At 73.2% G+C, this 56,082-nt stretch carries 53 protein-coding genes, 1 tRNA gene and 1 riboswitch (2 of these 55 only partly in view); of the genes, 29 read left to right on the top strand and 25 right to left on the bottom strand.

Annotation, left to right across the window (positions count from 1 at the left end; translation table 11 throughout):
- Both H4O22_RS16600 and H4O22_RS16595 read right to left on the bottom strand, forming a co-directional pair.
- Window positions 1-551: the 5' portion of a hypothetical protein gene (locus H4O22_RS16600; protein ID WP_182524444.1), read on the bottom strand. It extends 154 nt beyond the left edge of the window; 551 of the gene's 705 nt are visible here — the first part of the coding sequence; its start codon is at window positions 549-551; its stop codon lies off the left edge, out of view.
- A 251-nt stretch (window positions 552-802) separates the two neighbouring features.
- The gene (locus H4O22_RS16595) at window positions 803-1,393 is read right to left on the bottom strand and encodes a TetR/AcrR family transcriptional regulator (RefSeq protein WP_182524443.1); all 591 of its coding nucleotides are present in this window, start codon (window positions 1,391-1,393) and stop codon (window positions 803-805) included.
- A 78-nt stretch (window positions 1,394-1,471) separates the two neighbouring features.
- Here H4O22_RS16595 and H4O22_RS16590 point away from each other — a divergent pair, with 78 nt between their 5' ends.
- Entirely contained in the window at window positions 1,472-2,251 is a 780-nt protein-coding gene (locus tag H4O22_RS16590; RefSeq protein ID WP_182527194.1) for an oxidoreductase, read from the top strand.
- Between the two features lie 75 nt (window positions 2,252-2,326).
- On the opposite strand, the gene H4O22_RS16585 is transcribed toward H4O22_RS16590, so the two are convergent.
- Window positions 2,327-3,097 carry a helix-turn-helix transcriptional regulator gene (locus H4O22_RS16585; RefSeq protein ID WP_182524442.1) on the bottom strand — a complete coding sequence of 257 codons (771 nt, stop codon included), beginning with the start codon at window positions 3,095-3,097 and terminating at the stop codon, window positions 2,327-2,329.
- A gap of 137 nt (window positions 3,098-3,234) precedes the next feature.
- On the opposite strand from H4O22_RS16585, the gene H4O22_RS16580 reads away from it, so the two are divergent.
- Window positions 3,235-3,492 (top strand): hypothetical protein, encoded by a 258-nt coding sequence (locus tag H4O22_RS16580; RefSeq protein ID WP_182524441.1) that lies wholly within the window; start codon window positions 3,235-3,237, stop codon window positions 3,490-3,492.
- An 82-nt stretch (window positions 3,493-3,574) separates the two neighbouring features.
- Window positions 3,575-3,648 (top strand) — tRNA-Gly (locus H4O22_RS16575).
- 21 nt (window positions 3,649-3,669) lie between these two features.
- On the opposite strand, the gene H4O22_RS16570 is transcribed toward H4O22_RS16575, so the two are convergent.
- Both H4O22_RS16570 and H4O22_RS16565 read right to left on the bottom strand, forming a co-directional pair.
- Entirely contained in the window at window positions 3,670-4,707 is a 1,038-nt protein-coding gene (locus H4O22_RS16570; RefSeq protein WP_182524440.1) for a zinc-dependent alcohol dehydrogenase family protein, read from the bottom strand.
- A 62-nt stretch (window positions 4,708-4,769) separates the two neighbouring features.
- A complete protein-coding gene (locus H4O22_RS16565; RefSeq protein ID WP_182524439.1) occupies window positions 4,770-5,282 on the bottom strand; it encodes a DUF4188 domain-containing protein in 513 nt (170 codons plus the stop codon).
- Between the two features lie 214 nt (window positions 5,283-5,496).
- On the opposite strand from H4O22_RS16565, the gene H4O22_RS16560 reads away from it, so the two are divergent.
- Window positions 5,497-6,078 (top strand): CGNR zinc finger domain-containing protein, encoded by a 582-nt coding sequence (locus tag H4O22_RS16560; RefSeq protein WP_182524438.1) that lies wholly within the window; start codon window positions 5,497-5,499, stop codon window positions 6,076-6,078.
- Between the two features lie 22 nt (window positions 6,079-6,100).
- On the opposite strand, the gene H4O22_RS16555 is transcribed toward H4O22_RS16560, so the two are convergent.
- From H4O22_RS16555 to H4O22_RS16540, 4 genes are read right to left on the bottom strand one after another with little or no spacing between them, the layout of a single operon-like run.
- A complete protein-coding gene (locus H4O22_RS16555; RefSeq protein ID WP_220451192.1) occupies window positions 6,101-6,814 on the bottom strand; it encodes a DUF72 domain-containing protein in 714 nt (237 codons plus the stop codon).
- Between the two features lie 52 nt (window positions 6,815-6,866).
- Window positions 6,867-7,067 carry a DUF4177 domain-containing protein gene (locus tag H4O22_RS16550; RefSeq protein WP_182524437.1) on the bottom strand — a complete coding sequence of 67 codons (201 nt, stop codon included), beginning with the start codon at window positions 7,065-7,067 and terminating at the stop codon, window positions 6,867-6,869.
- Window positions 7,068-7,096: 29 nt separating this feature from the next.
- Complete coding sequence (gene arr / locus H4O22_RS16545; RefSeq protein ID WP_182527192.1) at window positions 7,097-7,525, bottom strand: NAD(+)--rifampin ADP-ribosyltransferase; 429 nt, start codon at window positions 7,523-7,525, stop codon at window positions 7,097-7,099.
- The gene (locus H4O22_RS16540; protein ID WP_182524436.1) at window positions 7,522-8,559 is read right to left on the bottom strand and encodes an LLM class F420-dependent oxidoreductase; all 1,038 of its coding nucleotides are present in this window, start codon (window positions 8,557-8,559) and stop codon (window positions 7,522-7,524) included. Before H4O22_RS16540 ends, arr begins: the two co-directional genes overlap by 4 nt.
- A 114-nt stretch (window positions 8,560-8,673) precedes the next feature.
- On the opposite strand from H4O22_RS16540, the gene npdG reads away from it, so the two are divergent.
- Complete coding sequence (npdG, locus tag H4O22_RS16535) at window positions 8,674-9,357, top strand: NADPH-dependent F420 reductase (protein ID WP_182524435.1); 684 nt, start codon at window positions 8,674-8,676, stop codon at window positions 9,355-9,357.
- Window positions 9,358-9,385: 28 nt separating this feature from the next.
- Here the strand turns inward: npdG and H4O22_RS16530 are convergent, their stop codons facing one another.
- From H4O22_RS16530 to H4O22_RS16520, 3 genes are read right to left on the bottom strand one after another with little or no spacing between them, the layout of a single operon-like run.
- Window positions 9,386-11,128, bottom strand: coding sequence for an ABC transporter ATP-binding protein (locus H4O22_RS16530; RefSeq protein ID WP_182524434.1), 1,743 nt, complete (start codon window positions 11,126-11,128; stop codon window positions 9,386-9,388).
- Window positions 11,125-12,837: an ABC transporter transmembrane domain-containing protein gene (locus H4O22_RS16525; protein WP_182524433.1), complete on the bottom strand. Its 1,713-nt coding sequence runs from the start codon at window positions 12,835-12,837 to the stop codon at window positions 11,125-11,127. Before H4O22_RS16525 ends, H4O22_RS16530 begins: the two co-directional genes overlap by 4 nt.
- Window positions 12,838-12,880: 43 nt before the next feature.
- Window positions 12,881-13,432, bottom strand: coding sequence for a YbaK/EbsC family protein (locus H4O22_RS16520; RefSeq protein ID WP_182524432.1), 552 nt, complete (start codon window positions 13,430-13,432; stop codon window positions 12,881-12,883).
- Window positions 13,433-13,509: 77 nt separating this feature from the next.
- On the opposite strand from H4O22_RS16520, the gene H4O22_RS16515 reads away from it, so the two are divergent.
- Together H4O22_RS16515 and H4O22_RS16510 are read left to right on the top strand one after the other, a co-directional pair.
- On the top strand, window positions 13,510-14,514 hold the full coding sequence (locus H4O22_RS16515) for a glycerophosphodiester phosphodiesterase family protein (protein WP_182524431.1): 1,005 nt from the start codon (window positions 13,510-13,512) through the stop codon (window positions 14,512-14,514).
- A 69-nt stretch (window positions 14,515-14,583) separates the two neighbouring features.
- Entirely contained in the window at window positions 14,584-15,717 is a 1,134-nt protein-coding gene (locus H4O22_RS16510; RefSeq protein ID WP_182524430.1) for a glycerophosphodiester phosphodiesterase, read from the top strand.
- 12 nt (window positions 15,718-15,729) lie between these two features.
- On the opposite strand, the gene H4O22_RS16505 is transcribed toward H4O22_RS16510, so the two are convergent.
- Together H4O22_RS16505 and H4O22_RS16500 are read right to left on the bottom strand one after the other, a co-directional pair.
- A complete protein-coding gene (locus H4O22_RS16505; RefSeq protein WP_182524429.1) occupies window positions 15,730-15,999 on the bottom strand; it encodes a hypothetical protein in 270 nt (89 codons plus the stop codon).
- Window positions 15,996-17,192 carry a PspC domain-containing protein gene (locus H4O22_RS16500; protein ID WP_182524428.1) on the bottom strand — a complete coding sequence of 399 codons (1,197 nt, stop codon included), beginning with the start codon at window positions 17,190-17,192 and terminating at the stop codon, window positions 15,996-15,998. The genes H4O22_RS16505 and H4O22_RS16500 overlap by 4 nt, the downstream gene beginning before the upstream one ends.
- A gap of 166 nt (window positions 17,193-17,358) precedes the next feature.
- Here H4O22_RS16500 and H4O22_RS16495 point away from each other — a divergent pair, with 166 nt between their 5' ends.
- From H4O22_RS16495 to H4O22_RS16480, 4 genes are all read left to right on the top strand, one after another.
- On the top strand, window positions 17,359-18,642 hold the full coding sequence (locus tag H4O22_RS16495) for an ATP-binding protein (RefSeq protein WP_182524427.1): 1,284 nt from the start codon (window positions 17,359-17,361) through the stop codon (window positions 18,640-18,642).
- The gene (locus H4O22_RS16490; RefSeq protein ID WP_182524426.1) at window positions 18,639-19,307 is read left to right on the top strand and encodes a LuxR C-terminal-related transcriptional regulator; all 669 of its coding nucleotides are present in this window, start codon (window positions 18,639-18,641) and stop codon (window positions 19,305-19,307) included. The genes H4O22_RS16495 and H4O22_RS16490 overlap by 4 nt, the downstream gene beginning before the upstream one ends.
- Window positions 19,308-19,389: 82 nt before the next feature.
- Window positions 19,390-20,790, top strand: a complete 1,401-nt coding sequence (locus H4O22_RS16485; protein WP_182524425.1) for an APC family permease — start codon at window positions 19,390-19,392, stop codon at window positions 20,788-20,790.
- Between the two features lie 9 nt (window positions 20,791-20,799).
- Entirely contained in the window at window positions 20,800-21,156 is a 357-nt protein-coding gene (locus H4O22_RS16480) for a hypothetical protein (protein ID WP_182524424.1), read from the top strand.
- Here the strand turns inward: H4O22_RS16480 and H4O22_RS16475 are convergent.
- A complete protein-coding gene (locus H4O22_RS16475) occupies window positions 21,113-22,183 on the bottom strand; it encodes a type IV toxin-antitoxin system AbiEi family antitoxin domain-containing protein (protein WP_182524423.1) in 1,071 nt (356 codons plus the stop codon). The two genes, H4O22_RS16480 and H4O22_RS16475, sit on opposite strands and share 44 nt — an antisense overlap.
- A gap of 234 nt (window positions 22,184-22,417) precedes the next feature.
- On the opposite strand from H4O22_RS16475, the gene pcrA reads away from it, so the two are divergent.
- Window positions 22,418-24,850 carry a DNA helicase PcrA gene (gene pcrA, locus H4O22_RS16470; RefSeq protein WP_182524422.1) on the top strand — a complete coding sequence of 811 codons (2,433 nt, stop codon included), beginning with the start codon at window positions 22,418-22,420 and terminating at the stop codon, window positions 24,848-24,850.
- Window positions 24,851-24,875: 25 nt separating this feature from the next.
- Here pcrA and H4O22_RS16465 read toward each other — a convergent pair whose 3' ends face one another.
- Window positions 24,876-25,790 (bottom strand): M23 family metallopeptidase, encoded by a 915-nt coding sequence (locus H4O22_RS16465; RefSeq protein WP_220451191.1) that lies wholly within the window; start codon window positions 25,788-25,790, stop codon window positions 24,876-24,878.
- A gap of 440 nt (window positions 25,791-26,230) precedes the next feature.
- Here H4O22_RS16465 and sucC point away from each other — a divergent pair, with 440 nt between their 5' ends.
- The 3 genes from sucC to H4O22_RS16450 all read left to right on the top strand — a co-directional run bounded on the left by sucC (window position 26,231) and on the right by H4O22_RS16450 (window position 29,131).
- Entirely contained in the window at window positions 26,231-27,391 is a 1,161-nt protein-coding gene (gene sucC / locus H4O22_RS16460; protein ID WP_182524420.1) for an ADP-forming succinate--CoA ligase subunit beta, read from the top strand.
- 10 nt (window positions 27,392-27,401) lie between these two features.
- Entirely contained in the window at window positions 27,402-28,283 is an 882-nt protein-coding gene (sucD, locus tag H4O22_RS16455) for a succinate--CoA ligase subunit alpha (protein ID WP_182524419.1), read from the top strand.
- A 68-nt stretch (window positions 28,284-28,351) separates the two neighbouring features.
- Window positions 28,352-29,131, top strand: a complete 780-nt coding sequence (locus H4O22_RS16450; RefSeq protein ID WP_182524418.1) for an inositol monophosphatase family protein — start codon at window positions 28,352-28,354, stop codon at window positions 29,129-29,131.
- A 4-nt stretch (window positions 29,132-29,135) separates the two neighbouring features.
- On the opposite strand, the gene H4O22_RS16445 is transcribed toward H4O22_RS16450, so the two are convergent.
- Window positions 29,136-30,983: a SigE family RNA polymerase sigma factor gene (locus tag H4O22_RS16445; RefSeq protein ID WP_182524417.1), complete on the bottom strand. Its 1,848-nt coding sequence runs from the start codon at window positions 30,981-30,983 to the stop codon at window positions 29,136-29,138.
- Between the two features lie 70 nt (window positions 30,984-31,053).
- On the opposite strand from H4O22_RS16445, the gene H4O22_RS16440 reads away from it, so the two are divergent.
- The 6 genes from H4O22_RS16440 to H4O22_RS16415 all read left to right on the top strand — a co-directional run bounded on the left by H4O22_RS16440 (window position 31,054) and on the right by H4O22_RS16415 (window position 36,528).
- Entirely contained in the window at window positions 31,054-32,286 is a 1,233-nt protein-coding gene (locus tag H4O22_RS16440; RefSeq protein WP_182524416.1) for a cell division protein PerM, read from the top strand.
- A gap of 1 nt (window position 32,287) precedes the next feature.
- Window positions 32,288-32,914, top strand: a complete 627-nt coding sequence (gene purN, locus H4O22_RS16435; RefSeq protein WP_182527191.1) for a phosphoribosylglycinamide formyltransferase — start codon at window positions 32,288-32,290, stop codon at window positions 32,912-32,914.
- Window positions 32,915-32,926: 12 nt separating this feature from the next.
- Window positions 32,927-33,002: riboswitch (ZMP/ZTP riboswitch) on the top strand.
- Window positions 33,003-33,031: 29 nt separating this feature from the next.
- Window positions 33,032-34,606 (top strand): bifunctional phosphoribosylaminoimidazolecarboxamide formyltransferase/IMP cyclohydrolase, encoded by a 1,575-nt coding sequence (purH, locus tag H4O22_RS16430; RefSeq protein ID WP_182524415.1) that lies wholly within the window; start codon window positions 33,032-33,034, stop codon window positions 34,604-34,606.
- Window positions 34,607-34,671: 65 nt separating this feature from the next.
- A complete protein-coding gene (locus H4O22_RS16425; protein WP_182524414.1) occupies window positions 34,672-35,538 on the top strand; it encodes a bifunctional methylenetetrahydrofolate dehydrogenase/methenyltetrahydrofolate cyclohydrolase in 867 nt (288 codons plus the stop codon).
- Window positions 35,539-35,540: 2 nt separating this feature from the next.
- The gene (locus tag H4O22_RS20655; protein ID WP_244963001.1) at window positions 35,541-35,957 is read left to right on the top strand and encodes a DUF3017 domain-containing protein; all 417 of its coding nucleotides are present in this window, start codon (window positions 35,541-35,543) and stop codon (window positions 35,955-35,957) included.
- A 19-nt stretch (window positions 35,958-35,976) separates the two neighbouring features.
- Window positions 35,977-36,528 (top strand): AAA family ATPase, encoded by a 552-nt coding sequence (locus tag H4O22_RS16415; protein ID WP_182524413.1) that lies wholly within the window; start codon window positions 35,977-35,979, stop codon window positions 36,526-36,528.
- Window positions 36,529-36,554: 26 nt separating this feature from the next.
- Here the strand turns inward: H4O22_RS16415 and H4O22_RS16410 are convergent, their stop codons facing one another.
- Window positions 36,555-37,124, bottom strand: coding sequence for a hypothetical protein (locus H4O22_RS16410; RefSeq protein WP_182524412.1), 570 nt, complete (start codon window positions 37,122-37,124; stop codon window positions 36,555-36,557).
- A 129-nt stretch (window positions 37,125-37,253) separates the two neighbouring features.
- On the opposite strand from H4O22_RS16410, the gene H4O22_RS16405 reads away from it, so the two are divergent.
- From H4O22_RS16405 to H4O22_RS16395, 3 genes are read left to right on the top strand one after another with little or no spacing between them, the layout of a single operon-like run.
- Window positions 37,254-38,231, top strand: coding sequence for a homocysteine S-methyltransferase family protein (locus H4O22_RS16405; protein ID WP_182524411.1), 978 nt, complete (start codon window positions 37,254-37,256; stop codon window positions 38,229-38,231).
- Entirely contained in the window at window positions 38,228-38,884 is a 657-nt protein-coding gene (locus H4O22_RS16400; RefSeq protein WP_182524410.1) for a class I SAM-dependent methyltransferase, read from the top strand. Before H4O22_RS16405 ends, H4O22_RS16400 begins: the two co-directional genes overlap by 4 nt.
- Before the next feature lie 10 nt (window positions 38,885-38,894).
- Window positions 38,895-39,941, top strand: a complete 1,047-nt coding sequence (locus H4O22_RS16395) for an alpha/beta fold hydrolase (protein WP_182524409.1) — start codon at window positions 38,895-38,897, stop codon at window positions 39,939-39,941.
- 10 nt (window positions 39,942-39,951) lie between these two features.
- Here the strand turns inward: H4O22_RS16395 and H4O22_RS16390 are convergent, their stop codons facing one another.
- Complete coding sequence (locus H4O22_RS16390; RefSeq protein ID WP_182524408.1) at window positions 39,952-41,310, bottom strand: HNH endonuclease signature motif containing protein; 1,359 nt, start codon at window positions 41,308-41,310, stop codon at window positions 39,952-39,954.
- A gap of 182 nt (window positions 41,311-41,492) precedes the next feature.
- Complete coding sequence (locus H4O22_RS16385; protein WP_182524407.1) at window positions 41,493-42,479, bottom strand: malate dehydrogenase; 987 nt, start codon at window positions 42,477-42,479, stop codon at window positions 41,493-41,495.
- A gap of 110 nt (window positions 42,480-42,589) precedes the next feature.
- On the opposite strand from H4O22_RS16385, the gene H4O22_RS16380 reads away from it, so the two are divergent.
- Window positions 42,590-43,195, top strand: a complete 606-nt coding sequence (locus H4O22_RS16380) for a hypothetical protein (RefSeq protein ID WP_182524406.1) — start codon at window positions 42,590-42,592, stop codon at window positions 43,193-43,195.
- Here H4O22_RS16380 and H4O22_RS16375 read toward each other — a convergent pair.
- Window positions 43,183-44,184 (bottom strand): MIP family channel protein, encoded by a 1,002-nt coding sequence (locus tag H4O22_RS16375; RefSeq protein WP_182524405.1) that lies wholly within the window; start codon window positions 44,182-44,184, stop codon window positions 43,183-43,185. The two genes, H4O22_RS16380 and H4O22_RS16375, sit on opposite strands and share 13 nt — an antisense overlap.
- A 176-nt stretch (window positions 44,185-44,360) precedes the next feature.
- On the opposite strand from H4O22_RS16375, the gene H4O22_RS16370 reads away from it, so the two are divergent.
- The 3 genes from H4O22_RS16370 to H4O22_RS16360 all read left to right on the top strand — a co-directional run bounded on the left by H4O22_RS16370 (window position 44,361) and on the right by H4O22_RS16360 (window position 51,457).
- A complete protein-coding gene (locus tag H4O22_RS16370; RefSeq protein WP_182524404.1) occupies window positions 44,361-46,562 on the top strand; it encodes an NADP-dependent isocitrate dehydrogenase in 2,202 nt (733 codons plus the stop codon).
- Window positions 46,563-46,642: 80 nt separating this feature from the next.
- A complete protein-coding gene (locus H4O22_RS16365; protein ID WP_182524403.1) occupies window positions 46,643-50,146 on the top strand; it encodes an ATP-binding cassette domain-containing protein in 3,504 nt (1,167 codons plus the stop codon).
- A gap of 81 nt (window positions 50,147-50,227) precedes the next feature.
- Window positions 50,228-51,457, top strand: coding sequence for an MFS transporter (locus H4O22_RS16360; protein WP_182524402.1), 1,230 nt, complete (start codon window positions 50,228-50,230; stop codon window positions 51,455-51,457).
- Between the two features lie 7 nt (window positions 51,458-51,464).
- Here H4O22_RS16360 and H4O22_RS16355 read toward each other — a convergent pair whose 3' ends face one another.
- The 4 genes from H4O22_RS16355 to H4O22_RS16340 all read right to left on the bottom strand — a co-directional run bounded on the left by H4O22_RS16355 (window position 51,465) and on the right by H4O22_RS16340 (window position 55,147).
- On the bottom strand, window positions 51,465-53,282 hold the full coding sequence (locus H4O22_RS16355; RefSeq protein WP_182524401.1) for an FUSC family protein: 1,818 nt from the start codon (window positions 53,280-53,282) through the stop codon (window positions 51,465-51,467).
- A gap of 53 nt (window positions 53,283-53,335) precedes the next feature.
- Window positions 53,336-54,010, bottom strand: a complete 675-nt coding sequence (locus H4O22_RS16350) for a DUF4328 domain-containing protein (protein ID WP_182524400.1) — start codon at window positions 54,008-54,010, stop codon at window positions 53,336-53,338.
- Window positions 54,011-54,080: 70 nt separating this feature from the next.
- Window positions 54,081-54,785 carry a hypothetical protein gene (locus tag H4O22_RS16345; RefSeq protein WP_182524399.1) on the bottom strand — a complete coding sequence of 235 codons (705 nt, stop codon included), beginning with the start codon at window positions 54,783-54,785 and terminating at the stop codon, window positions 54,081-54,083.
- Window positions 54,785-55,147, bottom strand: a complete 363-nt coding sequence (locus H4O22_RS16340) for a hypothetical protein (protein WP_182524398.1) — start codon at window positions 55,145-55,147, stop codon at window positions 54,785-54,787. The genes H4O22_RS16345 and H4O22_RS16340 overlap by 1 nt, the downstream gene beginning before the upstream one ends.
- An 81-nt stretch (window positions 55,148-55,228) precedes the next feature.
- Between H4O22_RS16340 and trpS the strand changes: the two genes are divergently transcribed.
- Window positions 55,229-56,082 carry the 5' portion of a tryptophan--tRNA ligase gene (trpS, locus tag H4O22_RS16335; RefSeq protein WP_182524397.1) on the top strand. It continues 205 nt past the right edge of the window, so the window shows 854 of its 1,059 coding nt (coding positions 1-854); its start codon is at window positions 55,229-55,231; the stop codon falls past the right edge of the window.

Genomic DNA, 56,082 nt, shown 5'->3' with positions numbered 1-56,082 from the left:
CCGAGCGCGTCGATAGTCGGCTTCCATAGGTTCACCCACGTCCGCCGCGGCCCGAGGTCGTAGGCGACGATCAGGCGCACCGGTCCATGCCCTTCCGGGTCAAGACGATCGGCGGCGGCGCATGCGTCTTCGATTTGAAGAAGCCACGCTCGCTTCTCGTAGCTCCCGAGGGGTTCGACGAATAGATCGGGACCTCGCGGCGGCTCGGTCGGAGTAGTCGGCCCGACCGCGACGGTGGAGTGCTTTTCAGCGTGCTTTGTCCCGAACGCCGCCCAGAACCGGTTCGCGCCGAGGTTGCGCAGGACTGGTTCTAGGTAGTTGTCCAGATCACTCTCGTGCGCCAGCGGCCGCAGGCCCATACCGACCTGGAGCTCAAGTGCGAGGGGCGCGTCGGTAGTCATGTATCCGGCGGTCAGTTCGCGCACATGACTGAGGTAGACGTCTAACCGATCGCGTTCTGGGTCACCGACCTTGTTCCAGGATGCCAGCCGAGGGGGCATCTCGAGTTCGATCGGAGAGGACCCCTCGGGCCTCGTGCGCAGGGTGGCCATGTCCCAGTATCCGGCGAAACGCTGGATCTGCTCGGCGCAGGGAGGCCGTACGCGGCAGGCGGTTGGATGGTCGGGTCATCAGCTGCCTGACCGTCAAGCCCTGGTCGAGCGTCTGGAGTTCGACGCTGGTCCGAGTCATCCGGACCGTCCCTCGCCCCGACGGCAGGGACGCGTCCAGGTGAAGCGACCGACGACGAAGCTGGGGGCGCTTCTGGACACGTCACGCCGATCGAGATTGCTGTCCGTGGTGCCTACACGGGGGTCGGATCGAGGGCGATGTTGTCCACGGCGGCGGTAGCGATGCGGTTCAGGGTCGCCGCGTCGACTCCCGCCTTGGCGAGTGCCTCGAGCCCGCGATGCGTGGTGACGATCAGTCCGCCGAGTGCTGCGGCGTCGGCGTTCGGGTCGATGTGCCCGGCGGCCTGCGCCTGCTCGACCAGTTGCCGGCAGCTGTCGAACAGCGCCTCGAACGTGGCGAGCGAGCGTGCGGCGACGGCGTCGCTCTCCCACGCCAGCTCGGCGGTGCCCTTCGCCAGCAGGCACCCGCGCCGGTCGATGCCACCCTCCGGGAACGCGAGCCACGCGCGGATCCGATCGAGCGCCTCGTCTGCTGGGCCCTCGACCAGGGCTGCCACGCCCTCCTCGGCTGCGGTGCAGTACTCGTCGAAGACCCGCTGGAACAAGGCCTCCTTGTCGCCGAACGCGCCGTAGAGGCTGCCCTTGCTGAGCCCCGTCGCGCGGGAGAGGTCGTCGACGGACGTGCCGTGGTAGCCGGTCTCGTTGAACTGCCGGCGCGCGACCGCCATGACCGTCTGCTCGTCGAACTTCCTCGGTCGCGCCATGCCTCCATCCTAGCGAGTTCTGAACTTTTGGTCGAGAACTTCTGGACGAACGGTCCAGAACCTGTCATAGTGGACCGTATGTTCAGAACCCCTAGTCCAGCAGACCCCACCGAGCTCACCGGCAAGCGCGCCTTCGTCACAGGAGGCTCCCGAGGTATCGGGGCCGCCATCGTGCAGCGCCTGCTCGACGGCGGTGCCACCGTCGTCACCACGGCGCGGACCGCCACCGACGAGACGCCGAAGGCCGCCACCTTCATCCAGGGCGACATCAGCACGCTCGCCGGCGTCCTGGAGCTCACGGCCGCAGCACTCGACCAGCTCGGCGGTGTCGACATCGTCGTCAACAACGCGGGGGCCGCACGCACCCACCTCGGCGGCATCTCCTCCATCCCCGACGAGGAGTGGCTCGACGCCCTCGACCTCAACTATCTCTCCGCCATCCGGGTCACCAACGCGCTGTTGCCGGCCCTGCGCGAGGCCGGCGCGGGCGGGGCGATCATCAACATCTCCTCCGCCGCGGCGCTCATGCCGGTGCCGCCGCTGGCCCACTACGGCGCCGCCAAGGCTGCGCTCAACGCCTACGGCAAGGCGCTGGCCACCGAGCTCGCTCCCGCCGGGATCCGCGTCGCCACGCTCCTGCCGGGCCACGTGATCACCCCCGGCGCCGACGTAATCAACCAGACCTTCGCCGACGCGATGGACGTCTCCTTGGCCGACATCACGGCCGGCGTTCCCCTGGGTCGTCCCGGGGACCCGCGCGACATCGCCGAGGCCGTCGCCTACCTCGCCTCGGACCGCGCGCAGTGGGTGACCGGGGTGACCCTCACCATCGACGGCGGCCAGCTCCCCATCATCTAGATCCGAGTCAGACACCGGCGGCGCGAGGACTGTCTCGCGCCGCCGCGGTGTTCGACCGCAAGCTGGCATCCAGCCTCAGGACACGTCGAGGAACCCATGGACGCGAGCCAAGGCCTCGGTCCGACTCTGCACGCCCAGGCGGAGGAAGACGTTCTCGAGGTGCTTGCGCACCGTCGCCTCGGACAGCCCGAGGGTGGGGGCGATCTGCGTGTTGCTGGCTCCGGTGGCCACCTGGCGCAGCACCTCCCACTGACGTGCCGTCAGGTGAGGTTCGCCCCGAGACTCCCGGTCGCGCTGCGTGTGCAGCTCGGCCAGGTGCGGGCGAGCCAGCGCGAGCATCGCCTTCTCGCGGGGGGAGAAGTCGGGATAGTCCGTGGTGCGCCACAGCAGGAGGCGTCGGTCCGTGCCGCCGAGGGGCGTCATCGGCACGAGGACCTCGTCCTTGAGACCCAGCCCGTTGATCAGCGACCCGAACGGCGTGTTGTCGTGCGCCCGGCTGCGTGCTGTCTCCGCATGGTGGAGAACCGTCGTGTAGTCGCCGGTCTTCACCGGACCGGCGCAGCCGTGCTCTCCCCAGAACTGCTGCCAGAACAGCGTGTGCCACTCGTTGTCCATGCCGACGGACTCGGCGCGTTCCACTCCGGAGTCGGACGCGCACAGCACTCTGACTCGCTGTTCGGCCACATCCATGAGCTGGAAGGCGATCTCGTCGCACGGGATCAGCTCGCGCAGACCGGTGAGGACGTCGGCATAGAAGATGTCGTCCGAGGTAGCTGGCTGGTGTCGACCTAGTACGTCGAGCAAGGCGCCGACATCGGTGTCGGTGATGCTCCAGCGACCCGTCACGGCGCAACCTCCGCAGTCTGCGTTGCTCCAAACTACGACGACCGGGCCGGGTCGGACATACGCGTTCTGGCGTACGCGGATGTTCCACCGGCGAATGTCGCATTCCGCGCCAACGGCACCCGGCGGACCGTCGGGTCATGACCACATCGTCGATCAACCACCGTCCCGCCGCGGCACTCGTCGCCGCAGCTGCCACCTGCATCGGCGCGCTGCTGATCGTCACGGGGGACAGCGCGCAGGCCATCCCGGACCGCCGTGACCAGGCGCCCGCCGTTGACCGCACCACCGTCGCCGACATGCAGTACGTCGAGCACGCCTGCTTCATCAAGCCCTCCAACTGGGACGAGCGGACCGACGGCCCCCTACCCCGCTGCTACTCCCTGTTTCCCCGGTAGCTCGGAAGCCGTACCCGGGCGCCGGACAGCCCTGGCGCTGGTTCATACTGGGGACGCGTCAGGCTCGTCAGAGGCTGGCCACGCGGACGTGGTGTAGTTGCAGCGCGCTTCCCTTCCAGGGAAGAGGTCGAGGTTCAAATCCTCGCGTCCGCTCCAGATCCTCACGCACCGACCCGCTCAGCGGGTGGGGTCGATCATGGTCATCCCGGCCACCTTCGCCTGGTCGAATCCCGGCAGCAGGGACGCGGCATCGTCGAGTCCGATGGTGCGCTCGATGAGCCGGTCGGGTCGCAGCGATCCTGCCTCGATCAGCGCCAGCATCCCGGGATAGTCGGCCGCCGCCATCCCGTGGCTCCCCAGGACGTCGAGCTCCCACGCGATCACCCGGTCCATCGGCACCCGCGGGTGCCCGCCGATCGGCGGGAGCAGTCCGACCTGCACGAGGCGGCTCCGACGTCGCAGGCTGAGGATGGCGTCGGCGCAGGTCTGCTCGCTGCCGACGGCATCGACCGCGACGTCGGTGCCACCCGCGACGAGGTCGCCCACCGCCGCGGGGATGTCGGTCCCGTCGGCGAGGAGGGTGTGCTCGGCGCCGAGCTCGGTGGCCATGGCGAGCGCCTCCGGGTTGCGGTCGACCGCGACCACGCGGGCGCCGAGCGCGCTAGCGATCATCACCGTGCTGAGACCGACGCCGCCGGCGCCGATCACCGTGACCCACTCGCCCTCCGCGATCCGCGCGCGCCCGACGAGCGCCCGGTACGCCGTGGCGAACCGGCACCCGAGGCCGGCCGCGGTCGCGAAGCCGACCTGCTCGGGGATGGCGACCAGGTTGGTGTCCGCGGCGTGCAGCGCGACGTACTCAGCGAACGAACCCCAGTGGGTGAACCCCGGCTGCTGCTGGTCGGGACAGACCTGCGCGTTCCCGCCCAGGCACCAGGCGCAGCGGCCGCAGCCGCAGACGAACGGGACGGTGACCCGGTCTCCGACCGTCCACCGGGCCACGCCCGCGCCGACCTCCACGATCTCGCCGGCGAGCTCGTGGCCGGGTACGTGCGGGAACGCGACCTCGTCGTGTCCCGCCCAGGCGTGCCAGTCGCTGCGGCACATCCCCGTGGCGACCACACGCACGACCACGCCACCGGAGGGCGCCGAAGGCTCCGGCACATCTCGGACCTCGGGCCGCGACCGGGCGGCGTCCACCACCACTGCGCGCATCCGCACATCCTGGCAAAGTCCGCGGCGGTCCGGACGCGGGTCCGGCGGGCCGGTGCGTCTCGTCAGTACGGCGGGAGCGCGGGCTCGTCGGTGTCGGTGGCGCCGATCCGAGCAGCAGCCGATTCGCGTCCCCGGCCGACGGGGACCACGGCGCTGGCCGCGGCCAGCCCGTACGGCGGCATGTTGCCGTAGAGGGTCTCGATGTCCGCGGTCCGGACGCGGAAGGTCTCGTGCCAGACCCCGACGTCGCCGGAGTCCCCGACGCGCTTGTTGAACCGCCGCCAGGCCTCGAGGTGGGGGTCCTCGCGATCCCGCGCGAAGCGGGCCAGGTCGTCGAAGGAGCGCCAGTACTGGATGACGAGCGGCGACGGGAGGAGAGCCTGCTGGTAGCCGAGCAGGCCCTTGTCGGGGTGCTCGGCCAGGTAGCGGAGCATCTTCGGCATCGCGGTGAAGACCGGCCACCAGGCGCCGACCTTCCAGGGCTTGTTGATCCTCATCCCGATGAGGAAGACGACCACGTCGTCCCCGAGCGATCCGGCGTCCGCCGTGAAGCGGCCCTTCAGGATGTCTGTCATGACCGTGCGCGCCTCCTCGAGCGCTCACCGCGGCTGGCCGTGGACCGGGGGGCCGCCCTGCGCTGCTGGCGCCGCCGTGGGAGCAGCGGGCCGTCGATCAGCTTCTCGCTCACGTATCCGTAGTGGTGACCCATGGTCAACCTCCTCAACACCAGTCAACAAGCTACGCCGGTGTTCAGGTGGGTGCAACCACCAAATTGACTACACTGGTGTCGTGACGCGCGAGCGGGTGCCGGACGACGGTGCGCTGGAGGACCGGATCCCCCTGGCGGCCGCACTGCTGCGCGACTTCGTCAACACCCTCGACCGCGAGCTCGGGACCGACGAGCTGGACACCGCCGCGGGTTTGACGGGCTTCCTGGTCGGCCACGGGGTGCTCGACGAGGGCTCGGAGGCCGACGAGGCCGAGCGTCAGGCATCCGTGCGGCTGCGACAGGGCCTGCGCGACGCCCTCGAGCTCAACCACGCGGCCGAGCAGGCGCCGCTCCCCATGCTCGACGACGCGCTTGGCGCGCTCCCCATCCGCCTGCGGTGGGACGGTGGCGGCGTGGTCGCCGCTCCGACCGAGGACGGCGTCGCCGGCGCACTGGCCCGCATCGGGCTGGCCGCCCACGAGGCCCGCGCGGAGGGGTACTGGTGGCGGCTCAAGATCTGCGCCTTCGACGAGTGCGAGTGGGCGTACTACGACCAGTCGAAGAACCGCTCCCGTCACTACTGCGAGTACGGCTGCGGCAACAAGCTCAAGACGCGCGCCTACCGTGCGCGGCGTCGCGCCGACCGGAGCGCCGCTCGCTGAGGATCCGGTGCCGGCAGGCCGCTCAGCCGGCGAGCAGGGCGCGGAACCGGTCTGCGTCGCCGGTGCGCGGCAGGTTGTTGAACATGACGTACGGGGACGGGCGGCCGTCGACCAGGTCCCGAAGCCGGCGCAGCTCGTCATCGGTGTGGACGTGCCGCGAGCCCGTGGTGCCGTGCAGGCGGTAGTAGGTCTGCTCCGGCGTCACCGTCTCGGTCTGCATCGGGTCGACCACGTGGACGAGGTCCAGCTCGGCACAGAGCTCGGTGAGCAGCTGCGTGGGCCACTCCCCGCGGGGCTCCCACAGCAGCCGCCCGGTCGGCCGCTCCACCTGCGACAGGAAGGAGCGCAGCCGGGCGACGTTCTCGGTCGTCGGGCGAAAGCTCTTCGGGCACTGCAGCAGCACGGCGGTGGCCTGCAGGACGCGAGCGCACTCGAGGGTGCGCTGCCACCCGGCCAGGACGGGAGGCGTGGTGCGGAACGCCCCGACCTGTCCCTTGGCGCTCTCCGGGAGGGGCTGCTTGAGGCGCCGGTAGGTGGGGCTGTTGGACTCGTGGGTGACGACCTGCCACGCCTTGATCGTGAACTCGAAGTCGGAGGGCACCTGCGTCCGCCAGCGCGCCAGCAGGGCGTCCGCCGGTGGCTCATAGAACGTGTGCTGCACCTCGACGAGCGGGAAGCGACGCACGTACGACGCCTGCGAGATCGTCCACCCACACAGCCCTACGCGCACCGCCACGTACTCACCGTGCCAGGTGGGGCAAGCCGCGTCTCCGGGAGGGGGCCGGGCGCTACTTCTTCTCGCGCTCGAAGGTCAGGAGCAGGCCGTCGGTCCCGCCTGGTCCGATCCGCCCCTTGACGTCCACCGCGGACATCGTCTTGAACTGCCAACCCTGAGCCGCGTGCTCGTTGAGCACCTTCTCAAGCTTGTCGCCGGACAATGCGCCACCGAAGATCTTCGATCGCATCTCCACACACTTGTACTCGTACATGCTCGCGACGATAGCCCGGCCGACGGCGATCAGTCCTCGATGACGTCGAGCCCCTGCTCCCGCAGCCGCGCGAGGTTGTCGAGCATCGTCTGCAGCACCTCGGGGGAGTGGCCCTCCCAGTCCTCGACCTCGCCGACGACGCGCAGCGGGTCGCGGGTGCGGTAGGAGCGGGTGGGGTTGCCGGGGAACTTCTTGTCGGTGACGTTCGGGTCGTCCTCGAAGGGCCCCGTCGGCTCGACGACGTAGATGTGTCCCCGCCCCTCGATCCCGGCCAGCGCCGTCGCCAGCTCGGCGCCCCAGGCGGCGGTCTCCAGCAGGGAGGTGAAGTAGACGTGCCGCAGCACCCGGCCCTCCTGGAAGTTGGAGCCGTGCCCGGGCACCAGCTCGTCGCCGGGCGCGAGCACGGCCCTCGTCCCGTGGAAGAAGGGCCCCTCGGCGTTCTCGGGCTGCTGGCTCAGGACACCATCTCCTTGACCTGGGCGATGGTGGCCGCGGGGTCCTCGGAGGCGGGCACCAGCGAGAGGTTGGTGACGCCGGCCTCGCGGAACGCGGCGATCCGCTCCTCGACGTACGACTTGGGGCCGACGAGGTTGCCGGCCTCCAGCCACTCCATCGGCACCTTGGCCTCGGCGTCGCGCTTGTTGCCGCCGAGGTAGAGGTCCTGGATCTCCCGGGCCTCCTTCTCGTAGCCGTACTGGCAGGCGACGTCGAAGTAGAAGTTCTTGCCGCGCGCGCCCATGCCGCCGACGTAGAGCGCGTAGACCGGCCGCGCGAAGTCGAGCATCGCCTTGGTCTCGGCGCCCTCGCCGATCGCGACCATGCCGCCGGCGCTGATCTGCAGCGGGCCGAGGTCGGCCGAGCGCTTGGCGGCGCCGCGGGCGAGCGCGTCGCCCCAGACGTCGTTGGCCTTCTCCGGGTAGAACAGGTGCGGCAGCCAGCCGTCGGCGATCTCGGCGGTCATCTCGACGTTCTTGTCGCCGAGCGAGGCGATCCAGATCGGGACGTCCGCGCGCTCGGGCTTGGTGAGCAGCTTCAGCGGCTTGCCGAGGCCGAGGCCCTGGTCGGCCGGGAGCGGCAGGGTGAAGTTGCGGCCCTCGTGCACGAGGGTCTCGCGGCGCAGGCCCTGGCGGAGGATGTCGACGACCTCGCGGGTGCGGCCCAGCGGGCGCTCGTACGGCATGCCGTGGAAGCCCTCGATCACCTGCGGGCCGGAGGCGCCGAGGCCGATGACCGCGCGGCCGCCGGAGACGTTGTCGAGCCCGGCCGCGGTCTGCAGCAGCGCGCCCGGGGTGCGGGAGAAGACGTTGAGGATGCCGGCCGCGATCTCGACGGTCTCGGTCTTGGCGGCGAGGTAGCCCATCAGCGTGGGGGAGTCGAAGCCGTAGGCCTCGGCCACCCAGACGGTGTCCAGCCCGGCCTTCTCCAGCGCGGCGACCTGGTCGGCGGACTCGCGGGGGTTGCCGGCGTACATCAGGGGGGTCGAGAGCTTCATGGCGCGAGGTTACCAAGGGGTAATGACCGCCGTTCGGCCGTCGGCGCGGGCCGCGGGAGCGTGTGCCATCCTCGATCCGACCTCAGCAGCAGCACACATCGACAGGGAGCAACGTTGACGACCTACCGCATCGCCGTGATCGGCGGCACCGGGCCGCAGGGCAAGGGCCTGGGCTACCGCTTCGCCAAGCACGGCCACTCGGTGATCCTCGGCTCGCGTGCGGCGGAGAAGGCCCAGACGGTCGCCCAGGAGGTCGTCGAGCGGCTCGGCGGCGTCGAGGGCGCCGGCGAGGTCGCGGGCGCGGCCAACGAGGACGCCGTGCACGCCGCGGACGTCGTCGTCCTCGCCGTGCCGTACGACGGCCACGACGAGCTGGTCGCCTCGCTGCCGCTGGAGGACAAGATCGTCATCTCCTGCGTGAACCCGCTCGCCTTCGACAAGCGCGGCGCGCACGGCCGCGTCGTCGACGCCGGCGAGGGCTCCGCGGCCGAGTCCGCCCAGCGGCTGGCCCCCGGCGCGACCGTCGTCGGCGCCTTCCACAACGTCTCCGCGGTGCTGCTGTGGGGCGAGGACGACTACCTCGACGAGGACGTGCTCGTCGTCGGCGACGTGGTCGAGGCCAAGGAGGTGGCGATGGAGCTCGCGCAGGCCGTCACCAGCCGCCGCGGCATCGACGCCGGCAAGCTGCGGCTGGCCCGCCAGCTCGAGCCGTTCACCGCCGTGCTGATCTCGATCAACCGCAAGTACAAGGTGCACTCCGGCCTGCGCATCTCCGGCCTGGAGCACGCCGACGCCTGACGGGCACTGACCGCTGGAACGGCAAGCCTCAGTGCTTGCCGTTCCAGCTGTCCCAGAGGGCGGCGTACGACCCGCCGGCGGCGACCAGCTCGTCGTGCGAGCCGAGCTCGGAGATCCGGCCGTCCTCGACGACGGCGACCCGGTCGGCGTCGTGGGCGGAGAACAGCCGGTGCGCGATCGCGATCACCGTGCGTCCCTCGAGCACGGCGGCCAGCGACCGCTCGAGGTGGCGCGCGGCGCGCGGGTCGATCAGCGAGGTCGCCTCGTCGAGCACCAGCGTGTGCGGGTCGGCCAGCACCAGCCGGGCCAGCGCGACCTGCTGCGCCTGCGCGGCCGAGAGTGCACGACCGCCGGACCCGACCAGCTCGTCGAGCCCCTCGGGCAGCGCCTCGACCCACGCGAGCGCGTCGACCGCGTCCAGCGCCGCGCGTACGTCGTCGTCGGTGGCGCCGGGGCGCGCGAGCACGAGGTTCTCGCGGATCGTGCCCACGAAGACGTGGTGCTCCTGGGTCACCAGTGCGACGTGGCCGCGCAGCTCGTCGAGCGGCAGCTCGACCAGCCCGACCCCGCCGACGGTCACCGCGCCGGTCCGTGGCGGGTGGATGCCGGCGAGCAGCCGCCCGAGCGTGGACTTGCCGGCGCCGGACGGCCCGACCATCGCGATCCGCTCGCCCACGCCGACCTTCAGGTCGATGCCGTGCAGCACGTCGCGGCCCTCGACGTAGGAGAACCGCACGTCGCGCGCCTCGATCGCCTCGCCGTCCGGCCGGGCCCCGCTGACCTGGCGGTCGTCGGGCACCTCGGCGACGCCGAGCAGCCGGGCCAGCGACGCGGCGCCGAGCTGCAGCTCGTCGAGGATCGAGACGATCCGGTCGACCGGGTCGATGAGCATCTGGACGTAGAGCACCGCGGCGGTGACGTCGCCCAGCGAGACCCGCCCCTCGGCGTACAGATAGCCGCCGAGCAGCAGCGTCCCGACCGTCGGGATCAGGTAGGACAGCTCCATGCTCGGGAAGAACACGGTGCGCAACCGCAGCGTGTACTTCTCGGCGAGGAAGGACTCGTGGATGTCGTCGTCGATCGCGCGCACCCGCTCGTCCTCGAGCCCGAGGGCCTCGACGGTGCGGGCGCCCTCGACGGTCTCGGTGAGCGTCGCGTTGATCTGGGAGTACGACGCGCTCTCGCGCAGGTAGCCGTCCTTGGCGCGGGCGAGGTACCACCGCAGGCCGATGACCAGGGGCGGTACGCCGAGGAGGCACGGCAGCGCCACCCACCAGCCGACGCTGATCGCCGCGACGAACGTGATCACCGCCGTGACGACCGCGATCGTCCACTCCGGCAGCGCCCAGCGCACCGACCAGCCGAGCTGGTCGACGTCGCGCGAGGTGCGGGTGAGCAGGTCGCCGGAGCCGGCCGACTCCACGACCCCGACGGGCAGCGCGAGCGCGTTGCCGACGAAGTCCTCGCGCAGCTCGGCGAGCACCTCCTCGCCGAGGACCTGGCTGACGTAGCGGGCGTAGCGGGTGAGCACGGTCTGCAGCAGCACGAAGCCGGCGAGCAGCATCATCACCCGGTCGACGTGACCCAGGCTGGTGCCGGTCTCGACGGCCTCGACCAGCTCGCCGATCAGGCGGGGCGCGGCGAGCCCGGCGACGGCCGCGCTCACGTGCAGCGCGACCGCGCCGTACAGCATCCGGGGGTGGCGGCGGGCGAGCCGGCGGACGTACGCACGGAGCGACCGGGTGTCGGCGACCGGGAGGGCGGTGCTCACACCGGCACCTCCGTCTCGCGGGTGACCACGGCGCGGTAGTCGACGCAGCTCTCCAGCAGCTCGCCGTGGCTGCCGGTGGCCACCACGACGCCGTCACGCAGGAACGCGACCTCGTCGACCGCGTCGAGCACCAGCGGGCTGCTGGTGACCACGACCGTCGAGCGGCCGCCGCGCTGGGCGCGGAGCCGGGCGGCGATCCGCGCTTCTGTGTGGGCGTCGACGGCCGACGTCGGCTCGACCAGCACCAGCACCTCCGGGTCGGCGGTGAGCACGCGGGCCAGGACCAGCCGCTGCCGCTGCCCGCCGGAGAAGGTGCGGCCGCGCTCGGCGACCACGGTGTCCAGGCCGTCGGGCAGCGCCTCGAGGATGTCGTCGGCGGAGGCGGTGTCGAGCGCCGAGGTCACGTCGCCGGTGCCGGAGGCGTCCAGCCGATCGGCGAGCCGGCCGCTGAACAGCGTCGCGCCGGTGTCGGAGACGACGACCCGGCTGCGTACGTCGGAGCGCCGCATCGCCGAGAGGGGTACGCCGCCGAGCCGGACGTGGTCGTCGACCTCCGCGGCGCACATGCCGAGCCGGTCGGCCAGCGCCGCCGCCTCGTCGGGCCGCTCGCTGACGACGGCGACCAGCCCGCCGGGGCGCACCCGCAGGCCGGTGCGGGCGTCGTGCAGCTCGCCGCCGGGGGGCGGCGGCTCGACGGGCGTCGCCGGGTCGGTGTGGTCGGGGGTCAGCGCGAGCACGTGGCAGACCCGGCGCGCAGAGACGCGGGCGCGGACGAACTTGTTGGCGTACTCGGTCGCGGTGCGCAGCGGGATCATCAGGAACGCCGAGTAGCCGTAGAACGCGACCAGCTCGCCGGCCGAGATCCGGCCGTCGACGGCGTACCGGGCGCCGAGCCAGACGACGATCACCACGAAGACACCGGGCAGCAGCACCTGGAGGGCGTCGAGCAGCGACTGCACCTTGGCGACCCGGACGCCGGCGTGCCGGGTGGTCTGCGACTCGCGGACGTAGCGGTCGTGGAAGACCTGCTCGCCGCCGATCCCGCGCAGGACCCGGAGCCCGCCGACGATGTCGCTGGCGGTGTTGGACAGCGACCCCATCAGCTCGCGCTGGCGGGCGCTGCGGCGCTGGAGCGGGGCCAGCAGCGGGCCGACCAGCAGCATCAGCAGCGGGACGCCGAGCAGCACCACGAGGCCGAGCGTGGTCGAGGTCTGCAGCAGGATCACCGCGACGACGACGAAGGAGACGACCGCGCCGGCGAACCGCGCGGTCACGTCCATCACCTGGCCGAGGTGGGAGAGGTCGCTGGTGCCGATCGCGACCACCTCGCCGGTGGAGACCTTGCGGGGGAGGGTGCCGCCGAGGTGCACGGCGTGGCGGCCGACGAGCTGGACGGTGCGGTACGCCGCGGTCAGCCAGTTCGTCACGGCGTACCGGTGCCGCATGATGCCGGTGCCGGCCTGGACGAGGCCGAGCACGAGCATCACCGCGGCGTACTGCACCAGCGCGGTGCGGTCGCGGTCGGCGACCCCCTGGTCGATCGCGCGGCCGATCACGGCCGGCATCACCGCCTGGGTCGACATCCACACGACGCCGAAGAGCGCCCCGATCGTCAGGGTGTGCCACTGGCCCTTGGCCAGCCACCAGAGGAAGCGCCCCGGTGAGCGGTGGTCGGCGGTGCCGGGATGGTCGAGGGGGAAGGAGCGCACCGGCCTACGCTACGGACCGAGCGGTGACGTGATCCAGTTGATATCAGCCAACGGGAACTCCGAGGCCCGCCACGACCGTTCCCCCCGGCAGCTCCGCGAGCAGCCGGCCGGGCAGCAGCAGCTTGGAGCGGCGTACGCCGGAGCCGATCACCGCCACCGGGATCTCCAGCACCCGGGCGTCGACCAGCACCCGCCACGCGGCCGGCAGGCCGACCGGGGTGATGCCGCCGTGCTCCATCCCGGACTCCTCGACGGCGCGGTCCATCGGCAGGAACGACGCCTTCCGCACGTCGAGGGTGCGCTTGACGAGGGTGTTGACGTCGGCGCGGGTGTCGGCGCGCACCACGCAGGCCGCGACCCGCTCGGCGCCGTCCCGGCGGCCCGCGACGACGACGCAGTTCGCGCTCGCCTCGAGCGGGACGCCGTACGCCTCGCTCATCGCGGCGGTGTCCGCCAGCGCCGGGTCGATCTCGACGACCGCCACCTCGGCGGCGTACGACCAGGACGCCAGGGCGGCGGCCACGCTCGGGCCGAGGAGGTCGGGGCGGTCCAGGGCGGGCAGCGAGGTGAGGCCGCCCAGCGCGGGGAGGGTCATGGACCCATCATGTGGCATTCACCTGGCGGCCACCCTGGTGGCGCCGCCGCGCCGTCGCGGCGTGACAGAACCGGGTCGTGAGCGTCCTGACCGCCGGGCTCCCCACCCGGTCGATCCCCTCCCGTCTCGTCGTCACCCCCGCCGTGGTCGCGCACCGCGGCGCGAGCGGCTACCACCCCGAGCACACGCTCGGCGCCTACCGGGCGGCCGTCCGGATGGGCGCGGACGCCGTGGAGCTCGACGTGGTGCCCACCGCGGACGGCGTCCTGGTGGTCCGGCACGAGAGCGAGCTGTCCGCGACCACCGACGTCGCCGATCACCCCGGGCTCGCGGACCGCCGTACCACCCGGCGGGTGGGCGGTCGCCGCGTGACGGGGTGGTTCACCGACGACCTCACCCTCGCGGAGGTCAGGACGCTCCGCTGCCGCGAGCGGCACCCGGCGCTGCGGCCCGGCAACACCCTCCACGACGGCCGCGAGGGGGTGGCCACGCTGGGCGAGGTGCTGGCGGCGGTCGGGACCGAGTCGGTACGCCGCGAGCGGGCCGTCGGCGTGATGATCGAGCTGAAGTCGCCGGCCCGGTTCGCCGCGCGGGGGCTCCCGCTCGAGGAACCCCTGCTCGCCGAGCTGCGGTGCCGGGGCCTGGACCACGCGCGGTCCGGCGTGACGGTGATGTCCTTCGACCGCGGGATCCTGCGCCGGCTCGCCTCGCGCACCACGGTGCCGCTGGTGCAGCTGCTCGACGTGGGGGACCGGCTCGACGCGGTGGCCCTCGACGCGATCGAGCGGTACGCCGACGGGGTCGGCGTGCACCAGGCGCTGGTGCGGCCGCGCACCCCCGACGGGCGGCTCGACGCGCCCACCCGGCTGGTCCGCGAGGCGCACCGCCGCTGGCTCGACGTGCACGTGTGGACGCTGCGCGCGGAGAACCGGTACCTCCCCGTCGAGCACCGGCTCGGTGACGACCCCGCCGTCCTCGGCGACCTTCCCGGCCTCGCCGCGGACCTCCTCGACGCCGGCGTCGACGGTCTGATCACCGACCACCCCGACCTCGCCCTGCGCGCGGTCGCGGCAGCGGTCTGACCGCCACTGGTCACGCGGCGTTCACCCGGTGCATCCGAGGTCGCCACCCCGGTCCGATGGGGTCGGGACATGACCTCACGGAACCTCTCCCTCCGGCCCGTGCTCGCGGGTCTCGCCCTCTCCCTCACCGCCGGCCTCGTCGCCGCTCCGGCCGCCGCCGAGGCGCGCCCCGCCCCCGGCACGCACGCCGGCACGCGCACCGAGCCGATCGTCGTCGCCCACCGTGGCGCGTCCGGCTACCGCCCCGAGCACACGCTCGCGGCGTACCGCCTCGCCATCCGGATGGGCGCCGACTACGTCGAGCCCGACCTGGTCTCCACCCGGGACGGCGTCCTGGTCGCCCGGCACGAGAACGAGATCAGCGGCACCACCGACGTGGCGGCCCACCCGGAGTTCGCCGACCGGCGCACCACCAAGACCATCGACGGCCGTCCGGTGACCGGCTGGTTCACCGAGGACTTCACCCTCGCCGAGCTCAAGACGCTGCGGGCCGTGGAGCGGCTGCCGCAGGTGCGGCCCGACAACACCCGCTACGACGGCCGGTTCGAGGTCCCGACGCTGGTCGAGGTGCTGCAGATGGTCCGCGAGGAGTCGCGCGGGGCACGCCGCACGATCGGCGTCTACCCCGAGACCAAGCACCCGACGTACTTCGACTCGATCGGCCTGTCGCTGGAGGAGCCGCTGGTGCGCACGCTCGACCGGTTCGGCCTGGACCGGAAGCGGTCGAAGGTGATCGTCCAGTCCTTCGAGACCGCCAACCTGCGCGAGCTCGACCACCTGACCGACGTCCCCCTCGCGCAGCTCGTCGACGCCTCGGGCGCGCCGTACGACCTGGTCGCGGCCGGCGACGACCGGACGTACGACGACCTGCTCACCCGGGCGGGCCTGCGCCGGATCGCCCGGTACGCCGACGGGATCGGCGCGCACAAGAACCGGGTGCTCCCGCGGGACCCGGCCACCGGCGCCACCGGCCGGCCGAGCGACGTCGTCCGCGACGCGCACCGGGCCGGCCTGGTCGTGCACGTGTGGACGGTGCGCGACGAGAACCAGTTCATGGCGACGAACTTCCAGCGCGGCACCGACCCGAACGCGAAGGGCGACGTCCGGGCCGAGGTGGTCACGCTCCTGGACGCCGGGGTCGACGGCATCTTCGCCGACCACCCCGACTCCGCCGTCGACGCGCTGGAGGACTGGCTCGGCTGACCCGCCGACCCGTCACCTCTTCGGGGTCTCCTCCGGCGTGTCGACGAGGGACTGACGGCTCGACCGGCGGCTCGCCAGCGTGGTCGCGGCCAGCCCGGCGGCCCCGGCCAGCACCCACGGCACGGGGAGCAGCCAGCGGATGTCCTCGTCCTCGACGAGGTCGCCCTGGATGATCGCCCAGACCAGGACCAGGCCGAGGAAGGCCAGGCCCATCACGAGGTGGCCGACGTTGACGGGGTGCCGGCCGCTGTCGAGGCGGCGGGGGGTGGTGGTCGTGCTCATCGGGTCCTCACCTGGATCTCGCCGACGTTGACCTCGGCGTCGATGGTCAGCTCGGGCTGGTCGTCCAGCCCGTCGTTGCGGCGCTCGGTGGCGCTGGTGTCGACCCCCTCCCGCTTGTCGCCGAACAGGTCGATGCTGCCCGGACCGTGCGCGACCGCCCGCGCGTCGACGGCGAGCCCCTCGGGCACGATGACCTCGATCCGTCCGACGCTCACGTCGAGCTCGAGGACCCGGCCGTCGAGCGCCTCGAGGTCCTCGATGTCGGTGAGGTCGATGACCAGCTCGCCGGCGCCGAAGCGGTAGCTCGGGTCGAGGTCGGCGGCCAGCTCCGGCCGCGCGGTGATCGTCTCCTCGGTCCAGCGGTCGGCCGCGCTGGTCGCCGCGAGCACGACCGCGGCCACGGCACCGACCAGGATCAGCCCGCCGGCCCGGCCGTAGAACGCCCCGACGACCAGCATCGCGCCGGTGATCGCGAGCGCCAGGGCCGGGTACGCCGAGTCCGTGACCGGTGCGCCGGCCAGGTCGACGATCCCCAGCACGCCCTCGGCGAGCGCGATCAGCGCGAGGGTGAACCAGAACAGCAGCGGTCCGCGCCGGCGCGGGTTGCGCGGCACCGGCGGGACGTACGGCGCGGGCGGGACGTACGGCGGGTGGTGGGCCGTGACGGCGTACGGGTGGGTGGGCGGCACCGGAGTGGCGCCCTCCCGGGCGACGGTCGGGGTGACGGCGGGGGAGCCGGCCGGCTCCTGCCGGTTGCGGGAGATCAGGTAGACGACGATCGCGCCGATCACGACGACCGGCCACGGGAAGCCGATGAAGCCCCACGAGTCGCCCACGAGCGCGAGCGCCGCGAGGACGCCGACCACGATCAGCGCGACGCTGCGGGTGCGGTCGTCGAGCTGCACCGTCGCCTCGCTGCCGTCGTCCTCGGGGACCAGCAGCCAGCACGCGCCGTACAGCAGCACGCCGGCGCCGCCGAAGAACACCAGCACCACCAGCACGACCCGCAGCACGAGCGGGTCCACGTCGAGGTGCCGCGCGAGCCCGCCGGCGACGCCCGCGATCTTGCGGTCGGTGGTGGACCGGCGCAGCCGGCCCAGGTCGCGGACCTCGTCGCGGGTGGTGCGCGGGCCCTGGCCGGGGCCGTCCTGGGGTCCGGGTCCCGCGGGAGCGTCCGGTGGTGTCGTGGTCATGGCTCCACCCTCGCTTCCGCCGGCGTCCCGGACCATCGGGGACGCCCCTGATCCTGCCGTGGTCCACCCCTGAGGCGGGGGGCGCCGCACCGGGGTCGGTCCCGGGGTCGGACCGGGGTCGAACCTCATGGTCGGGGCCGGTGCGCTGTGTGACGATGGCAGGGAGATGAGCACCGCCACCACCCCCGCGCCGTACGAGCCCCGCCGCGCCTACCGCGACACCCAGGACGTCGTCCTCGGCGGCGTCGCGTCCGGCCTGGCGCGGCACCTGGCGGTGCCGGTGCTGTGGGTGCGGGCGGGGTTCCTGCTGGCGGCGCTGCTCGGCGGCTTCGGCGTGGTGCTGTACGCCGGCCTCTGGATGATGCTGCCGAGCGACTCCCGGTTCGAGGACACCGCGCCCGGGCTCGCCGGCGCCACCCGCGACGGCCGTCGTCCCGCCCGGCGGCGTCGGCTCAGCGACGTCGGCCCCGCGGTGGCCCTGGCGGCGCTCGGGCTCGGGGCGGTGCTGTCGCTGCAGGCGCTCTTCGGCGGCGGCGCGGTCTTCTGGCCGACGTTCCTCGGGCTGCTCGGACTCGCGCTTCTGTGGCGCCAGGCCGACGAGGCGCAGCGCGAGCGGTGGACCAACCAGACCGGCCGGATCGACCCCGTGCGGATCGTCTTCGGCAGCGGCGGCTGGGCGTCGTACGCGCGGGTGCTCGCCGGCGTCCTGCTGGTCGTGTCCGCGATCTTCGTCATCGGGTTCGAGGGCGCCAGCGCCGACGCCGCGCGCGCCGGGCTGCTGGCCGGCGGACTGCTGCTGGTCGGGCTGCTGATCGTCATCGGGCCGTGGGTCTTCGGCCTCGCCTCCGACCTCAGCGCCGAGCGCGAGGAGCGGGTGCGCTCCCAGGAGCGCGCCGACGTCGCCGCGCACCTGCACGACTCGGTCCTGCAGACCCTCGCCCTGATCCAGAACAACTCCACCGACGCCGTCACCGTCGCCCGGCTCGCCCGCGCCCAGGAGCGCGACCTCCGGGCCTGGCTGTACGCCGGGGAGGCCACCGACGAGAGCACCGTCGCCAGCGCCCTGCGTGGTGCGGCCGCCGAGGTCGAGGACGCCCACTGCGTCTCGGTCGACGTGGTCGCGGTCGGTGACTGCGACCTCACCGAGCAGGTCCGCCCCGTCGTGGCCGCGGCCCGCGAGGCGGTCACCAACGCGGCCAAGCACGCCGGCACCGGGCGCGTCGACGTGTACGCCGAAGTGACGCCCGCCGCCGTCGACGTCTTCGTCCGCGACCGCGGGGCGGGCTTCGACCCCGACGCCGTCCCGGCCGACCGGCACGGCGTCCGGCACAGCATCCTGGACCGGATGCAGCGCCACGGCGGCACCGCGGAGGTCCGCTCCGCGCCCGGCGGCGGCACCGAGGTGCGCCTGCACCTGCCCCGCACCCAGACCCAGGAGGACCCCACGTGAGCCAGCCCCCCGGACCGACCGCTCCCGTGCGCGTGGTCGTCGTCGACGACCACGCGATGTTCCGGCGCGGGGTGACCGCCGAGCTCGCGGCCGCCGGGCCCGGCGAGGTCGAGGTCGTCGCCGAGGCCGCCGACGTCGACGAGGCGGTCGCCGCGGTGGCCGCCCACCGGCCCGACGTGGTCCTGCTCGACGTGCACCTGCCCGGCGGGGGCGGGGTCGAGGTGATGCGCCGCGGCCAGGTGCCCGAGGCGCGCTACCTGGCGCTCAGCGTCTCCGACGCCGCCGAGGACGTCATCGGCACCATCCGCGCCGGCGCCCGCGGCTACGTCACCAAGACCATCACCGGCCCCGAGCTCGTCTCCGCGATCCGTCGGGTCGCCGACGGCGACGCGGTGTTCAGCCCCCGGCTGGCCGGGTTCGTGCTCGACGCGTTCGCCGGCTCGATCGAGGTCGCCGCCGTCGACGAGGACCTGGACCGGCTCACCGAGCGCGAGCGGGAGGTGATGCGGCTGATCGCCCGCGGCTACGCCTACAAGGAGGTCGCCAAGGAGCTGTTCATCTCCATCAAGACCGTCGAGACCCACATGTCGAGCGTGCTGCGCAAGCTGCAGCTCTCCTCGCGCCACGAGCTGAGCCGCTGGGCCTCGGACCGCCGCCTGCTCTGAGGCCGGTTTTCCGTCGGGTCCCGACGGGTACCAGCCGCGTTGCGCGTGACGACCGCTCCCGTGCCGAGGAGATGAGGACGACATGTCGGCGCCGGCACCGGAGCACGAGGACCTCGACACCGAGCTCAAGCGGGGCATCACCGGTCGACTCCTGTTCTTCTACGTGCTCGGCGACGTGCTCGGCTCCGGCGTCTACGTCCTCATCGGCGCGGTCGCGGCGGCCGTCGGCGGCGCCTTCTGGCTCGCCTTCCTGCTCGGCATCTGCGTCGCGACGCTGACCGGCCTGGCGTACGCCGAGCTGGTCACGAAGTACCCGCGCGCCGCGGGGGCCTCGCTCTACGTCAACCAGGCCTTCAAGTCCCCGACGCTGACCTTCTTCGTCACCGTCGCGATGCTCTCCGCCAGCTTCGCCGCAGCGGGCTCCCTCGCCGCCGGCTTCAGCGACTACTTCGCCGAGGTCTGGTCGGCCCCGCCCGCCCTGCTGGTGTCGCTCGCCTTCGTCGCCGTGCTCAGCATCGTGAACTTCATCGGCATCACCGAGTCCGTCGTCGCCAACCTGATGATGACGATCGTCGAGGTCGCCGGTCTCGCCATCGTGGTGCTGATCGGCGTCGTCCACGTCGCCCGGGGCGGGGTGGACTTCTCCGTGCTCACCGACTTCTCGCCGCCCGGGGACACCAGCCCGGTGCTCGCCGTGGTGGCGGGCGTCGCGCTCGGCTTCTTCGCGATGACCGGCTTCGAGAACGCCGCCAACGTGGCCGAGGAGTGCACCCACCCCCGCCGTACCTTCCCGAAGGCGCTGGTCGGCGGCATGATCGGCGCCGGCATCATCTACGTCGCGGTGGCGATCGCCGCGGCGCTGACCGTGCCCATCGACACGCTGGCGGAGTCCCCGGCCGCGCTGCTCGAGGTGGTCAAGGCCGACATCCTCCCGGTGCCGGTCGGCCCGATGACCACCCTCTTCGCGATCATCGCGATGATCGCGATCACCAACACCACGCTGGTCGCAGTCGTGACCCAGTCCCGGATCCTCTACGGCATGGCCAAGGAGGACGTCGTCCCGAGCGTCTTCGCCAAGCTGCACTCCACGCGCAAGAGCCCGTGGGTCGGGCTGATCTTCTCCGGGCTGGTCGTCTCCGGGCTGCTGGTGACCGGCACCGTCCTGGGGGAGCTCGGCGTCAAGACCGACCTGGTGACCCGGCTCGCCGCGGTGACGGTCGTGCTGCTGCTCTTCGTCTACGCGATGGTGATCGTCTGCGCCTTCAAGCTGCGCGGCCACGACGAGTCCGACGCGACGTACCGGGCCCCGACGTTCCTGCTCGTGCTCGGCATCGTCGGCAACGTCGCGCTGCTCTGGTACGTCATCGACGACGACCCGGCCTCGTTGATCTGGTGCGGGGCGCTGATCGCCCTCGGCGGGGTGCTGTTCGTCCTCGAGTATGCCTTCGGCTCCCGCAGGAAGGTCGCCGAGACCGCCCCTTAGGCTGAGCGCGTGGACACCCTGCGCCAGATCCTGCTGTTCGTGCACATCCTCGGCTTCGCCGCGCTCATCGGCGGCCTGCTGGCCCAGGCCAAGGACCCGTTCAAGCGCGTGAACGGCGCGATGCGCGACGGTGCCGGGACGGCGTTCCTCGCCGGGCTCGGCCTGGTCGGCGTCCTCGAGGCCGGCGACGGCGACGTCAACCACGTCAAGGTCGGCGTCAAGCTGCTCATCGGGCTGATCATCCTGATCCTGGTGATGGCCAACCTCCGCAAGGAGCGCATCCCGCAGGGGCTGTGGGTCGGGCTGCTCGCCCTCAGCGTCATCAACGTCGCCGTCGCGGTGTTCTGGTCGCCGGTGCACAGCTGAGCTGACAGCTCACGGGACGCGGCAGGCGGCGCACGACGTACGGCGCCAGGTCGCTGATGTCGGTGCCGAAGCGCGCCTCGGTGTCGGCGACCTCGCGCTCGAGCCGGGCGAGGGCGGCGGCCTGGCCCGGACCCCAGACGTCGTCGAACGTCAGTCGGCTCATCCCCAGCTTGAAGCCGCAGAGCCAGTCCTGGCGCCGCTTCTCCTCCCACAGCACCTGGTCCGGCGAGCGTGAGGCGACGCCGCCGCGGGACGGCGGCAGGTACGTGAGCCTGCCGTCGAGCTCGACGAGCTGGCGACCGATCCGCAGGTCCACGAACGCCGTGCGGCCGTCGCGCCGGAGGCCGAACTGGGTCTGCGGCCGGCCGCGTCCGAGCCTCTCGACGAGGATCCGGGCGAGGCTCTCGCCCACCGAGTCCGAGCCCGGGTCGCTGCGCTCGATCGCGGCCCGGACCGCCGTGCTGTGCGGCCAGCACCGCATGTCGGCGAACGCCGCCCACAGGCACTCCCTGCACACCCCCGCGCGGAGGGCGGAGTCGGCGGCCACGATCCCGCGGACGACACCGTGCTCGCGGGCGATGTCCAGGGCGGTGCGGGGGTGGTCGAGCACGCGCACGCCGTCCACGGTCAGCACCTGCTCCGGGCGGTACGGCGCGAGGTGGTGCTTGACCCCGTGCTCGTGCCGGGAACCGCGGACGTCCGGCCTGGTCACGTGGGTGAGGGGCGGGTCGGGGAGCAGCACCTGCATCCCCAGGACCACCGCAGCGCTCTCGTGGCTGCGCACGTGCGACCGGGCGATCCGCAGGCAGGCCGCGTCGTCGGCCAGTCGCTGGAGGTCGGTGCGGTGGGCGCACGACTCGACGTACGCCCGCTCGGCGTAGACGCCCCGGCGTACGGCGACCCACGCGCCGGTGCGCACCAGGCGGTCCACCGCCCGCGGGGCGAGGCCGAGGGCGCGCGCCTGCTCGCGCGTGACCAGGGGACCGGTCGTGGAGAAGACCTGGTGGCGCAGCTCGATGTCGTCCATCCCGGGAGGCTCGCTCCGCTCGGCCCCGCCCGCTGGCCCTCCCGGACCATATGGGGACGACGGCGTCCGGGACCGCCCCTGTGAGTGACTGGCGGCCTGGGCCCCCGGACCGGCTGTAACGCGGTGTCCGCAGCTGTTCTGCGGTGCTGCAGCACCGCGCCCCAGTGGTGGACACCGCGTTACAGCTGACGCGGCGCCGCTCCGTCGGCGGCCGCACGTAGGCTGGGCACCAGCATGAGCACCCCCTCCCTGCCCGGCTTCGAGCACCTCCTCGACGCGCCGCCGGCCGAGCCGCGCACCACCCGCACCGGACCGTCGCGCGACGAGCTGCTCGCCGGCCTCAACGAGCCCCAGCGCGCGGCCGTCGTGCACGAGGGCGCACCGCTGCTCGTCGTGGCCGGCGCCGGCTCGGGCAAGACCCGCGTGCTCACCCGGCGGATCGCGTGGCTGATCTCCGAGCGCCGCGCGCACCCCGGCTCGATCCTGGCGATCACCTTCACCAACAAGGCCGCGGCCGAGATGAAGGAGCGGGTCGAGGACCTCGTGGGCAAGCGCGCCCGGATCATGTGGGTGAGCACCTTCCACTCCGCCTGCGTGCGGATCCTGCGCAAGGAGATCGACCGCTTCGGCTACAAGTCCAGCTTCTCGATCTACGACGCGGCCGACCAGAAGCGGCTGATGTCGCTGGTGATCAAGGACCTCGACCTCGATCCCAAGCGCTTCCAGCCCGGCCCGCTGCTGCACTGGGTCTCCAACCACAAGAACGAGCTGCGCGACGAGGAGCAGGCCGCCAAGGACGCGCAGAACAAGCTCGAGGAGACGTACGCCGCGGCGTACACGCTCTACCAGCGGCGGCTGCGCGAGGCCAACGCGCTCGACTTCGACGACCTGATCATGACCACGGTCCAGCTGTTCCAGGCGCACCCCGACGTGCGCGAGACCTACCGGCGGCGGTTCCGCCACGTGCTGGTCGACGAGTACCAGGACACCAACCACGCGCAGTACGCCCTGATCCACCAGCTCTGCGCCGAGCAGGTCGACGACGGCGCCCACAGCGGCGGCGAGCGGGTGGAGCCGGCGGAGCTGATGGTGGTCGGTGACGCCGACCAGTCGATCTACGCGTTCCGCGGCGCGAACATCCGCAACATCCTCGACTTCGAGCAGGACTTCCCCAACGCCACCTCCATCCTGCTCGAGCAGAACTACCGCTCCACCCAGACGATCCTCACCGCCGCCAACTCCGTGATCGGCCACAACAAGGGCCGCAAGGAGAAGCGCCTGTGGTCCGACGCCGGCGACGGCGAGCGGATCGTCGGGTACGTCGCCGACGACGAGCACGACGAGGCGCGGTTCGTCTCCGAGGAGATCGACCGGCTCGTCGACCAGGGGGTGCGCGCCGCCGACGTGGCGGTCTTCTACCGCACCAACGCGCAGTCGCGGGTGTTCGAGGAGGTGTTCATCCGCACCGGCCAGCCGTACAAGGTCGTGGGCGGCGTGCGCTTCTACGAGCGCCGCGAGGTGCGTGACGCCCTGGCCTACCTCCGGCTGCTCGCCAACCCCGACGACCAGGTGTCGCTGCGCCGGATCCTGAACACCCCCAAGCGCGGCATCGGCGACCGCGCGGTCGCCTGCGTGAACGCGCTCGCCGAGCGCGACCGCACGACGTTCTGGGAGGCGCTGCGCCGCGCTGACGAGGCGCCCGGCCTCGCGACCCGGTCGCTGAGCAGCATCCGCGGCTTCGTGGCGCTGATCGAGGAGCTCCAGTCGATGGTCGCGGCGGGGGAGCGCGCCGACGTCGTCCTCGAGACGGTGCTGGCCCGCTCCGGCTACCTCGCCGAGCTCGAGGAGTCCGACGACCCCCAGGACGCCACCCGCGTCGAGAACCTCGCCGAGCTCGTCGCCGTCGCGCGCGAGTTCTCCGACGACCCCGTCGCCGGCCCGTCCGCGGACCCCGCCGACGTCGACGCCGGCACCGTCGCCCCCGGCCTCACCGACTTCCTGGAGCGGGTGGCGCTCGTCGCCGACACCGACCAGATCCCCGAGAGCCCCGACGGCGACGACGGCGGCGTGGTCACGCTGATGACGCTGCACACCGCCAAGGGGCTGGAGTTCCCGGTCGTCTTCCTCACCGGCCTCGAGGACGGCGTCTTCCCGCACGCCCGCGCGCTCGGCGACCAGACCGAGCTCGAGGAGGAGCGGCGGCTGGCGTACGTCGGGGTCACCCGCGCCCGCGAGCGGCTCTACATCTCGCGCGCCGTCGTCCGGTCGGCCTGGGGCGCGCCGTCGCACAACCCCGGCTCCCGCTTCCTCGACGAGCTGCCGGTCGACCTCGTCGACTGGCGCCGCACCGAGGCGTCGCAGACCCGCTGGGGCCGTCCCGACGTCGCGTCGTCCTCACCCGCCGCCGCCCGGCTCGGCGCCCCGACCGCCGCCGGACGCCGCAACTTCTCCTCGGCCGCGCTGCGCGCCGACGCCGCGGCGAAGGCCAAGCCGGCCCGCGTGGTGCCCTCGCTCGAGCCCGGCGACCGCGTCCAGCACGACACCTTCGGCCTCGGCACGGTCGTCGCCGTCGAGGGGTCCGCCGACAAGTCCGTCGCCTCGATCGACTTCGGCTCCGACGGGGTCAAGCGGCTGCTGCTGCGCTACGCGCCGGTGGAGAAGCTCTAGCCGCCGCGGGGCGCGACGCCGAGGTTCAGGGCGTGATGCCGTTGACGGCCAGCGCGTCGTACGGGTCGACCGGGTCGCCGGCGCCGGGACGGACCTCGAGGTGCAGGTGCGGGCCGGTGACGTTGCCGGTGGAGCCGACGGAGCCGATCCGGTCGCCGGCGCGCAGCTGCTGGCCGACGGAGACCTCGATGGCGGTCTGGTGGCAGTACCAGATCTCGGTGCCGTCCTCGAGGGTGACGACGGTCTTGTTGCCGTAGGCGCCGTCGTAGCCGGCCTCGGTCACGGTGCCGTTGGCGATCGAGACGATCGGCGTGCCGGAGGGGGCCGCGAAGTCGAGGCCGGTGTGGTAGCTCGACCAGAGGCCGTACTCGCCGAAGGTGGCGGTCAGGCGGTAGCCCGCGAGGGGCGCGACCCACGTGTTCTGCTCGACGACCCGGGCGTACTTGCCGGCGCGCTCGGCCAGGCTCTGCAGGGCGCCGGTGTGCGCCTGGTACTGCTTCTCGACGGCCGCCTGCAGCTCCTTGTCGGCGGCGCTCTCGAGCGCGTCGCGGGCGGAGTCGCGGCTGATCACCTGGCGGCGGTCGGTGGCGGCCAGGTCGACGCTCGAGACCTTGCTCGTGCCGACGAGGGAGCTGGCCGCCTGGGTGAACGGGGTCGGCTGCCCGTCGGAGCCGTCCGTGGACCCGTCGACGACCAGCGCGCCGCCCGCGGAGACCGCGAGGGCGGCGATGCCGACCAGCACCGGCGCGGAGGGAAGGCGGCGGAAGCGCGTGGCGCGGGGGGCGGCGGGACGCACAGCCTTGCGCTTGCCCGCGGCGGGGACCTTGCCCGCGGCGGGGAGGAACGGGATCGACTGCGTCGCCTCGTCGTCGAACGCGGTGGTGACCTCGGCGCGGGCCGCGGGCTCGAGGTGCACCGGGAGCACCGGCGGCAGGTCCACCGGGGCGAGCAGCGCCAGGGGCGCGATCGACTCGACAGGAATGGAACGTTCGAGAGTGGTTACCGAACGACCGGCGACACGGCGGCCGGTGTACCGGTCCTGACGGGTCTCCGAGGGTGCGCGGCGGATGGCGCGGCGGTCCGCTCGGTGGTTACCCATGGATCAGGTCGCTCCGGAAGTGTCTCGGGTGGCGTGCAGATGTCTGGAGCCCGACCAGCGGGCGGACCCGACCATAACGGATCGATCACGGAGCCGGAAACCCGCTCGACCCACGCCTGTGAGGCACGTCACCAGCATGCCCCCCTTCACGCGGGGAAACAGGCGGTCTGGACCGTCGGCCGGTGGCGATCGTCACCCCACGTCCGTGCCCCCGCCCCTTATCGGCCGGGTCGGACGGGGCTATCGTGCCGCGGGATACCCGACTAGAGACTGGTGAGTCAGTGGACCTGATGGAATTCCAGGCGAAGGAGCTCTTCGCCAAGCACGACGTACCGGGTGCGCCCGGCATCGTCGCCACGACGCCCGCCGAGGCGCGCGCCGCAGCCGAGAAGCTCGGCGTCTGCGTGGTCAAGGCCCAGGTCAAGGCCGGCGGCCGAGGCAAGGCGGGCGGCGTCAAGCTCGCCAAGACCCCGGACGAGGCCGAGGAGCACGCCACCGCGATCCTCGGCATGGAGATCAAGGGCCTCACGGTCCACCGCGTGCTGATCGCGCCGGCCGCGAGCATCCTCGAGGAGTACTACTTCTCCTTCCTGCTCGACCGGGCCAACCGCCAGTACCTCTGCATCGCCAGCGTCGAGGGCGGTGTCGAGATCGAGGAGGTCGCGAAGACCAACCCCGACGCCGTCAAGCAGATCCCGATCAACCCCGGCACGGGCGTGGACGAGGCCAAGGCGCGCGAGATCGTCGCCGAGGCCGGCTTCCCCGACGTCCTGGTCGAGCAGGCCGTCGACACGGTGCAGAAGCTGTGGACGGTCTTCATCGAGGAGGACGCCACCCTGGTCGAGGTCAACCCCCTCGCCCGGCTGGAGGGCGACGTCCTCGAGGCGCTCGACGGCAAGGTCTCCCTCGACGAGAACGCCGAGTTCCGTCACGAGGACCACAAGCAGTTCGAGGACAAGGACGCGGCCGACCCGCTCGAGGCGAAGGCCAAGGCCAAGGGCCTCAACTACGTCAAGCTCGACGGCGCGGTCGGCATCATCGGCAACGGCGCGGGCCTGGTCATGTCGACCCTCGACGTCGTGGCGTACGCCGGGGAGGCGCACGGTGGCGTCAAGCCCGCCAACTTCCTGGATATCGGCGGCGGCGCGAACGCGCAGGTCATGGCCGACGGCCTGGACGTGATCCTCAACGACACCCAGGTCAAGAGCGTGTTCGTCAACGTCTTCGGCGGCATCACCGCCTGCGACGAGGTCGCCAACGGCATCAAGGGCGCCCTCGAGATCCTCGGCGCCGAGGCCACCAAGCCGCTCGTCGTCCGCCTGGACGGGAACAACGTGGAGGAGGGCCGCCGGATCCTCGACGAGCTCAACCACCCGCTGGTCACCCAGGTCGACACGATGGACGGAGCGGCCGACAAGGCCGCCGAGCTCGCGAACGCGTAAGGACGAAGAGATGTCTATCTACCTCAACAAGGACTCCAAGATCATCGTCCAGGGCATGACGGGCGGGATGGGCTCCAAGCACACGACCCTCATGGTCCAGGCGGGCTCGAACATCGTGGGCGGCGTCAACGCCCGCAAGGCCGGCACCTCCGTCGAGCTCGGCGGCAAGGACCTGCCCGTCTTCGGCAGCGTCAAGGACGCGATGGCCGAGACCGGCGCCGACGTCTCCGTCGTCTTCGTGCCGCCGGCGTTCACCAAGGACGCCTGCATCGAGGCCATCGACGCCGGCATCGGCCTGCTCGTGGTCATCACCGAGGGCGTGCCCGTGCAGGACTCCGCCGAGGTGTGGGCCTACCTGCAGGGCAAGAGCACCCGGATGATCGGCCCGAACTGCCCCGGCATCATCACGCCGGGCGAGTCGCTGGCCGGCATCACGCCGCACACCATCGCGGGCAAGGGCCCGGTCGGCCTGGTGTCGAAGTCCGGCACGCTGACCTACCAGATGATGTACGAGCTGCGGGACTTCGGCTTCTCGACCGCCATCGGCATCGGCGGCGACCCGGTCATCGGCACCACGCACATCGACGCGCTCCAGGCGTTCGAGGACGACCCGGAGACCGAGGCGATCGTGATGATCGGCGAGATCGGCGGCGACGCCGAGGAGCGGGCCGCGGCGTACATCAAGGAGCACATCACCAAGCCGGTCGTCGGGTACGTCGCGGGCTTCACCGCCCCCGAGGGCAAGACGATGGGCCACGCCGGCGCGATCGTGTCGGGCTCCTCCGGCACCGCGCAGGCCAAGAAGGAGGCCCTCGAGGCCGTGGGCGTGAAGGTCGGCAAGACGCCGTCCGAGACCGCCCAGCTGATGCGGGAGATCCTCCAGGCCCGCTGACCCACTGCGTACGACGAGGGCCCCCGGCGACCGCCGGGGGCCCTCGTGCGTCCGGGTAGGTTGGCCGGGTGGAGACCGACGACGTCCTGGCCCTGCTGAAAGAGGTCGCCGAGGAGGTCGTGAACCCGCGCTTCCGGGCGCTGTCCGACGACGACGTCGCGGAGAAGAACCCGGGCGACCTGGTCACCGTGGCCGACCGCGAGGCCGAGGTGCTGATCACCGACGCGCTGGTCCGGGCCTACCCCGACGTGCTGGTGCTCGGCGAGGAGGCGACCGCCGCCGACCCGGCGCTGCTGGACCGGTTCCGCGACGCCGAGCACTCCTTCACCGTCGACCCCGTCGACGGCACCCGCAACTTCGTCCACGGGTCGCCCGACCACGCGATGATGGTCGCGGAGCTGCGCGGCGGCGAGGTCGTGCGCAGCTGGATCTGGCAGCCCCAGCACCGCACGTCGTACGTCGCGGAGCGCGGGGCCGGTGCATGGCGCAACGGCGAGCGGATCGTGCGGCCGCCGCGTGCCGAGGAGCTGCGCGGCGTCACCTCGCGGCGCAGCTGGATCGGGCGCGCGCTCGGGACGCTCAAGGAGCTCGACCTGACCTGGGTGTGCTGCGGGATCGACTACCCCAAGCTCGTCGAGGGGGCGGCCGACTACGCGCTGTACAAGAAGTCGCTGCCCTGGGACCACGCCCCGGGACAGCTGCTGCTGAGCGAGGCCGGCGGGCACGTCGGCACCTTCGACGGCGAGCCCTACCGCCCCGCCGAGGAGCCGCCGTCCGGGCTGGTCGCGGCGGCCGACCGGGATACCTACGAGCTGGTGCGGAGCCTGGTCGGCGCGCTGCCGGTCTGAGGGCCTAGCGCCGGGGCGCCGGCAGCTCGCGGAGCCGCTCGCGCGCCCGCTCGGCGAGGGCGACGAAGTCGCGCTGCGACATCTGCACGCCGGCCGCGGGCACGAAGCCGACCTGCGAGACCGACGTGCCGGTGCGGACGACCGCCATCAGGTAGCGCACCGAGCGCTCGTCGGAGACCTCGATCGTGACGTTCCAGACGGCGATGTCCTCGGCCGGGCTGCGGCGGTCCAGGACCGTGGTGACGTCGGCGACCAGGTCGTCGCGCGCACACGCGGCGAGCTCGCCGCGGACGCCCTGCACGAACGCGCGCGCCCGGCGCAGCGGCAGCGACCCGACGGTCTGGGTGAGGCCGAACTCGGCCGGCAGCCGGGCACCCGGGATGAGGAAGGTGCGGGTCAGGTTGTTCGACCAGCCGGGGCCGCTGAACTCGGTCTCGTCGCAGCGGGTCGCGGCGAGGTTCACCCGGGCCCGACGCGGCTCGGTCCCGGCCCACGGGCGGGCCACGCGGCTGACCGGCGGGAGGTCGACCACGCTGAGCATCGCCGGCTCGGGGCCGGTGGGCACCGGACGGGACCTCCTCACCTCCACGGCCCCGGAGCAGGGGCCGGCGTCCGGCAGCGAGCACACGCCGTCGACGGCGCTGGCCAGCAGCCGGGCGCTGCGCCGGGCGTTGACGCGCTCGGCGTCCTGGATCGAGGTCGTGGTCGCGGTCAGCACCTGGCCGGTGCGGGCCACCCCGGCCACCACCGTGGTGACCGGTCGGTTCCAGTCGCGCAGCACGAACAGCAGCGCCTGGTCGCCCACGCCCCCGACCCGCCAGGTCGAGAGGAGCTGGGTGCGGTCCTCTGTGCACCCGGCGAACCAGCCCACCGCGGTGCTGAAGGCGCGGGAGGTGGCCTGCGGGGTCGCCGAGGTCTCCACGAGCTGAGCGACCGCGCTGGCCGGCTGGCGGCGGCGCGGGACGCTCTCGAACTCGCGCACCAGGGCCGCGGTGCCGCGCGGGTCGGCGTACCGCTGCTGCTGGCAGGGGAGCACCAGGCCGTCGCCCGCGCTGTTGTCGTCGGTGGAGGCCACGCTCCAGCGCCGCGCCGGCACCAGCGCACCGACCCGCTGCGCGGTCAGGAGCGCGTCCTCGGTGAGCGGCGGGGGTGCGGCCGGGTCGGAGGGTGAGGTCTCGAGCGGGCCGGCGGCGGCCCCGTCGGTGGCCCGGTCCAGCCGCGGCCGCACCCCGTCGGTGTCGGTGACGGCCAGGCCGCTCACGACCAGGATGGCGGCGGCGCCCACCACCCCGAGCGCGGTGTGGGCACGCCGCCGGTTGGCACCGGCCCGGCGCAGGATCGTCGCCCGGGGCAGGCGCTGGTCGTCGACCACCTCCGCGAGCGGGACGAACAGGTCGCGCAGGGCCGGCGTGGGGACGTCGCGCAGGATCGCGAGCTGCGCCATCCCGGTCTGCAGCGCGCGCTCGGCGTCCTCGCGGGGGAGGCCGACCTCGCGCGCGAAGTCCGCCAGGGTGCCGTGGGCCAGCACGGTGAGCAGCACCATCTTGCGCTGGTCGGTGCTGAGCTTGGCCAGCGCGTCCAGCGTGGCCTGCACCCCGGGGTCCAGGTCCTTCTCGCGGTGCCAGATCCGGGTGGTGTGCCGGCGCTGGGCGTAGGTCCAGGCGTACGGGCGGACCCAGGCCTCCGGGTCGCCGTCGCGGGTCGCCCTGCGCCAGTGGTGCCAGGCGAGCACGAAGGCGTCGCGGACGGCGTGCTTGGCCGTGGTCAGGTCGCCGGTGAGCGCGAAGGTCTGCAGCAGCAGCCTGGACCGGGCGTCCTTGTAGAAGGCGTCGAACTCGTCGGGGTCCCTCATGGCGAGTCCACGGTACGCGACGGCGTGGCGGCCCCGAAGCCTCCCGGGGGGCGACGATGATGGATCGACCATGACCTCCGTGCTCCCCGACTCCGCCCGAGCCCGGGACGACCTGCGGCACCGACGGCCGCTCGTCCTGCTGGCCACCCTCGGCGGGGCCGCCGCCGCGGCGGCGACCCTCCTCGTCTGCCTCGGCGCGGGGGTCGCGGGCTGGTTCCTCACCGACGCCGGCGCCCACGGCGCCCCGCGCGACGCCCTGCGCGTCGGCGCGCTCGGCTGGCTGATGGGCCACGGCTCCGGCGTCAGCGTCCAGGGCGTGCCGGTCGACGTGGTGCCGCTCGGCGTCACCCTGCTCGTCGCGTGGACGCTGTGGCGGATCGGCACCCGCCTGGGCGACTCGGTCTCGGGCCACGGGCCCGACGCCGACGCGATCGCCGACGGCGAGCGCGACTGGACCGTCCCGCTCACCTCCGGCCTCTTCGCCGCCGGGTACGTCGTGGTCGCGGCGCTCACGCACACGTTCGCCGCCTCCGCGGACACCGACCCCGACCTCGCCCGGGTCGTGCTGTGGTCGCTGGTGCTGTGCCTGGCCGTCGGCGGCGCGGGGATCGCGGTCGGCTCCGGGCGTGCCGCGATCTGGGCCGCGGTGCTGCCGCTCGCGCTGCGCGAGGCCGGTGCGGTCTGCCGCCGGATCCTCCTCTCCTGGCTGGTCCTCGCCGCGGTGGTGCTGCTCGGCGCCCTGGTCCTCGACCTCGACACGGCGCTGAACGTGATGTCGCAGCTGCACACCGACGCCGGCGACGGGACGGTGTTCACCCTGCTCAGCGCCACGGTGCTCCCGAACGCCGTGGTGTTCTCCGGCTCGTTCCTGCTCGGCCCCGGCTTCGCCGTCGGGGTCGGCACGCTGGTCTCGCCGACCGCCGTGGTGCTCGGCCCGCTGCCGATGTTCCCGCTGCTCGCCGCCCTCCCCGACGACGGCCCGCCCGCCGGCTGGACGGCGTACCTCGTCGCGCTGCCGTGGCTGCTGGCGCTCGTCGCGACCGTCCGCACCCAGCTCCGCACCCCCACGCAGCGCTGGGACGAGGGCGTCATCCGCGGTCTCGCCGGCGGCGTGCTGGCCGGGCTGCTCTTCGGGATCGCGGCCGCGGTCGCCGGGGGCGCCGTCGGTCCGGGGCGGATGACCGAGGTCGGGCCGCTCGTCCTCGACGTCACCGTGCACGCCGTGACCGCGTTCGGCGTCGGCGGGCTGGTCGGCGGTCTCGTCGCCACCGCGTGGCAACGACGGGCCGCGCGCCGGTCCTAGACTGCGCGGCGTGCCAGCCGAACCCGCCGCTCTCGTCGTGCTCGTCTCGGGCTCCGGCACCAACCTCCAGGCCCTGATCGACGCCTGCGGCGACCCGGCGTACGGCGCCCGCGTGGTCGCCGTCGGCGCCGACCGCGACGGCATCGAGGGCCTGGCGCGCGCCGAGCGGGCCGGCATCGCGACCTTCGTGCTCAAGGTGTCGGACTTCGAGACCCGCGCGGAGTGGGACACCGCCATCGCCGCCCGGGTCGCGTCGTACGAGCCCGACCTGGTGGTCTCCGCCGGCTTCATGAAGCTCGCCGGCCCGGCGTTCCTAGCCGAGCACGGCGGCCGGTTCGTCAACAGCCACCCGGCGCTGCTGCCGTCGTTCCCCGGCATGCACGGCGCCGAGGACGCGCTGGCGTACGGCGTGAAGATCACCGGGGCGACCCTCTTCGTCGTCGACCCGGGCGTCGACACCGGCCCGATCGTGGCCCAGACGGCGGTGCCGGTGGAGGACGACGACACCGTCGAGACGCTCCACGAGCGGATCAAGGTCGCCGAGCGCGCGATGCTGGTCGAGGCCGTCGGCCGGATGGCGCGGGAGGGCTTCACGGTGGCGGGTCGCCGCGTCCGGTACGGCCGCTGAGGGCCGTTATGCTGGCGCGACACGACTGGCGCAGGTGGGTGACCACCAGGGAGTGAACGCGGGAGCATCGACCGCCTGGGTGCCCCGACCGCCGAGCATCCCCAGGAGTGAGCCACCGTGTCCGATGCGTCTCTCGAAGCCCGTGTCCCGATCAGGCGTGCGCTGGTCTCCGTCTACGACAAGTCCGGGCTCGAGGACCTCGTCCGCGGCCTGCACGAGGCCGGGGTCGCCCTGGTCTCCACCGGCGGCTCCGCCGCGCTCATCGAGGGCCTCGGCGTCCCGGTGACCCGCGTCGAGGAGCTCACCGAGTTCCCCGAGTGCCTCGACGGACGGGTCAAGACCCTGCACCCGCGGGTGCACGCCGGGATCCTCGCCGACCGCCGCCTCGACTCCCACGTCCAGCAGCTCGCCGACCTCGGCGTCGAGCCGTTCGACCTGGTCGTCTCGAACCTCTACCCGTTCACCGAGACCGTCGCCTCCGGCGCCACGCCCGACGAGTGCGTCGAGCAGATCGACATCGGCGGGCCGTCGATGGTCCGCGCCGCCGCCAAGAACCACCCCTCGGTCGCGATCGTGACCTCGCCCGCGGCGTACGGCGACGTGCTGGCGGCCGTCGCCGCCGGCGGCTTCACCCTCGCCCAGCGGCAGCGGCTGGCCGCCGAGGCGTTCGTGCACACCGCGACGTACGACGTCCACGTGGCCTCGTGGATGGGCAGCGTGCTCACCGACACCTCCGAGGGCACCGGGTTCCCGGCGTGGGCGGGCGCGACGTGGACCAAGAAGTCCGTGCTCCGGTACGGCGAGAACCCGCACCAGCCCGCCGCGCTCTACACCAGCGACGCCGGGCAGGGTGGCCTCGCCGCTGCCGAGCAGCTGCACGGCAAGGAGATGTCGTACAACAACTACGTCGACACCGACGCCGCCCGCCGCGCCGCCAACGACTTCGCGGAGCCGGCGGTCGCGATCATCAAGCACGCCAACCCGTGCGGCATCGCGGTCGGCACCGACGTCGCCGAGGCGCACCGCCGGGCGCACGAGTGCGACCCGACCTCGGCCTTCGGCGGCGTGATCGCCGTGAACCGGCCGGTGTCGGTCGAGATGGCCCGCCAGGTGGCCGAGGTCTTCACCGAGGTGATCGTCGCGCCGGCGTACGACGAGGGCGCGGTCGAGGTCCTGCAGGGCAAGAAGAACATCCGGATCCTCGTCGCCCCGGTCGACGCCGGCGCCGCCGTCGAGACCCGGCCGATCAGCGGCGGCCTGCTGATGCAGCACGTCGACCACGTCGACGCCGAGGGCGACGACCCGTCGTCGTGGACGCTCGCCAGCGGAGAGCCGGCCTCGCCGGAGCTGTTGGCCGACCTCGCGTTCGCGTGGAAGGCGTGCCGCGCGGCGAAGTCCAACGCGATCCTGCTCGCCCGCGACGGCGCCTCCGTCGGCATCGGGATGGGCCAGGTCAACCGGGTCGACTCCTGCCGCCTCGCCGTCCAGCGGGCGGGGGAGCGGGCGACCGGATCGGTCGCCGCGTCCGACGCGTTCTTCCCCTTCGAGGACGGTCCGCAGATCCTCATCGACGCCGGCGTGCGTGCCATCGTCCAGCCCGGCGGCTCGGTCCGCGACGAGCTGACCGTCGAGGCCGCCCGCGCCGCCGGCGTGACGATGTACTTCACCGGCACTCGGCACTTCGCGCACTGACCGCGACGGAGCGTGTCGAGACCCGGTGAGGTGCAAGCCAACGTCAACCCAGACAGGATGAGCACGTGACCGCACAGAAGCTGGACGGCAGCGCGACGCTGAGGACGATCAAGACCGAGCTCGCGGCCCGGGTGGCCGCGCTCAAGGAGCGCGGCATCGTGCCGGGACTCGGCACCGTGCTGGTCGGTGACGACCCCGGGTCGCACTGGTACGTCGGCGCGAAGCACAAGGACTGCGCCGAGATCGGCGTCGAGTCGATCCGCGTCGACCTGCCCGCCACCGCCACCCAGGCGGAGGTGGAGGCCGAGATCGACCGGCTCAACGCCGACCCCGCGTGCACCGGGTTCCTCGTCCAGCAGCCGACCGGCCTCGACGAGTTCGCGCTGCTCTCGCGCGTCGACCCCGAGAAGGACGTCGACGGGCTGCACCCGGTCAGCCTCGGCCGGCTGGCGCTGAACGTGCCCGGCTCGCTGCCCTGCACCCCGGTCGGGTGCATCGAGCTGCTGCGCCGCCACGACATCCCGATCGCCGGCGCCGAGGTGGTCGTCGTGGGTCGCGGGCTGACCGTGGGCCGGCCGCTGGGCCTGCTGCTCACCCGCCGCTCGGAGAACGCCACCGTCACCCTGTGCCACACCGGCACGCGCGACCTGGCCAAGCACGTCCGCGAGGCCGACATCGTGGTCGCCGCGGCCGGCGTACCCGGGATCATCAGGGGCGACATGGTCAAGCCCGGCGCCGCCGTCCTCGACGTCGGCGTCTCGCGGGTCGACGGCAAGATCGCCGGTGACGTCGCCCCCGAGGTCTGGGACGTCGCCGGCTGGGTGTCGCCGAACCCCGGCGGCGTGGGCCCGATGACCCGCGCGATGCTGCTCTCCAACATCGTCACGATGGCCGAGGTCTCGGCCTCGGCCCCGGCTGGGGCCACGAGCTGACGGTGAGCCTGTCCGAGTCCGACCGCGAGCCCGATCCCGATCCCGACCCCGGATCGGGGAAGAGCCCTGTCCCCACCGAGGAGGAGGTCGCCGCCGAGCTGGAGCGCATCGATGCGCTCGAGGCCGCCGAGGACGCCGAGCGGCGCTACCCCTCCACGATCGGGGGTGCGTTCTACCTCGTCGTCCTGGCCGCCACCGCCATCGGTATCGCGATGGCGGCGAGCGGCAGCTGGCGGGCCGGCATCCAGGTGATCGCCGGCGCGCTGATCCTCGCGGCCGCGCTGCGCCTGGTGCTGCCGCGCCGGGACGCCGGGATGCTCGCCGTACGGCACCGCTTCTTCGACTGCCTGCTGCTCGCCGGCGTCGGCGGGGCGCTGATCTTCCTGGCCCAGACGATCCCCGACCAGCCCGGGTTCTGACCGGACCCGCTGCGCGCCGATGACCCGCCTCATCCACCTCAACGGTCCGCCGGGCATCGGCAAGTCGACCCTCGCCCGGCGCTACGTGGACGAGCACCCCGGTGTGCTCAACTGCGACATCGACGTGCTGCGGACGCTGATCGGCGGCTGGGCCGACGACTTCGCGGGGGCCGGCGCGCTGGTCCGTCCGGCCGCCCTCGCGATGATCGAGGCCTACCTCCGCAGCGGGCACGACGTCGTCCTGCCGCAGATGCTGGTCAACCCCGACGAGCTGGCCCGGTTCGAGGCCTGCGCGGCCCGCGCCGGCGCCGAGCTCGTGGAACGGTTCCTCATGGACGACGTGCAGGGCTCGGTCGCCCGGTTCGGTCGCCGTGGGGGCTCCGGCCCGAGCGACGCCTGGCACGACCAGGTGCGGGCGATCGTGGCCGCCCAGGGCGGGGACGAGGTCCTCGAGCGCTACCACGCCGGGCTGCACCGGCTGCTCGCCACCCGGCCGGACGCACGGGTCGTCGTCAGCGTCGAGGGTGCGGTCGACGCGACGTACGAGGAGCTCCTGGCGTCGCTGGCGTAGGCGCGGGCTCAGGGCGCTCAGAGCGCTCAGGCCGACCGGCGACGGCGTACGACGAGTGCCGCGGCGAGCAGGACGCCCGCTGCGCCGACGCCTCCTCCGACCCGAGGCAGCACGGAGGCCTCGGCGGGCGGCGTCGCCTCGCCCTGGTCCTGGAGCGCGTCCTCGGCCACCGGGGCCCGGGGGTGGTCCGGGCGATGGGGTCTAGCATCGGTCCTCCGGCCCTGGCTCTGGCCCAGCGGCCACGCGCTGCAGGCGCCGGTCACGCCGTTGCCGTCCGAGGCGAACACCCAGGTCTCGGGCGAGGAGTACCCGTCCGCGATCGCGTCGCCGTCCTCCGCCCACGACGTCCACTCCTCGGCATGCACCTCGAGCCAGACCTGCTCCTCGACGGGTCCGCCCTTCCAGATCTCGTCGACCTCGACGAGGACGTGGCTGTCCCGGGCGTCGATGATCCGTCCTGCGTACACCTGCTTCGAGTCGGCGACCACCGCCGAGACGTCGACGCACGACAGCGCGGAAGCCGGGGGAGCGAGCGCCACGGGTGCGGCGACCGCGGCGGTGAGAGCGGCGGTCGCGAGCGACGGCTGGATCCTCATGCCTCAGGGACGTGCGCGAGGGTGAGACGGTTCCGGCGCCGCCGAGGACCGGATGGCCGGAACCGGCCATCCGGAGGTGGCCGAATCGAGCGATGCCACAAGACCGGTCGTCGCGATCTCATGGTCGGCATGACCCAGAACCCGATGACGATCCTGAGCGACCGCCCGTTCCTGACGGACGCCGGCCTGGAGACCAGCCTGATCTACGACGACCAGCTCGAGCTTCCCGACTTCGCCGCCTTCACGCTCCTGGCGACCCCTCAGGGGCGGGGCACGCTGCTCGACTACTACCAGCGATACGTGCAGATCGCCGCCGACCACCAGCTCGGCCTGGTGCTCGAGACGGCCACGTGGCGTGCGAGCCCGGACTGGGTGGCCCGGCGGGGCCTCGCGGCCGACGAGGTCACCCGCCTCAACCGGCTGGCGGTGGAGCTCCTGACCGAGCTGCGGGAGCAGAGCCCCACAGCGTCCGGCACCCCGATCGTCGTCAGCGGCTGCGTCGGTCCTCGTCTGGACGGCTACGCGCCCGGGCGGGCGCTCACCGCCACCGAGGCACGGGACTACCACGGGGGACAGGTGGTCGCGCTCGCCGACGCTGGCGCGGACCTGGTCTCCGCGATCACGATGACCTCGGCGGACGAGGCCATCGGCATCGTCGACGCGTGCCGCGCCCTCGGCGTACCCGTCGTGATCTCCTTCACCGTCGAGACCGACGGCCGCCTGCCCGACGGGATGCCGCTCGACCGGGCGGTCCAGGTGGTCGACCAGGCCACCGACGGCTACCCCGCCTACTTCATGGTCAACTGCGCCCATCCCGAGCACTTCGACTCCGCCATCAGTGCGGACGGGGTGGGGATCCGGCGCATCCGGGGGATCCGGTGCAACGCTTCCCGGCTCAGCCACGCGGAGCTCGACGAGGCGGACGAGCTCGATCCCGGGGACCCCGCAGAGCTGGCCGCCCAGTACCTCGCGCTCCAGCGGGCCAACCCGCGGCTCACGATCATGGGCGGCTGCTGCGGCACCAACCACGAGCACCTGGCCGCGCTCGCCGACGCACTCACCGCTGCTCGGGCAGCGACGAGCGACGACGTGGCGGCACCGCGATGAGCGAGGTGCTGGACCGGTGGTTCACCCGGTGGTACCCGCTGCTCATGTCGATCTCCGAGCGAGGCGGCCAGGCCGACGTACGGGCGGCGCAGCTCGGGCGTGCCGTCGGACGGACCCTGGAGGTCGGCGTCGGCAGCGGTCTCTCCCTGCCCCACTACGGCAGCGCCGTCACCGAGCTGGTGCTGGTCGAGCCGGACCGGAACTTCCGCACGACGCTGCGCCGGACCCTCGAGACCGTGGGCGCGACCCGTCCGACCACGGTGCTCGACGCCGACGTCGAGCGCCTCCCCTTCGAGGACGCCAGCTTCGACACCGTCACTGCGTCCTTCACGTTCTGCTCGGTACGGCGTCCTGACGTCGGCCTCGCTGAGCTTCACCGGGTGCTGCGACCGGGAGGCCGGTTCCTCTTCCACGAACACGTCCGCGGCCACGGACTTCGTGCGCGGGTCCAGGACCTGCTCGCCCCGCTGCAGGCAGCTCTCTCGGGCGGGTGCCGCCCCGACCGTGACTTCGCGGGCACCGTGCGCGCCTCGGCGTTCCGGATCGACGAGCTGGTCCCCGACAGGATGCCGCGAGCCTTCCCGACCGTCTCGCCGGTCGTCCACGGCGTCGCGTCGCGCACGACCGAGGACGCTGCCGGCGAGCGGTCCTAGACTCGACTGCGTGCCCGACGAGGACCAAGTCGTCCGCTACTCGACCGTTGAGGGTCGCTCGGTCGCGTGGGCCTCGGTCGGCACCGGTCCGCCGCTGCTCGTCGGCGGGTGGTGGTCCGGCCACCTGGGCCTGGACTGGAAGGACCACCGGTTCCGCCGCTTCGTGAGCGCCCTGGCGACGCAGCACCGGATCATCAGGTACGACCGCCCGGGCTGCGGGCTCTCCGACCGATCCGGTCCATCCCCGGCTTCTCGGGAGGACGAGGTGGCTGTCCTCGCGGGGCTCGTGGAGGCCATCGGGCTCGAGTCCCTGTCGCTGTTCGGCGCGAGCTCGGGGGCGGTCGTCGCCGCCGGCTTCGCGGCGGCCGAGCCGAGCCGGGTCGATCGTCTGGTGGTGTACGGCGGCTACGCGCACGGGGCGGACATCGCCTCCCCGGCGGCACGCGAGCTCACCATCGACGTCGTACGGCGCCACTGGGGCCTGGGATCGCGCGTCCTCGCCGACCTGTTCATGCCGGGCGCGACGGCTGCGGAGAGGGCCGGCTTCGCCGCGTTCCAGAGACAGGCCGCGACTCCCGAGGCGGCAGCGGCCGAGCTCGCGCTGGCCTACCGGCTCGACGCGCGAGATGCGCTCCGCACGCTCACCCTGCCCACCCTGGTGCTGCACCGCCGCGCGGACCGAGCCATCCCGTTCGCGCTGGGACAGGACGTGGCCTCCCTGGTCCGCGGGGCGCGCCTCGTCGAGCTCCAGGGGGACGAGCACTTCCCCTGGCGTGGTGACTCGCGCGCGGTCACCGACGCGACGGCCGGGTTCCTGGCGGGCCGCGATCCTCGCCCGGCCGCTGCGCCGGCGGGTGGCCCCGCAGCGAGCACCCTGTCTCCGCGCGAGGCGGAGGTGCTCCGGCTGGTCGCTGCGGGGCACACCGACGCCCAGATCGCGCGGGAGCTCACGCTCAGTGCCCACACCGTGCACCGGCACGTCTCGAACATCCGGACCAAGCTCGGGGTGCCCTCGAGAGCTGCCGCAGCCGCCTGGGCGGCGCGGCAGAACCTGTAGGCACCCCGCGTCAGACGGCGAGGACGAGCTCGAGGAGTCGTTTCTCCCGGCGGGTGAGGGTGTGGATCTGCACCGCGGGTCGGGGGAGGTCGGGTGCGGTCGAGGTGACCTGGTGTCCGGTCGGGGTGGTGGTGGTGACCCGATGTCGACTGGATCCCGCATCGAATGGATCGGGTGGGTCGGTGGTGGTGGTCCAGCCGGGGGCCTGCTTGGTGTGGTTGCACTGCTCGCACAGCCCTTGACCGTTGATCCCGGTCGTGGGACCACCTACGGCCCAGTCCTCGATGTGGTCGTGGTGGCGCACGGGGGCGTCGCACCAGGGGGTGCGGCAGGACTGGTCGCGCAGGTCCAGGAACAACCCGAGCCCGGCGGGGAAGGTGCGGGCGACCGACTCCAGGGCGGTGAGCTGGCCGGTGGTGGGTGAGACGTAGAGCTTGCGCAGCGTGGCCAGGGCCTGCTCGGTCGCGGTCGCGGTGAGCTCGCGGGCCAGGGCGGCGGGGATCGGGCCATGGCCCCCCAGCCAGGCGGGGTCGGTGCCCCCGGCGATCAGGGTCTGGTCGGAGAGGGTCATGTTGACCGCGACCGGCACCGCCTCGGCGGTGTCCTGGCCGGTGACTCGGACCACCAGGGTGTCGGCCATGATCTGTCCGCGGGTGCGGGGGTCACCCTGGGCGCGGAGCCGGTCGGCGTGGGCGCCCAGGCACGCCCAGACCGCGATCCCCTGCGCGGCTGGGAGCAGTGCGGTGACCTGCGACATCGTCTCCGGCACTGGGCGGACGCTGACCCGGCGCTCGGAGACCTCGCGGCGGGCCCGGTCGACCACGGCGCGGGGGTCCAGGGTGTAGCCGATCTTCTTGGCCTCCGCGACCAATCGCCGGTCCCCCCACCCCTCGGCGGTGGCCGGGTCGGCGAACAGGCGGGTGTCCACGGCGGCGCGGTCCTCGCGGGACAGGCAGGCGGTCTCCCGCGCCACCAGGGTGGCCCGCCACTCGGAGAGCACCCCGGCCTCCATCGCGGCCAGCGCGTGCGGCATCTCGTGGACCAGGACCTTCGCGAGCCCGAGGTGGGTGCCGCCGCGGTGCGGGGACTCCCGCCGGGCCAGCGCGACCTGGCCGGCCACCCCACGGCCCCGCTGGTCGGCCGGGACTCCGCGGTGGGTCTGCTCCTCGCACTGGGAGACGTCCAGGTCCACGCTCAGCCGGGCCTGGGCGGCGCACAGTTGCGCCTTGAGGTCCTCACAAGCCCGGATCCGATCCACCCGCTCGGCGTCGCTCAACCCGGGCTCGACCAGGCCGGCCGCCCAGGACGCCACCCGGTCCGCGCCGGGCACGCCGGTGCCGTCGACGAGCGGGTGGGGGGTTCGGGACATGCCCCGATTCTATCGAACACGCGTTCGAACAGCAACGAATTGTCCCCAGCACTTTCCCAACTCGTATGACGCAAGGAGGCCCGGACGTACGGCCCCGCGAACACAAGCGCCGACTCGGCGTACGAACGACACCGGCCCGCCGCCCCCGGGAGGAGGACGACGGGCCGGGGTGCGGGGGTGCGTCAGATGAGACCGAGCTCGGTGACCGCGCTGCGCTCGTCGGCGAGCTCGGCGGTGGAGGCGTCGATGCGCGCGCGGGAGAAGTCGTCGATGGCGAGGCCCTCGACGATGGTCCAGTCGCCGTCCTTGGTGATGACGGGGAAGGAGGAGACCAGGCCCTCGGGGACGCCGTACGAGCCGTCGGAGGCGACCGCCATCGAGACCCAGTCGTTCTCGGCGGAGCCGAAGAGCCAGTCGCGGGCCGCGTCGATGGTGGCGGAGGCGGCGGAGGCCGCCGAGGAGGAGCCGCGGGCCTCGATGATCGCCGCGCCGCGCTTGGCGACGGTCGGGATGAACGTGGACTCGATCCAGTCCTGGTCGCCCACGACCTCGGCGGCGTTGCGGCCGCCGATCTCGGCGTGGAAGAGGTCGGGGTACTGGGTCGCGGAGTGGTTGCCCCAGATCGTCATCTTGGAGATGTCGGTGACCGCGGCGCCGGTCTTGGCGGCCAGCTGCGAGATCGCCCGGTTGTGGTCCAGGCGGGTCAGCGCGGAGAACCGCTCGCGCGGGATGTCGGGGGCGTTGGTCATCGCGATCAGCGCGTTGGTGTTGGCGGGGTTGCCGGTGACGCCGACGCGGACGTCGTCGGCGGCGACCTTGTTCAGCGCCTTGCCCTGGGCGGTGAAGATCGCGCCGTTGGCCGAGAGCAGGTCGCCGCGCTCCATGCCGGGGCCGCGCGGGCGGGCGCCGACGAGCAGGGCGAGGTTGACGCCGTCGAAGATCTTCTCCGGGTCGTCGCCGATCTCGACGCCGGCGAGGTTCGGGAACGCGCAGTCGTCGAGCTCCATGACGACGCCCTCGAGAGCCTTCAGAGCCGGGGTGATCTCCAGCAAGCGCAGCTCGATCGGGCGGTCACCCGCCAGGGCTCCGCTCGCGAGGCGGAACAGGAGGCTGTAGCCGATCTGGCCGGCGGCGCCGGTGACGGCGACCTTCAAGGGGGTGGGGCTCACGACGACTCCTAGTCGGGTCCGGGAAAGAAGGGGCTCTTCCGCCTGCCGACGCTAGCAGCGGGACACCGCCCCCCGGCACGAGGGTTCGCGCCGTGGGGGATGCTTCCCCCATGCGCCCAGGAGTACGCCGGACGGTCGTCGCGCTCGCACTCCTCGCGCTGTCGGCGTCCACCACAGGCTGCGCCGCGGACCCGGATCCGAGCCCGCCCGCGGGCGTCGACGGGCTGACTGTGCCGAGCCCGTCCCCGGACCCGGACGACTTCGACGCGGCCGGCGGCGGCGTGGACAACCCGTGGCTGGCGCTGGACCCGGGGTCGACCACGACGCTGGAGGGGACCGACGGCGCGGTCACGCTGGCGGTCGCCGAGGACCCCACCACGGTCGGGGGGATCGAGGCCACGGAGGTCACGTTCACCGACCCGCGGGGGAGCACCACCGCCCTGCTCGCCCAGGACGACGACGGCAACGTCTGGCGCCTCGGCGACACGGGGGCGGAGGCCGGCCTGGTCATGGCCGCCACCCCGCGCCTTGGCGACGGCTACGGGACGACGTACGCCGGGGGCGCGGTCGACGCGCGCGCCGAGGTCACGGACCTCGAGGGGGACACCCTCGAGGTGCGGTGGACCGACCGCGCCGGGACCGACGCCCTCGCGACCTTCGAGAAGGGCACGGGGCTGGTCCGCCTCGAGACCGCGTTCGGGGCCTACGGGCGGTAGTCGTCCGGCGGGCGCACCTGGGTCTGGTCGTCGGGCGGCGGCGCCTGCGGGTCCTCGACCGGAGCGGACTGCTGCTGCTGCTGCTGGGCCGGGATCCACTGCTGCGCGTAGGGGTCCCACTGCCAGCCGTCCTGGATGATCGGCTGGCCGGTCGAGACCTGCTGGTTCCACTGCTCCTGGTACTGGTCGGAGGCGCCGTAGCCCGGCACCGCGGCCGCCTGCGTGGGGCGGCGCAGCCGCAGCCCCGAGCCCGGCACCGGGTCGCCGGCGCGGCCGAAGAGCAGCGGGTAGACCGCTCCGGCGATCGCGGCGCCGACCAGCGGCGCCAGGATGAAGAGCCAGAGCTGGAGGATGGCGTCGACGCCGGCGAAGAGGGCCGGGCCGATGGACCGGGCGGGGTTGACCGAGGTGCCGGTCGCCGGGATCCCGACGAAGTGGATCGCCGCGAGCGTGAGCCCGATGACGAGCGGGGCGAAGGCGGGGTGCTCGTTGCGCGCGTCGGTCACCCCGAGGATGACGAGGACGAAGATCGCGGTCATCAGCATCTCGAACAGGAACGCCGCCCACGCGGCGTACCCGCTGCCCTCGTCGCCGAAGGAGTTCTGGCCGAGGCCGAACCGGTCGACCTCGTAGCCGTCGTAGCCCTGCAGGAGCAGCAGCAGGACGGCGCCGGCCAGGATCGCGCCGACCAGCTGGGCGGCGACGTAGACCGCCACCTGCCGCCAGGCGATCCGGCCGCTGATGGCCGCGCCCAGGGACACGGCGGGGTTGAAGTGGCCGCCGGAGATCCGCCCGACGGCGTAGGCCATCACCGCGACGGCGAGGCCGAAGGTCAGGCCGATCGAGACGATGTCGAACTCGTCGACGGCGTTGAGGTAGACCACCGACCCGCACCCGAAGAACACGAGCACGAAGGTGCCGATCGCCTCGGCGGCGGCCTGCTGGAAGGTGGTGGGCGCGGGGGGCGCCTCGACGACTGCGTCCGTCATGCGGGCTCCTGGGGTCGGCCTCGTCGGGTCGGTCGGGAACTTCCACTGTAGCCAGCACCCCCGCCGGCGGCGGGGACATTGCCGAGGCTGGTCACGGGTGCAAGGGTGAACCGGACGCACCCACCGGGTATCTTGACGTCGAGAAACTTTCCTCCCAGCACAGGAGTCGTCGCACCATGGCCACCATCATCTACACCCACACCGACGAGGCGCCGCTGCTCGCGACGTACTCGTTCCTGCCGATCATCCAGGCGTACGCCGCGCAGGCAGGCGTGGAGGTGGAGACCCGCGACATCTCGGTGGCCGCGCGCATCCTGGCGCAGTTCGGCCTCGCCGACGACGCGCTCGGCGAGCTCGGCGAGCTGGCCACGAAGCCCGAGGCCAACATCATCAAGCTGCCCAACATCTCCGCCTCCGTCCCGCAGCTCAAGGCCGCGATCAAGGAGCTGCAGGAGCAGGGCTTCGAGATCCCTGACTACCCCGAGGCCCCCTCGACCGACGAGGAGAAGGAGGCCCGGGCCAAGTACGACAAGGTCAAGGGCTCCGCGGTCAACCCGGTCCTGCGCGAGGGCAACTCCGACCGCCGCGCGCCGGCGTCGGTCAAGAACTACGCGAAGAAGCACCCGCACCGCATGGGCGCGTGGAGCGCGGACTCCAAGACCAACGTCGCGACGATGGGCGAGCACGACTTCCGCTCCAACGAGAAGTCGGTCGTGATCCCCTCCGACGACACCCTCACCATCAAGCTGGTCGGCGCCGACGGCACCGAGACCGTCCTCAAGGACGGCATCACGGTGCTCGCGGGCGAGGTCGTCGACGGCACCTACATGGACGTCGCGGCGCTGCGCCGCTTCCTCACCGAGCAGGTGGCCCGGGCCAAGGCCGAGGGCGTGCTGTTCTCCGCGCACCTCAAGGCCACGATGATGAAGGTCTCCGACCCGATCATCTTCGGCCACGTCGTGCAGGCGTTCTTCCCGACCCTCTTCGACCAGTACGGCGAGCAGCTGCGGGCCGCGGGGATCTCCCCGAACGACGGTCTCGGTGCGCTCCTCGGCGCCGTCGAGAGCCTGCCCGAGGGCGAGGCGATCAAGGCCGCGATCCAGCAGGGCCTCGCCGACGGCCCCGCGCTCGCGATGGTCGACTCCGACAAGGGCATCACCAACCTGCACGTGCCGAGCGACGTCATCATCGACGCCTCGATGCCGGCGATGATCCGCACCTCCGGCCACATGTGGGGCCCCGACGGCGAGGAGCACGACACCCTCGCGGTGATCCCGGACTCCTCCTACGCCGGCGTCTACCAGACCGTCCTCGACGACTGCCGCGCGCACGGCGCCTTCGACCCCGCCACCATGGGCTCGGTCCCCAACGTGGGCCTGATGGCCAAGGCGGCCGAGGAGTACGGCTCCCACGACAAGACCTTCGAGATCCCCGCCGCGGGCACCGTGCAGGTCGTCAACAGCGCGGGCGACGTGCTCATCGAGCACGACGTGCAGCCCGGCGACATCTGGCGCGCCTGCCAGACCAAGGACCTGCCGATCCGCGACTGGGTCAAGCTGGCCGTCACCCGCGCCCGCGCGACCGGCGCCCCGGCGGTCTTCTGGCTCGACGAGACCCGTGCCCACGACGCGATCCTGATCGAGAAGGTGCGCGAGTACCTCGGCGACAGCGACCTCGTGGGGGACACCGACGGCCTGACCATCGAGATCATGCCGCCGGCCGAGGCCACGGCGTACTCCCTGGAGCGGATCCGCAAGGGCGAGGACACCATCTCGGTCACGGGCAACGTGCTGCGCGACTACAACACCGACCTGTTCCCGATCCTCGAGCTCGGCACGTCGGCCAAGATGCTCTCGGTCGTCCCGCTGATGAACGGCGGCGGCCTGTTCGAGACCGGCGCCGGCGGCTCGGCGCCCAAGCACGTGCAGCAGCTGATCAAGGAGAACTACCTGCGCTGGGACAGCCTCGGCGAGTTCTTCGCGCTGGCGGCGTCCTTCGAGCACCTCGCGGGGTACGACGACAACCCGCGCGCGCAGGTGCTGGCCGACACCCTCGACCGGGCGACCGGCACGTTCCTCGACCAGGACAAGTCCCCGACCCGGCGCGTGGGCGGCATCGACAACCGCGGCTCGCACTTCTACCTGGCGATGTACTGGGCCCAGGAGCTCGCGGGCCAGTCCGACGACGCCGAGCTGGCGGCGACCTTCGGGCCGCTCGCGGAGCGGCTCGCGGCGGAGGAGGAGACCATCGTCGCCGAGCTCAACGGCGTGCAGGGCAAGCCGGCCGACATCGGCGGCTACTACCGCCCCGACGACGCCAAGGCCGACGCGGTGATGCGTCCGTCGAAGACGCTCAACGAGGCGCTCGCCACGATCTGATCGCTGCCTGACCCCTCGCGACGAGCGCCCAGCGGTAATCGCTGGGCGCTTGTCCGTGGGAGCCCGTAGCGTCGTCGCCGATGAGCACCGCCACCCTCCCCGAGGCCGACACCGGCCGCCCGGTCGTCCCGCCGACCGACAGCCCCGCCCGCCGTGTCGACTGGCGCCGCCTGCGGGGCCGGGTCGCCGGCATCGCCCTCGTCGGCTCGATGCTCGCCGCGATCGGCCAGACGCTCGGCACGGTCGTCGCCGGCCAGATCGCCGAGGACCCCGCCCCGGGCCTGGTCGGCCTGCTGGCGTTGTGCGTGGTCGGGGCGGCGCTGCTCGACACCGCCGGCCGCACCGCCTGGGCCGGCGTCGTCGACCGGGCCGAGGGCCGGCTGCGCGCCGACCTCCTCGACGCGGCGCTGCACCAGCCGCTCGGGATGCTCTCCGAGCAGGCGGTCGGCGAGGTGCTCGACCGGGTCGACGACGACACCCACGAGGTCGGCGCGCTGGTGCGCCGCCAGGTCTGGGACGCGCTGCGCACCGTGTTCGCGGTCGTGCCGATGTGGATCGTCGCCGGCCTGACCTGGTGGCCGGCGTGGGTGCTGTTCCCGCTGTTCGGCGCCGGCACCATCCTCGTCGTCCGGCCGCTGCTGGCCGAGGTCGCCGAGCGCAAGGTGCTCGAGGAGATGGCCTGGACCGACCACGCGGCGGCGATGGAGGAGGGCGTCACGGCCCGCGACGACGTGCGCGCGAGCCTGGGCCAGGCCCACGTCGTACGCCGGTGCGCGGAGCAGTCGGCGCGGGTGCACGAGTTGTTCCTGCGGGTGCTCGAGGTCGAGACCCGGATCGCCCGGCGCGCCGGGGTGCTGCTGCACGGCCTGCTCGCGGCCGTCGGGGTGATCGGCGTCGCGCTCGCCGCCGGGGGAGACCTGTCCGTCGCCCGGCTGGTCACCCTGTTCCTGGTCACGACCACCTTCGTCGGGCAGATCGACCAGGTGGCGCGCCACCTGCCCGACCTCCAGGCCGGCGTCGGGGCCCTGATGCGGCTGCGCCAGCTGCTCGGCACCGAGCCGGAGCCGGTCGGCGGGCTGCCGGTGCCCCCGGGCCCGGTCGACCTCGAGCTGCGCGACCTGCACTTCGCCTACGAGGAGGGCACCTTCGCGCTGCGCGACGTGTCGCTGCGGGTGCCGGCGGGGCAGACCTGCGCCCTGGTCGGGCGCACCGGCTCCGGCAAGTCCACGCTGGCGGCGCTGGTGTCCCGCGCGGTCGACCCGCCCCGGGGCACCGTCCTCCTCGGGGGCGCCGACGTCCTCGACCTCGACCTCCAGCAGCTGCGGGCAGCGGTCGGGGTGGTCACCCAGCGCACCGAGATCCTCGCCGGCACCCTCGCCGAGAACGTCACGCTCTTCCACGACCTCCCGCGCGCCGCGGTCGAGGCCGCGGTCACCGAGCTCGGCCTCGACGACTGGGTCGCCGGCCTGCCCGAGGGGCTGGACACGCCGCTCGGCCCCGGCGGCACCACGCTCTCGGCGGGGGAGGAGCAGCTGGTCGCCTTCGCGCGGCTGCTGGTCCGCGACGTCAGCGTGGTCGTGCTCGACGAGGCGACCGCCCGGATGGACCCGCTCACCGAGTCGCTGGTCGTGCGCGCCGCCGACCGGCTGCTCGTCGGCCGCACCGGCATCCTGGTCGCCCACCGGCTCTCGACGACGGCCCGCGCCGACGTCGTGGCCGTGCTGGACGCGGGCCGCGTGGTCCAGCAGGGGCCGCGGGCCCAGCTCGCCACGGCGCCCGGGCCGTTCCGCACGCTGCTCGACGCGGGCGGCGCCGAGCCGGAGGTCGAGCACGCCGGCACGCCGACGGCCGTCGGCGGCGTACGCCGGTCCGGCCCGCCGCCGTCGCTGCCCGAGGTCGGCACCGGGCCCACCCTGACCCGCGGCATCGTCTCCGCGCTGCTGGTGGAGCCGCGGTGGGGCGTGGTCGGCGCCGTCCTCTTCCTGGCCGCCGCGCTGGTGGGCGCGTACGGCGCGCTCACCGGCTTCGTCTGGGGCCACCTGGTCGAGGACCTCCAGGACGGCGGCGAGCCGATCGGGCTCACCGTGGCGCTGGTCGCGTCGCTGCTCGTCGCGCCGCTGCTGCTGGCCAGCGCGTTCCTGCGCTACCCGCGGTGGTGGATCGAGGTGATGCTGCGGGTGCGGATGACGGTGCTCGCCGGCCAGACCGAGCAGCACCGGTTGACCCGCACGCCCGCCGGCGAGGTCGTGGCGCGGGCGATGGACGCCGACCGCTACGTGCGGTACGCCGACCGCTGGGTCGACCTCGTGAACGGCCTGGTGATCGTGGCCGTCACCGCGGCCGCCAGCGTCAACCTGCTCGCCGGCGGGGTGCTGCTGACGGTCATGGTGGCCTCGGCCCTCGCCTCGACGGCGGGTCGCCCGATCGCGGGCCGGTCGGCGACCGAGTCGTCGGCGGCGCGAGCGCGGTTCGGGCGCTCGCTGGTCTCCGCGCTCGAGTCGGCCCGCACGGTCAAGCTCGCCGCGGCCACCCCCGCGGTCCACCGCCACCTGCGCCGGGTCGACGGGGGGCGCGTGGACGCGGCCGTGCGCGAGCACCGGGTCCAGGCGGTCCTCGACGGGGTCCCGGTGGTGCTGGTGCAGTGCGGCGTGGTCGCCGCCTGGGGGATCCACGAGGCGGGCGGCTGGGGCCTCGCGACCGCGCTGCTGGTGGCCAACGCGGTCAACGGCTTCGACTGGTTCGGTCGGGTCGCGGGGTCGGTGATCACCGAGGCTCCCGGCACCCGCTCCTGGCAGCGGACGACCAGCCGGCTGGCCGGTGGGGTCGACCTGATGCAGCTGCCGCCCGGCGTCGACCTGGTCAGCGGGGCGGCGCCCGACCCGGCCCCGGTCCAGCGGGTGCCGCTGCGCACCCTCGAGCTGCGCGGCGTCGACGCCGTCCACGACGACGGCACCCGCGGGGTCGTCGGGGTCGACCTCACGGTGCAGGCGGGCGAGCTGGTGCTGCTCCTGGGCCAGGTGGGGTCCGGCAAGTCCAGCCTGCTCGGGGTGCTTGCGGGCCTGGTCGCCCACACCGGCTCGGTGCGCTGGAACGGCACCGAGGTCGACGATGCCCAGACGTTCCTCCGGCCCGCGCAGGTCGCCCACGTCGCGCAGGTGCCCCGGGTGCTCTCCGGCACCTTCGCCGACAACATCCGCCTCGGGCACCCGCGGGCGCTCGAGCAGGCGATCGCCGACGCGCGGCTGGAGTCCGACGTCGCCGACGCCGGTGGGCCGGACGCGGTGGTCGGGCACCGCGGCGTACGGCTCTCCGGGGGGCAGGTGCAGCGCCTCGCCCTGGCCCGCGCCCTGGCCGCCGAGACCGAGCTGCTGCTCGCCGACGACGTCTCCAGCGCCCTGGACGCCGCCACCGAGATCGAGCTCTGGCAGGCGCTGCGCCAGCGCGGGACGACCGTGCTGGGCGCGACCTCCAAGCGGGCGGCGCTCGCGCAGGCCGACCGGGTCGTGGTGCTCGTCGACGGCGAGATCGCCGCGAGCGGGCCGTGGCGCGAGCTCGAGGGACGGTGGGCCCACCTCGCCGGGTGAGGAGAATCGCACCCGAGGTCCGGAATAGGAGTCCCCGCGGGGCCGGTTGGAGGAGGAGTCCACCCCCGACCGGAAGGCTCCATGACGACCACCGAGGCCCCTGCCACTCGCGACGACGAGGAGCTGGGCGGGCGACGGTTCGTGCTCGCGGTGCTCGCCCTCGCCGTGGGCGGGTTCGCCATCGGCACGACCGAGTTCGTGACCATGGGCCTGCTGCCGCAGATCGCCGAGGGCATCGGCGTCTCCGAGCCCAAGGCCGGCCACGTGATCTCGGCGTACGCCCTGGGCGTCGTCGCGGGTGTCCCGCTCCTCTCCTTCTTCGCCACCTCGCTCCCGCGACGGGGGCTGCTGGTGGCCCTGATGGGCGCATACGCGGTGTTCAACGTGCTCAGCGCGGTGGCCACCGGCTACGGGATGCTGACCTTCGCGCGCTTCCTCGACGGGCTCCCGCACGGCGCCTACTTCGGGGTCGCCAGCCTGGTGGCGGCGAGCCTCGCGGAGCCGCGGCACCGCGGCCGGGCGGTCGCTGGCGTGATGCTGGGCCTCTCGGTGGCGAACGTGATCGGCGTCCCGGTGGCGACCTGGGTCGGCCAGCACCTCGGCTGGCGGTCGGCATACGTGATGACCGCGGTGATCGCGCTGCTGACCATGGCGCTGGTGCTGGCGTTCGTGCCGTCCGTGCCCGGCGACAAGGGGGCCACCGGCGCCAAGGAGGCGCGTGAGTTCTTCGGCCGCCGCCAGGTCTGGCTGACGCTCGCCGCCGGCGCGATCGGGTTCGGCGGGCTGTTCGCGGTCTACTCCTACATCGCCACGACCGTCACCGACGTGGCCGGGCTGACCGAGGGGTCGGTGCCGTTCTTCCTGCTCGCGTTCGGTCTCGGCATGGTCGCCGGCACCTGGGTGGCGGGCGAGGTGGCCCGCTGGTCGGTGCTGCAGTCGCTCGTCTGGTCCGGCGTCGGGTCGGCGATCCTGATGCTGGTCTTCTGGGTGGTCTCGCCGTACGGCTGGTGGCTGCTGCCCGTGGTCTTCTCGATCACCGCCGTCGGGTCGGTGCTGGTCACCAACCTGCAGCTGCGCCTGATGGACGTGGCCGGCGACGCGGTCACCCTGGGGGCGGCGATGAACCACGCCGCGCTCAACAGCGCCAACGCGCTCGGCGCGTGGCTCGGCGGGCTCGTGATCGCGGCCGGCTACGGCTACCGCGCGCCCGCCCTGGTCGGCGCGGCGCTGTCGGTGCTGGGCGTGGTGATCCTGCTGTGGTCGGCGGTCAGCCACCGCAACGGGGAGCGCGCGGCGGCCGACGCCGCCTGACGGCCGCTCAGCCGCTCGCCGGCAGCGTCCGCAGCAGGTACCGCTCGGCGTCGCCGGACTGCTCCACGAGGTCCCGCAGGGTGGCGGACGCGGCGCCGTTCGCGTGGGCCACGCCGGTCGTCCGTCGGGGGGCGCCGGTCTCCTGGGCCTGGAGCATCTCGGCGGCCTCGGCCAGCGAGGCGTGGTCGACGGTGGCGGTGTCGACGATCGTGACGACGTCGCGCAGACCCGACTGCAGCCGGTCGAGCTCGGCGAGCTGGTGCTCGTCGAGGTGCTCGCGGTCCGGCACGAGCTCGTCCTGCTTCTGCTGGGCGTCGCGGTGCAGCGCGATGGCCTCCGGCACCGGCACCCCGCTCGCCGCGGCCCGCAGCACGGCCGAGGTCGCGTCGGTCGCCGACTCGATCCGCTGGCGCAGCGGTGCGGGTCGGAACGCAGGGACGACCGCGAAGCCGAGGACCAGACCGACCGCGACGGCGGTGGCGGTCAGCCCGGCGTACTGGAGCAGGAGCTCGCCGGGGTCGAGGTCACGGGTGACGGCGTTGAAACCGACGCTGACGACCACCATGAAGGCCGCGCCCAGGGCGGGCCGGGTGACGATGTACCAGAGCCCCAGGGCGAGGGACACCGCCGCGACGGCGGTGAGGTAGCGGCCGGGCACGGTCAGCAGGATCACCGCGACGGCACTCGACCCGGCGACCAGGCCGATGACCTTGTTCCGCGCCTTCGTGAGCGTGTCGCGCCAGCTCGCCTGGAGGATCCCGAAGGTGGTCAGCAGCACCGTGGCGACCAGGGGGTCGCCGGGCTCGAGGCCGGAGGTCACCACCAGCATCACCAGCAGCCCCAGCGCTGTGCGGAGCGCGTGCCGCACCTGGATCGACCGCAGTCGGCCGGACGGGTGCAGCACCGCGCTGCGGAAGTCGTGCCGGTCCCCGCGGTCGAGCACGACCGCGGTCGTGTCGCGCTGGTGGGCCGCCTGCTCGACGGTGTCCAGCGCGGCCGTGGCCTCGGCCAGGGGCACGGCGGTGGACCCGGTCGTCCCGTCGGAGGCAGGCGGGTGCTTGGCACGCACCTGGTCGGCCAGCCCCGCCGCCCGGGTGCGGAGCGCGGCGGCCCCCGACGGGTCGGCCGTGGCGGTGAGCTCGCCCGCCCGGAGGGCGAGGCGGTAGCGGGAGGCCCCCTCGAGCGCGGTCGCGAGCCAGCGCTGCCGGCCGTCGCTGAGCCAGGTGTCGAAGGCCGTCGCCGTGGCCGCGGCGGCGTCGTCGGCGACGAGGACCGCAGCGACCTGCTCCCGGGTCGGCCCGGACGGGTCGGAGATGCCGAGCGCCACCCGCACCAGGACCGCGACCACGATCCCGGCCACGGCGGCCGCGATCAGCTGCTGGTGGTCTGCCGCCCCCCGGGTCGCGTAGGCGTAGCCGTACAGCGTGAGCATCCCGAGGCCGAGACCGGTGTGGGCGAACCGCGGGCCCCGCAGCGGCAGCAGGGCCGCGACGAAGCCGATCACCACGACCAGCGCGATCGCGGCCGGTCGCGAGACCTCGGCCAGCAGCCGTGGGACGACGGCCCCGAAGAGCAGGAGGGGGGACACGACCGCGGCGGTCCGCAGGTCGGCGCGCAGCGGCCCGCCCATGAACGCGACCAGGCCGAACAGGCCGGCCATGCCGCCGATGATCGCGGCGGGACCGGCGTCGAAGGTGTCGGCGAGCATCACGGCGGGCACGACCGCGATCGCCATCAGGAACAGCAGCGCGGGACTGCCGCCGGGCCTGCGTGGCGCCGTCGACCCTGGCGGTGTCGGGGGGTCGCTCTCGCTGACGTCGCTCACGGCCTGCTCCCGAGATGGAGGCGCTGGAGGCCTTCAGTGTAGAGCGGTGCCTGCTACTGCGCGGCGCGGAGCAGGTGCTGCTGGCCGGCCGTGATGTCCTTGACGATGGTCACCCACCGGACCAGGGCGACCACGAGCACCGCGGCGACGACGGTCTCGACGAGGGCGAAGATCGTGTACGCGCCGTCCGAGCGCACCTCGGCGCTGCCCGAGATCCGCGCGCTGACCCGGTTGAGCACGATGAAGACGACCCAGCAGGCCCACCACCCGCCCAGGTCGACCGGACGCCGGCCCGGGCGGTCGACCTGCACCCCCCGGACCACCTGGTAGGGGAACCAGAAGGACACGATCGGCACCCACCAGCCGAGCCAGGCCCAGACCGGCCGGCGCTCCTGCTTCACCTGGGGCGCGAGCTGGTCGGTCAGCGTGCGCGACCGGTAGAGCCAGGTGCTGGTCACGACGTACGCCGCGAGCATCGCCGCCAGCAGCAGGAACCCGACCGCGTCGTACGCCGTCAGCACCTCGACCGGCGGCACGCCGTCGCGCGCTGCCTCGCGGTAGGACCCGGCCGCCCACCACGACGCCGCGGCCGAGACGGCCTGGAGGACGGTGACGACGCCGGCCAGCACCAGCGCGGCGGTGGCCAGGTCGCTGGGCGCGGTGGGCAGCGGCCGGTACGCCGGCGCGTAGGAGGGGTACTCGGGTCGGACGTCGTACGGCTCGGTCACGGGGGCCTTCCGGCTCGGGGGAGCAGACAGCGTAGAGCCGCCGAGGCGCGCACGTCCGCGATCCGGGCGGTCAGGTGCTGGCCGGCTCCGGCTCGAGCTCGGGGGCGGCGCGTCGGTCGGTCAGCGCGAGGAAGACCTCGTGGAGCACCTCGTTGACCGTGCGCACGCTGACCAGGAAGAAGGCCGGTACGACGGCCGCGGACAGGTCGAGCGCGATCGCCGTCTCGATGAGCCGCTGCCCGACGGGGTAGGCCCAGCCGTCGCCGAGGGGGGCCGGCTCCCAGCCGTGCGCGAGCAGGTCCTCGTACGAGCGCGCGGCGTTGAGGCCGATCAGCGCCCCGCACACCAGGAGGACGAAGCGCCACGCGAAGGCGCCGGCCGCGCCGGACCGGCCCGGCACCGGCGAGCCGTGCTGCCACCAGGTCAGCACCAGGCCCACCACCAGGCTGAGGGCCACCCCGAGGATGCTCAGCGCCGAGCGGGTGTCCCAGGTGACCTCCGCGACGACCGAGAAGGTCATGGCGACCAGCCCGACCGGCACCAGCAGGAGGCCGAGCAGGACCGCCGGACCGCCGCGCACGTCGCGACGGCTGAACCCCCACCGCACCACCCGCGGCACCTCCGGCAGCGCGAGGAGCAGGAGCGCCCACGTCTCCAGGACGTAGGACATCAGCAGGTCGGCGGTCTCCGCCGACCCGTCCAGGACCAGCCACAGCGGCAGCAGGTTGACGACAAGAAGCACCAGGACCGGGGCCCAGCGGGGGAGCGGGGGCATCACGGGACCGCGACCACCCGGGTGACCCGCATCGGGGCGTCGACGTTCTCGCCCGCTGCGACCGTGCACCGCATCCGGCCCCGGGGCGGGGGCGCCTCCTCGTCGTGCGGCGACGCCGGGGTCGTACGACGGAAGTCGGCGGCGACCGTGTTGGGCCCGTCGAAGACCGGCCCGGTCACGGCGTACATCCAGGCCTCGTGGTCGCCGATCAGCGCGCCCAGGCACGCCTGGAGGGTGTCCTCGTCGAGGACCCGCTGGTGCTGGGCCAGGGAGCCGGCGGTCCCGCCCAGCCCGAACACCAGGCCGACGTTGGCCAGCACCATCGCCAGCAGCACGTAGAGGGGACGACGGTCAGGAGGCACGGAGCGGTCCTACCCACACGTGCGGACGGTCATGCCGGGGCGCGTTCGTCCGACCGGCCGCGATCGGGAACAATGCTCGCCATGTCCACCACGACCCAGCCGGACGTCGTCGTGCCCACCTCGACCTCCGGTGGCGCCCGGCCGCGCGTGCTGTCCGGCATCCAGCCCACCTCCGACTCCTTCCACTTCGGGAACTACCTCGGTGCGCTGCGGCAGTGGGTGGACCTCCAGCGCGACCACCAGCCGTTCTTCTTCATCGCCGACCTGCACGCGATCACCGTCGAGCACGACCCGAAGGTGCTGCGCGAGCGCTGCCTGCGCGCGGCCGCCCAGCTGCTGGCGATGGGCATCGACCCGACCCGGTCCTCGATCTTCATCCAGTCCCAGGTGCCGGCCCACCCGCAGCTCGCCTGGGTGCTGCAGTGCCTGACCGGCTTCGGCGAGGCCCGCCGGATGACCCAGTTCAAGGACAAGTCGTCGAAGGGCGGCGAGGGCGCCGCCTCGGTCGGCCTGTTCACCTACCCCATCCTGCAGGCGGCCGACATCCTGCTCTACCGCCCGCACTACGTGCCGGTGGGCGAGGACCAGCGCCAGCACCTCGAGCTCACCCGCGACCTCGCGCAGCGGTTCAACCACCGCTACAAGAAGACGTTCCGGCTCCCCGAGCCCTACATCCTCAAGGCGACGGCCAAGATCGCCGACCTCCAGGACCCGACCGCGAAGATGTCGAAGTCGGCGTCCTCGCCGGCGGGCATCATCGAGATGCTCGACGCCCCGGCCGTCAGCGCGAAGAAGGTCCGCTCGGCGGTCACCGACTCCGGCTCCGAGGTGGTCTTCGACCCGGAGGGCAAGCCCGGCGTCTCCAACCTGCTGACGATCTTCTCCGCCCTCACCGGCACCGGGGTCCAGGACCTCGCCGACCAGTACGTCGGGAA

It is taken from the genome of Nocardioides dongkuii (assembly GCF_014127485.1).
Taxonomy (GTDB): domain Bacteria; phylum Actinomycetota; class Actinomycetes; order Propionibacteriales; family Nocardioidaceae; genus Nocardioides; species Nocardioides dongkuii.
The sequence above is the reverse complement of the archived record's forward strand: the minus strand, read 5'-3'. Positions and strand labels throughout refer to the sequence as shown.

What these genes read in the sequence shown, in the direction of transcription:
- H4O22_RS16595 (WP_182524443.1), bottom strand. Translation starts at nt 1,393, where the DNA reads ATGGCGCGACCGAGGAAGTTCGACGAGCAGACGGTCATGGCGGTCGCG.
- H4O22_RS16590 (WP_182527194.1), top strand. Translation starts at nt 1,472, where the DNA reads ATGTTCAGAACCCCTAGTCCAGCAGACCCCACCGAGCTCACCGGCAAG.
- H4O22_RS16580 (WP_182524441.1), top strand. Translation starts at nt 3,235, where the DNA reads ATGACCACATCGTCGATCAACCACCGTCCCGCCGCGGCACTCGTCGCC.
- H4O22_RS16570 (WP_182524440.1), bottom strand. Translation starts at nt 4,707, where the DNA reads ATGCGCGCAGTGGTGGTGGACGCCGCCCGGTCGCGGCCCGAGGTCCGA.
- H4O22_RS16565 (WP_182524439.1), bottom strand. Translation starts at nt 5,282, where the DNA reads ATGACAGACATCCTGAAGGGCCGCTTCACGGCGGACGCCGGATCGCTC.
- H4O22_RS16550 (WP_182524437.1), bottom strand. Translation starts at nt 7,067, where the DNA reads ATGTACGAGTACAAGTGTGTGGAGATGCGATCGAAGATCTTCGGTGGC.
- H4O22_RS16540 (WP_182524436.1), bottom strand. Translation starts at nt 8,559, where the DNA reads ATGAAGCTCTCGACCCCCCTGATGTACGCCGGCAACCCCCGCGAGTCC.
- H4O22_RS16520 (WP_182524432.1), bottom strand. Translation starts at nt 13,432, where the DNA reads ATGACCCTCCCCGCGCTGGGCGGCCTCACCTCGCTGCCCGCCCTGGAC.
- H4O22_RS16510 (WP_182524430.1), top strand. Translation starts at nt 14,584, where the DNA reads ATGACCTCACGGAACCTCTCCCTCCGGCCCGTGCTCGCGGGTCTCGCC.
- H4O22_RS16505 (WP_182524429.1), bottom strand. Translation starts at nt 15,999, where the DNA reads ATGAGCACGACCACCACCCCCCGCCGCCTCGACAGCGGCCGGCACCCC.
- H4O22_RS16500 (WP_182524428.1), bottom strand. Translation starts at nt 17,192, where the DNA reads ATGACCACGACACCACCGGACGCTCCCGCGGGACCCGGACCCCAGGAC.
- H4O22_RS16495 (WP_182524427.1), top strand. Translation starts at nt 17,359, where the DNA reads ATGAGCACCGCCACCACCCCCGCGCCGTACGAGCCCCGCCGCGCCTAC.
- H4O22_RS16485 (WP_182524425.1), top strand. Translation starts at nt 19,390, where the DNA reads ATGTCGGCGCCGGCACCGGAGCACGAGGACCTCGACACCGAGCTCAAG.
- H4O22_RS16475 (WP_182524423.1), bottom strand. Translation starts at nt 22,183, where the DNA reads ATGGACGACATCGAGCTGCGCCACCAGGTCTTCTCCACGACCGGTCCC.
- pcrA (WP_182524422.1), top strand. Translation starts at nt 22,418, where the DNA reads ATGAGCACCCCCTCCCTGCCCGGCTTCGAGCACCTCCTCGACGCGCCG.
- sucD (WP_182524419.1), top strand. Translation starts at nt 27,402, where the DNA reads ATGTCTATCTACCTCAACAAGGACTCCAAGATCATCGTCCAGGGCATG.
- H4O22_RS16445 (WP_182524417.1), bottom strand. Translation starts at nt 30,983, where the DNA reads ATGAGGGACCCCGACGAGTTCGACGCCTTCTACAAGGACGCCCGGTCC.
- H4O22_RS16440 (WP_182524416.1), top strand. Translation starts at nt 31,054, where the DNA reads ATGACCTCCGTGCTCCCCGACTCCGCCCGAGCCCGGGACGACCTGCGG.
- H4O22_RS16415 (WP_182524413.1), top strand. Translation starts at nt 35,977, where the DNA reads ATGACCCGCCTCATCCACCTCAACGGTCCGCCGGGCATCGGCAAGTCG.
- H4O22_RS16410 (WP_182524412.1), bottom strand. Translation starts at nt 37,124, where the DNA reads ATGAGGATCCAGCCGTCGCTCGCGACCGCCGCTCTCACCGCCGCGGTC.
- H4O22_RS16405 (WP_182524411.1), top strand. Translation starts at nt 37,254, where the DNA reads ATGACCCAGAACCCGATGACGATCCTGAGCGACCGCCCGTTCCTGACG.
- H4O22_RS16400 (WP_182524410.1), top strand. Translation starts at nt 38,228, where the DNA reads ATGAGCGAGGTGCTGGACCGGTGGTTCACCCGGTGGTACCCGCTGCTC.
- H4O22_RS16390 (WP_182524408.1), bottom strand. Translation starts at nt 41,310, where the DNA reads ATGTCCCGAACCCCCCACCCGCTCGTCGACGGCACCGGCGTGCCCGGC.
- H4O22_RS16380 (WP_182524406.1), top strand. Translation starts at nt 42,590, where the DNA reads ATGCGCCCAGGAGTACGCCGGACGGTCGTCGCGCTCGCACTCCTCGCG.
- H4O22_RS16375 (WP_182524405.1), bottom strand. Translation starts at nt 44,184, where the DNA reads ATGACGGACGCAGTCGTCGAGGCGCCCCCCGCGCCCACCACCTTCCAG.
- H4O22_RS16370 (WP_182524404.1), top strand. Translation starts at nt 44,361, where the DNA reads ATGGCCACCATCATCTACACCCACACCGACGAGGCGCCGCTGCTCGCG.
- H4O22_RS16365 (WP_182524403.1), top strand. Translation starts at nt 46,643, where the DNA reads ATGAGCACCGCCACCCTCCCCGAGGCCGACACCGGCCGCCCGGTCGTC.
- H4O22_RS16360 (WP_182524402.1), top strand. Translation starts at nt 50,228, where the DNA reads ATGACGACCACCGAGGCCCCTGCCACTCGCGACGACGAGGAGCTGGGC.
- H4O22_RS16345 (WP_182524399.1), bottom strand. Translation starts at nt 54,785, where the DNA reads ATGCCCCCGCTCCCCCGCTGGGCCCCGGTCCTGGTGCTTCTTGTCGTC.